Annotated in this window: 35 protein-coding genes, 1 tRNA gene and 1 pseudogene; 28 read left to right on the plus strand and 9 right to left on the minus strand. The window is 34.0% G+C overall.

Annotated elements, in window-relative coordinates:
- A pseudogene (locus BLQ93_RS08155) lies at positions 1 to 360 on the minus strand (glycosyltransferase family 4 protein); the annotation flags it as partial.
- Positions 361 to 471: 111 nt separating this feature from the next.
- Here BLQ93_RS08155 and lysA point away from each other — a divergent pair.
- The 17 genes from lysA to BLQ93_RS08240 all read left to right on the plus strand — a co-directional run bounded on the left by lysA (position 472) and on the right by BLQ93_RS08240 (position 16,103).
- A complete protein-coding gene (lysA, locus tag BLQ93_RS08160; protein WP_092129525.1) occupies positions 472 to 1,707 on the plus strand; it encodes a diaminopimelate decarboxylase in 1,236 nt (411 codons plus the stop codon).
- Entirely contained in the window at positions 1,707 to 2,549 is an 843-nt protein-coding gene (gene dapF, locus BLQ93_RS08165; protein WP_092129527.1) for a diaminopimelate epimerase, read from the plus strand. Before lysA ends, dapF begins: the two co-directional genes overlap by 1 nt.
- A gap of 17 nt (positions 2,550 to 2,566) precedes the next feature.
- Positions 2,567 to 3,451, plus strand: a complete 885-nt coding sequence (gene dapA / locus BLQ93_RS08170) for a 4-hydroxy-tetrahydrodipicolinate synthase (RefSeq protein ID WP_092129529.1) — start codon at positions 2,567 to 2,569, stop codon at positions 3,449 to 3,451.
- Positions 3,452 to 3,454: 3 nt separating this feature from the next.
- Positions 3,455 to 4,258 (plus strand): 4-hydroxy-tetrahydrodipicolinate reductase, encoded by an 804-nt coding sequence (gene dapB / locus BLQ93_RS08175; protein WP_092129531.1) that lies wholly within the window; start codon positions 3,455 to 3,457, stop codon positions 4,256 to 4,258.
- On the plus strand, positions 4,255 to 5,616 hold the full coding sequence (purF, locus tag BLQ93_RS08180) for an amidophosphoribosyltransferase (RefSeq protein WP_092129533.1): 1,362 nt from the start codon (positions 4,255 to 4,257) through the stop codon (positions 5,614 to 5,616). Before dapB ends, purF begins: the two co-directional genes overlap by 4 nt.
- Positions 5,617 to 5,626: 10 nt before the next feature.
- Entirely contained in the window at positions 5,627 to 6,157 is a 531-nt protein-coding gene (locus tag BLQ93_RS08185) for a hypothetical protein (RefSeq protein ID WP_092129535.1), read from the plus strand.
- A gap of 16 nt (positions 6,158 to 6,173) precedes the next feature.
- The gene (locus BLQ93_RS08190) at positions 6,174 to 7,160 is read left to right on the plus strand and encodes a class II fructose-bisphosphate aldolase (protein ID WP_025391135.1); all 987 of its coding nucleotides are present in this window, start codon (positions 6,174 to 6,176) and stop codon (positions 7,158 to 7,160) included.
- Positions 7,161 to 7,163: 3 nt separating this feature from the next.
- On the plus strand, positions 7,164 to 8,309 hold the full coding sequence (locus BLQ93_RS08195) for a hypothetical protein (RefSeq protein WP_092129537.1): 1,146 nt from the start codon (positions 7,164 to 7,166) through the stop codon (positions 8,307 to 8,309).
- Complete coding sequence (locus BLQ93_RS08200; protein WP_092129580.1) at positions 8,302 to 8,685, plus strand: acyl-CoA thioesterase; 384 nt, start codon at positions 8,302 to 8,304, stop codon at positions 8,683 to 8,685. Before BLQ93_RS08195 ends, BLQ93_RS08200 begins: the two co-directional genes overlap by 8 nt.
- Entirely contained in the window at positions 8,675 to 9,460 is a 786-nt protein-coding gene (locus BLQ93_RS08205) for a purine-nucleoside phosphorylase (RefSeq protein ID WP_092129539.1), read from the plus strand. The genes BLQ93_RS08200 and BLQ93_RS08205 overlap by 11 nt, the downstream gene beginning before the upstream one ends.
- Complete coding sequence (locus tag BLQ93_RS08210) at positions 9,435 to 10,685, plus strand: amidohydrolase (RefSeq protein WP_092129541.1); 1,251 nt, start codon at positions 9,435 to 9,437, stop codon at positions 10,683 to 10,685. The genes BLQ93_RS08205 and BLQ93_RS08210 overlap by 26 nt, the downstream gene beginning before the upstream one ends.
- Positions 10,682 to 11,536 carry a 4-(cytidine 5'-diphospho)-2-C-methyl-D-erythritol kinase gene (ispE, locus tag BLQ93_RS08215; protein WP_092129543.1) on the plus strand — a complete coding sequence of 285 codons (855 nt, stop codon included), beginning with the start codon at positions 10,682 to 10,684 and terminating at the stop codon, positions 11,534 to 11,536. The genes BLQ93_RS08210 and ispE overlap by 4 nt, the downstream gene beginning before the upstream one ends.
- The gene (gene spoVG / locus BLQ93_RS08220; protein WP_025391141.1) at positions 11,517 to 11,786 is read left to right on the plus strand and encodes a septation regulator SpoVG; all 270 of its coding nucleotides are present in this window, start codon (positions 11,517 to 11,519) and stop codon (positions 11,784 to 11,786) included. The genes ispE and spoVG overlap by 20 nt, the downstream gene beginning before the upstream one ends.
- A 33-nt stretch (positions 11,787 to 11,819) precedes the next feature.
- Positions 11,820 to 11,894, plus strand: a tRNA-Gln gene (locus tag BLQ93_RS08225).
- A 429-nt stretch (positions 11,895 to 12,323) separates the two neighbouring features.
- Positions 12,324 to 13,430 carry a glycosyltransferase family 4 protein gene (locus BLQ93_RS08230; RefSeq protein ID WP_092129545.1) on the plus strand — a complete coding sequence of 369 codons (1,107 nt, stop codon included), beginning with the start codon at positions 12,324 to 12,326 and terminating at the stop codon, positions 13,428 to 13,430.
- A complete protein-coding gene (gene wbaP, locus BLQ93_RS08235) occupies positions 13,417 to 14,841 on the plus strand; it encodes an undecaprenyl-phosphate galactose phosphotransferase WbaP (protein ID WP_092129547.1) in 1,425 nt (474 codons plus the stop codon). Before BLQ93_RS08230 ends, wbaP begins: the two co-directional genes overlap by 14 nt.
- Positions 14,841 to 16,103, plus strand: coding sequence for an O-antigen ligase family protein (locus BLQ93_RS08240; protein ID WP_092129549.1), 1,263 nt, complete (start codon positions 14,841 to 14,843; stop codon positions 16,101 to 16,103). Before wbaP ends, BLQ93_RS08240 begins: the two co-directional genes overlap by 1 nt.
- 72 nt (positions 16,104 to 16,175) lie before the next feature.
- Here BLQ93_RS08240 and BLQ93_RS08245 read toward each other — a convergent pair whose 3' ends face one another.
- The 3 genes from BLQ93_RS08245 to BLQ93_RS08255 form a co-directional block, all read right to left on the minus strand.
- Positions 16,176 to 17,477, minus strand: a complete 1,302-nt coding sequence (locus tag BLQ93_RS08245) for an O-antigen ligase family protein (RefSeq protein WP_092129551.1) — start codon at positions 17,475 to 17,477, stop codon at positions 16,176 to 16,178.
- A 190-nt stretch (positions 17,478 to 17,667) separates the two neighbouring features.
- Positions 17,668 to 18,414 (minus strand): ABC transporter ATP-binding protein, encoded by a 747-nt coding sequence (locus BLQ93_RS08250; protein WP_025391147.1) that lies wholly within the window; start codon positions 18,412 to 18,414, stop codon positions 17,668 to 17,670.
- Complete coding sequence (locus BLQ93_RS08255; protein WP_092129553.1) at positions 18,411 to 19,208, minus strand: ABC transporter permease; 798 nt, start codon at positions 19,206 to 19,208, stop codon at positions 18,411 to 18,413. Before BLQ93_RS08255 ends, BLQ93_RS08250 begins: the two co-directional genes overlap by 4 nt.
- Positions 19,209 to 19,533: 325 nt before the next feature.
- Between BLQ93_RS08255 and BLQ93_RS08260 the strand changes: the two genes are divergently transcribed.
- The 5 genes from BLQ93_RS08260 (at position 19,534) to BLQ93_RS08280 (ending at position 27,116) form a co-directional block, all read left to right on the plus strand.
- Entirely contained in the window at positions 19,534 to 20,817 is a 1,284-nt protein-coding gene (locus BLQ93_RS08260) for a glycosyltransferase family 4 protein (protein WP_159427517.1), read from the plus strand.
- Entirely contained in the window at positions 20,789 to 21,814 is a 1,026-nt protein-coding gene (gene gmd, locus BLQ93_RS08265; RefSeq protein ID WP_092129557.1) for a GDP-mannose 4,6-dehydratase, read from the plus strand. Before BLQ93_RS08260 ends, gmd begins: the two co-directional genes overlap by 29 nt.
- Positions 21,811 to 23,871 (plus strand): acyltransferase family protein, encoded by a 2,061-nt coding sequence (locus BLQ93_RS08270; RefSeq protein WP_092129559.1) that lies wholly within the window; start codon positions 21,811 to 21,813, stop codon positions 23,869 to 23,871. Before gmd ends, BLQ93_RS08270 begins: the two co-directional genes overlap by 4 nt.
- Positions 23,871 to 25,646: a glycosyltransferase family 2 protein gene (locus BLQ93_RS08275; protein ID WP_092129561.1), complete on the plus strand. Its 1,776-nt coding sequence runs from the start codon at positions 23,871 to 23,873 to the stop codon at positions 25,644 to 25,646. Before BLQ93_RS08270 ends, BLQ93_RS08275 begins: the two co-directional genes overlap by 1 nt.
- Before the next feature lie 174 nt (positions 25,647 to 25,820).
- Positions 25,821 to 27,116 (plus strand): glycosyltransferase family 4 protein, encoded by a 1,296-nt coding sequence (locus tag BLQ93_RS08280; RefSeq protein ID WP_092129563.1) that lies wholly within the window; start codon positions 25,821 to 25,823, stop codon positions 27,114 to 27,116.
- A 30-nt stretch (positions 27,117 to 27,146) separates the two neighbouring features.
- On the opposite strand, the gene BLQ93_RS08285 is transcribed toward BLQ93_RS08280, so the two are convergent.
- Positions 27,147 to 29,015: a DUF4214 domain-containing protein gene (locus BLQ93_RS08285; RefSeq protein ID WP_092129565.1), complete on the minus strand. Its 1,869-nt coding sequence runs from the start codon at positions 29,013 to 29,015 to the stop codon at positions 27,147 to 27,149.
- Between the two features lie 117 nt (positions 29,016 to 29,132).
- On the opposite strand from BLQ93_RS08285, the gene BLQ93_RS08290 reads away from it, so the two are divergent.
- From BLQ93_RS08290 to BLQ93_RS08310, 5 genes are all read left to right on the plus strand, one after another.
- Positions 29,133 to 31,154, plus strand: coding sequence for a glycosyltransferase family 9 protein (locus BLQ93_RS08290; protein ID WP_092129567.1), 2,022 nt, complete (start codon positions 29,133 to 29,135; stop codon positions 31,152 to 31,154).
- On the plus strand, positions 31,132 to 31,524 hold the full coding sequence (locus BLQ93_RS08295; RefSeq protein ID WP_092129569.1) for a DUF6165 family protein: 393 nt from the start codon (positions 31,132 to 31,134) through the stop codon (positions 31,522 to 31,524). The genes BLQ93_RS08290 and BLQ93_RS08295 overlap by 23 nt, the downstream gene beginning before the upstream one ends.
- Positions 31,521 to 32,084: a class I SAM-dependent methyltransferase gene (locus tag BLQ93_RS08300; protein WP_038572140.1), complete on the plus strand. Its 564-nt coding sequence runs from the start codon at positions 31,521 to 31,523 to the stop codon at positions 32,082 to 32,084. Before BLQ93_RS08295 ends, BLQ93_RS08300 begins: the two co-directional genes overlap by 4 nt.
- Before the next feature lie 279 nt (positions 32,085 to 32,363).
- The gene (locus BLQ93_RS08305; protein WP_092129570.1) at positions 32,364 to 35,126 is read left to right on the plus strand and encodes a DUF4214 domain-containing protein; all 2,763 of its coding nucleotides are present in this window, start codon (positions 32,364 to 32,366) and stop codon (positions 35,124 to 35,126) included.
- Between the two features lie 81 nt (positions 35,127 to 35,207).
- Positions 35,208 to 36,347: a methyltransferase domain-containing protein gene (locus BLQ93_RS08310; RefSeq protein ID WP_092129571.1), complete on the plus strand. Its 1,140-nt coding sequence runs from the start codon at positions 35,208 to 35,210 to the stop codon at positions 36,345 to 36,347.
- Here BLQ93_RS08310 and BLQ93_RS08315 read toward each other — a convergent pair.
- Genes BLQ93_RS08315 through BLQ93_RS08330 form a run of 4 tightly spaced genes read right to left on the minus strand, consistent with a single transcriptional unit; the run spans position 36,337 to position 43,179 of the window.
- A complete protein-coding gene (locus BLQ93_RS08315) occupies positions 36,337 to 38,694 on the minus strand; it encodes a glycosyltransferase family 4 protein (protein WP_092129572.1) in 2,358 nt (785 codons plus the stop codon). The genes BLQ93_RS08310 and BLQ93_RS08315 overlap by 11 nt on opposite strands.
- Before the next feature lie 9 nt (positions 38,695 to 38,703).
- Positions 38,704 to 40,017 carry an HlyD family type I secretion periplasmic adaptor subunit gene (locus BLQ93_RS08320; RefSeq protein WP_092129574.1) on the minus strand — a complete coding sequence of 438 codons (1,314 nt, stop codon included), beginning with the start codon at positions 40,015 to 40,017 and terminating at the stop codon, positions 38,704 to 38,706.
- 4 nt (positions 40,018 to 40,021) lie between these two features.
- Positions 40,022 to 41,812, minus strand: a complete 1,791-nt coding sequence (locus tag BLQ93_RS08325; protein ID WP_092129576.1) for a type I secretion system permease/ATPase — start codon at positions 41,810 to 41,812, stop codon at positions 40,022 to 40,024.
- Positions 41,813 to 41,829: 17 nt separating this feature from the next.
- Positions 41,830 to 43,179, minus strand: a complete 1,350-nt coding sequence (locus BLQ93_RS08330; RefSeq protein WP_159427518.1) for a TolC family outer membrane protein — start codon at positions 43,177 to 43,179, stop codon at positions 41,830 to 41,832.
- Positions 43,180 to 43,965: 786 nt separating this feature from the next.
- Here BLQ93_RS08330 and BLQ93_RS09580 point away from each other — a divergent pair.
- The coding region (locus BLQ93_RS09580; protein WP_216818768.1) for an OmpA family protein at positions 43,966 to 44,460 on the plus strand (495 nt) is incomplete at its 3' end.

Below are 44,460 nucleotides of genomic sequence, written 5' to 3' on the forward strand. Positions count from 1 at the left end.
AACACACACTACTTTGTCTGTTAGTAAATACTTAAGTTTTGATATCTTTTTTTGTTTATAATCCACCCTTCTTGTGTATACAAGTGGTTTTTTTGTTAATAATTTAAGAAAAACGCCTAGAGTATGCGCTTTTGAAGCATGAGCGTGCAGAATATCGCATTGTTTTGCTGCACCTAATAATTGCTTTAAATTACTTGAGTCTATTGTTTCAAAACCCATTGCGTTTGCTTTTTTATACAACTCATCCTTAGCGGCAATAATAGAATCTATACCAAGCTCTCTTAAGCCTTGCGCTAGGTATATTAACTGCTGCTCGCCGCCTCTAAAGCCTTTTTGTGTATTTAAATGCAGGATTTTCATATTTAAATACATAAAGCTTTAGCTTTACTTTGTCAAGTCTTGTATAAATTTTTCTTGCAAATTAAGTAATATTAATTAAAATAATACTTAAGGCTAAATAAGGGGGTATTGATGTTTTATTACAAAAATAACGAGCTTTATGTAGAAGATATGAAGGTAGCAGACATTGCTTTAGAGTTTAAAACACCACTTTATATTTACAGTAAAAGTCATTTTGAAACTCAATATAAAAAACTTGATGAAAAAATTACAAGAAGGCACTTAATATGCTTTGCGCTTAAAGCAAACAGCAACTTAGCTGTTATAAACACATTTGCAAAATTAGGCGCAGGCGCAGATGTGGTATCTGCTGGAGAGATTTTTAGAGCAAAAAAAGCCGGTCTTGATACGACAAAAATCGTCTTTAGCGGTGTTGGCAAAACGCCAGATGAAATAAAATATGCTCTTGAAAATAACATTTTAATGTTTAATATTGAATCATTTGAAGAATTAGAAGAAATAGAAAAAGTTGCTTGTTTGCTAAACAAGACTGCACCGGTTTCTTTTAGAGTAAACCCAAATGTTGATCCAAAAACTCATCCATATATATCAACAGGTTTAAAGAAAAACAAGTTTGGCATATCACACACACAAATTGTAGATGCATACAAGAAAGCATCTCAAATGAAGCATATTAGTATTAAAGGCATTCAATTCCATATTGGAAGCCAGCTTACAGATGTATCTCCATTTTTTGAAGCGCAAATAAAAGTAGCGCATATTATGAGAGAGTTACTTTCTTTGGGTATAAAACTTGATATTATAGATATAGGTGGTGGACTCGGTGTAGTTTATGAAAACGAAAAAGAACCGGATTTGGACCAGTATGCAAATTTTATCAATGAAGCATTTAAAGATTTTCCGGATAGTATGATTGTATTGGAGCCTGGCAGATTTTTAGTTGCAAATGGCGGTATATTTGTTACAAAAGTCCTGTATAGAAAACAAAATGAAGGTAAAAATTTTATCATTGTAGATGGAGCAATGAATGATCTTATTAGACCAAGTTTGTACGATGCATACCACAAAATCGAACCGGTAGTAAAAAAGAATGCCAAAAAAATCACAGCTGATATTGTAGGTCCAATTTGTGAAAGTGGTGATTTTTTTGCCAGATCAAGAGAAATAGATAGCCTTGAAAGAAACGATTTAGTTAGTATATTTAGCAGTGGAGCATATGGTTTTACAATGGCAAGTAATTACAATTCACGTTGTAAACCAGCTGAAGTTTTAGTGGATAAAGATAAAGTAAAACTAGTAAGAGCAAGAGAAACATTCGAAGATTTAATTAGAGGGGAAACTATTTAATGCGAAAAATTGAATTTTTTAAGATGAACGGCTCAGGTAATGATTTTATTTTAATAGACAATAGAGAGCATGTTGTAGAAAATATCGGTTTAAAAACAGAAGAATTTGTTAAGCGCATTTGTAAAAGAGGTTTATCCATAGGTGCAGATGGTGTTATCCTAATAGAAAATACAGATGAGCCAGATTGCGATTTTGCATGGCAGTTTTATAACAATGATGGTTCCATTGCATCAATGTGCGGTAATGGTTCAAGATGTGCTGTACGTTTTGCCTATTTAAAAGGGATAATAAGTGATACAAAAACTACATTTTTAACAGGCGCTGGTAAGATTTATGGTGAAATCGTAGGTATAAATACAGTCAAAGTACAGCTTACCAAACCTACAGATTATAAAACAGTTGAGCTGGATAACCAAACAATGTATTTTATAAATACAGGTGTGCCCCACCTTGTGATATTTGTTGATGATATAGAAGCTGTAGATGTAGAAAAACTTGGCGCAAAGTATCGCTATCATGAAATTTTTGCTCCAGCAGGCACAAATGTTAACTTTGTAAAGGTTTTAGATGATAATACGATTGCCATTCGCACATATGAGCGTGGCGTAGAAGCAGAAACTTTAGCTTGTGGCACAGGTGCAACTGCTTCAAGTTTAATTAGTGGACTTACAAACAAAGCAATATCGCCCGTTGAGGTTAAAACCCGTTCTGGGAAAATTCTTAAAGTGTATTTTCAAATAAAAGACAATAAATCCAGTGAGCCCATAGACATGGTATTTTTAGAAGGTGATAGCATGCTTAGTTTTGTGGGTACCATGATTGACGAAGCGTGGGATTATTAAAATAAAGGGGGTTGTATATGTTTGAATTAAAAGGTGCTATGACGGCTATTGTAACTCCATTCAAAAACGGCAAGTTTGATGAGGTATCGTTCAGGAATTTAATTAAAAGGCAAATTGAAAATGGTATTGATTGTATTGTACCGTGTGGTACTACAGGAGAAGCTGTAACGCTGGATTTAAATGAATACGAAAAAGTTGTTGGCTCATGCGTTGAAGAATGCAAAGGTCAGGTAGGCGTTCTTGCTGGTGCTGGTAGCAATAATACGAAAAAAGTTATTGAAATGGCAAAATTGGCCCAAAGTTTAGGAGCTGATGCAATTTTATCTGTTACACCATATTATAACAAACCAACACAAGAAGGATTATATCAGCACTATAAAGCAATAGCAGATGCTGTTGATATAGGTGTTGTTCTATACAATGTGCCAGGAAGGACATCGGTTAATATATTGCCCGATACGGTAGCAAGGCTTAGTGAAATTGATAATATTATTGGCATAAAAGAAGCAAGCGGTTCTTTAAACCAGGTTTCAGAGATTCTTGAAAAAGCAAAAGAAGGCTTTAGCGTGGTAAGTGGCGATGATTTTTTAACACTACCCATGCTATCTATAGGTGGTTCTGGCATAATTTCTGTTACATCAAATGTAGCACCCGCAATGGTTAGCGAGCAGTACGATGCTTTTGTGTCAGGTGATCTAGAAAAAGCAAGAATGCTACATCATAAAATGTATCCACTTCATCAGATGATGTTTATTGAAACTAACCCTATACCTGTAAAAACAGCTGTAGCACTCATGGGCCTTGTAGAAGAAGAATTTAGATTGCCATTGTGCAAAATGTCAAGTGCAAACAAAGAAAAACTAAAAGCTATGTTAAAAGAATACGAATTTTTGGGTGGATAAACTATGGTTAATTTAATAGTTTGCGGCGTGTGTGGTAAAATGGGCAGACGTATCGCAACACTTGCTTTACAAAGTGATCAATTTAAGCTTATTGGGGCAACTGAGAAAAACCCGGATTGCATAGGAAAAGATGTAGGTACAGTATTAGGTATTGCTCCAATAAATGTAAAAGTTAGCGAAAAATTATCAGATTGTATCGATCAAGGTGACTGTGTTATTGATTTTACAAACTGTAAAGCCACACTTGAAAATGTAAGGTGCGCGTGCGAAAATAAAAAATCAATTGTAATTGGCACTACAGGTTGCGATGCTGAGTCTATTGAACAAATAAAAAAGCTATCTGTAATGTGCCCTATAGTTATGGCACCAAATATGAGTTTAGGCGTAAATATACTGTTTGAGATTGTAAAAGAAACAGCTAAGTATTTGGGTAGTGATTTTGATGTAGAGATTGTAGAAATGCATCATAGGGCAAAAAAAGATGCTCCAAGTGGAACTGCTTTAAAGTTAGGTCAAAAAGTAGCAGAAGGTCTGGGCATAAGTTTTGAGCAAAATGCAAGGTTCTCAAGAGTGGGCGAAGCACCAAGGGCAAAAAACGAAATAGGCATAATGGCTCTTCGTGGCGGTGATGTAGTAGGTGAGCATACTGTGATTTTTGCAGGCGATGCAGAACGTATAGAAATTACACATAAAGCATCTTCACGCGATGTCTTTGCAAAAGGTGCTCTCAAGGCAGCTTCCTGGGTAGTTGATAAATTGCCTGGCTTTTACGATATGAATGACGTACTTGGAATAAAATCTAAATGAGAGTCCTATTTGATAAACTAAGCGAACATTGTGCGATTTTTGGTATATACAATATTAAAGAAGCATCGAACTATGTGTATTTAGGTTTACATGCCTTGCAGCATAGAGGTCAAGAAGGCTGTGGAATTGTAACAAGAGACAAAGGCATTTTTTGCAAAAAACGCTCTCGTGGTTTAGTGCTTGAAGCATTTGATAAACAAGACATAGAAAATTTAAGAGGCGACATAGGCATAGGTCATGCCCGTTACTCAACAAGCGGCGATTCTTCTTTAGTAAACTTACAGCCTTTGACCGCAAGCTTTGATTTAGGCGATATTGCCATTGCTCATAATGGAAACATAACTAATGCGCAAAGCATAAAAAACAAACTAATAAGCGATGGTGCTATATTTAGCTCAAATAGTGATACAGAAGTTATTATTCATTTAATAGCAAGACAGAAAGGTTCTTTTGACGAAAGGCTAATTGGTGCTTTAAGCCAGCTAAAAGGTGCTTTTTCGCTTGTGATTCTATTTAATGATATTTTGTATGCAGTAAAAGATCCATGGGGTTTTAGGCCGCTTGCAATGGGTGAGCTAAATGATTCATATTGTTTTGCAAGCGAAACCTGTGCGTTTGATTTAATTGGCGCAAAGTTCATAAGGGAGCTTGAAAGTGGTGAGATTGTCAAGGTAGACAAATACGGTGTAAACTCATTTAAGCCATTTAAAAGCGAAAATTCATATAGATGTGTTTTTGAATACATATACTTTGCAAGACCTGATTCTTATCTGTGGGATAATCATGTATATGAAATTAGAAAAAAAATAGGTCAAAAACTTGCTTTAACTTCGAGAGTAGATGCTGATATAGTTATAGCTGTACCAGATTCTGGCATGCCAGCAGCAATTGGATATGCTCAAGCTTCTGGCTTGCCATTTGAGATGGGTATTATAAGAAATCATTATGTAGGCAGAACATTTATAGAGCCTACAGATTCTATAAGGCATTTTGGCGTTAAATTAAAATTGAATCCATCCACCGATGTTTTGGAAAATAAACGGGTTGTTGTTGTGGATGATTCTATAGTAAGAGGCACAACAAGCAGGCGTATTGTTAAAATGATAAGAAATGCTGGTGCCAAAGAAGTGCATTTACGCATAGCAAGTCCGCCTGTTACGCATCCTTGCTTTTATGGTATTGATACGCCGACTAAAACCGAGCTTATTGCGTCAAGCCATACAATTGAAGAAATTACAAAGTACGCGACTGCTGATTCCATAGCCTACCTATCGCTTGAAGATTTAAAATCAATAGTAGGCGAAAGCGGTTATTGTTTTGCTTGCTTTAGCGGGCATTATCCAATAAGTTTTGAATAAAGGAAGTTATATGAAATTTTTATTGTTGCTTTTTTCATTTGTATTTTTTTTAAATTCCTGTGCTAGCATACCAAAGCCAAAAGAAAATACCGTTCAAATGTCCACAGCTGCAACAGGTATTTTTAAAGCCAAAACAAAGATAAGAAACATTGATGGATTTTTTAGAATATCGCCTACAAATTCGACAATTGACATTGCAAGCCCGTTGGGTTTTGCACTATACGGTATATATATAAATGGCAATGATTTGTATGTAAAAGATTATATGAGTGGTGTTAAATTTACAAATGCAGATTTAGAAAAATTAAATATACCAAAAAAAGACAGTATTTTGCTTTATGAAAATAACCTTATATACTTTACACAAAATTTTTTTAATATATGTGACCACAATGACAACTCGAATATACACATTATAGCATGTGAAAATGTTTCAAATTACCGTTTGCCAAAAGTAGTTGAGTTTGTTCACAAGGATGATTTATTAAAGCTTACAATGGAAAAGATGCGCCTTGAAAACCTGCAAAAAGAAAAACAATAAAGCTGGAGGTGAAATTATGGTTCACTACAGTGAGCTTGGTTTTGTAAACACAAAAGATATGTTTAAAAAAGCTTTTGAAGGTGGCTATGCGGTACCTGCTTACAATTTTAACAATATGGAGCAATTGCAGGCAATTATTACAGCATGCGTAAATACACAATCACCTGTAATCTTGCAGGTGTCAAAAGGTGCTAGAAATTATGCCAATCAAACGCTTTTGAGATGGATGGGTCAAGGTGCTGTTGAGTTTGCAAAAGAGCTTGCAGCATCTAAAAATTTAAAAGAAATACCAATTTGTCTGCATTTAGATCATGGTGATAGTTTTGAATTATGCAAAAGCTGTATAGATTTTGGTTTTTCGTCTGTTATGATAGACGGTTCTCACCTTCCTTATGAAGAAAACGTTGCTATTACAAAACAGGTGGTAGATTACGCTCATAAGTATGATGTAAGTGTAGAAGGTGAGCTTGGTGTGTTGGCTGGCATAGAAGAAGATGTGTCATCTGACAGGCATATTTATACAAATCCTGATGATGTTGAAGATTTTGTCAAAAAAACTGGAGTTGACTCACTTGCAATAGCTATAGGCACAAGCCATGGCGCATACAAGTTTAAAGTAGAAAAAGGTAAAGAACCACCGCCTTTGAGGTTTGATATTTTAGAAGAAATAGAAAAGCGTATTCCTGGTTTTCCAATTGTGCTTCATGGGGCTTCAAGTGTGTTGAAAGAGTATGTTGATATGATTAATGCTTATGGTGGCAAATTAGAAGATGCAATAGGTGTAAGCGAAGATCAATTGAGAAAAGCTGCAAAATCGGCTGTGTGCAAAATAAATATTGATACAGATGGTAGGCTTGTAATGACAGCAAAAATAAGGGAATTTTTTGCAAAAAATCCATCTGAGTTTGACCCAAGAAAATATTTGGGACCAGCGCGCGACGAGCTTATAAAGATGTATGAGCGAAAAAACAAAGAGGTACTTGGCAGTGCCTTTAGGGTGTGAAAAATGAACAATATAGTATTTAAAACCGGTGTTAGCTATCAAAAACTCATTAGTGATACAAGCGTTAATTATGCATTTTCTCAAAACTTGTGCAAGGCAAATATCGAAGAGATAATTAGTTTTGCAAAATCGCTTAAAGTGAGAAATTTTGTTCAATTAGGCATAGGCGGCTCTGCTTTGGCAGCAAGCGCCGCCATTTCTTTTTTACAAAAAGAAAAACCAGATAAAAGGTATTTTTGCCTGGATAATATTGACCCACAAAGACTAAAGACGGTATTGGAGATTGACCAAGCCGATACTGTTTTTCATGTTGTGTCAAAATCTGGATCTACCATAGAAACCCTATCGCAATTATTTGTTATAAAGCAACATGTTAAAAATGCAAATATTGTAATAAGTACAGACAATACAGATACTTTTTTGAGAAAATTTGGCATGCAAAACAACTACAAAATATTTGACATACCAAAAGAAGTGGGTGGACGCTACAGCGCGTTTACAAGTGTTGCACTTTTACCCATGGCTTTTTTTGGGTTTGATATAGCATCCTACATTGAAGGGGCAAAAGAAGCTGTAAGAAAAACACGCGATAAGTGGGGGTTTCCTATAGATCTGGCAAACCTTGTTGTAAGCACATATGATAGGTGTAAAGTATTTGTTATGTTTGCATATAAAGATAGACTCTATGAAGTTGCTGATTGGTTTAGGCAGCTTTGGGCAGAAAGCCTTGGTAAAAATAACCTTGGCCAAACCCCCATAAAAGCACTTGGCACAACGGACCAACATTCTCAGTTGCAACTTTATCAGGAAGGCATAAAAGATAAGCTTATTGTGTTTTTGGATACAATCTCAGATGTTGATTACACAATTGAACAAGCTTATGAGCCATTTAACTATTTAAAAGGCAAATCCATTGCAAAAATTATGGAGATTGAAAAACAATCAACAATAAAAGCCCTTGATGAGTCAAATGTGCCAACCGCCGAGATTTTTCTTGAAAAAATAGACGAGTTTACTTTAGGTGCATTTTTTTGTTCTCTCATGATTACAACAGCAAAAGTTGGAGAGTTCTGGAAAATAAACCCATTTGATCAGCCAGGTGTGGAGCTTGGCAAAAAATATACAAAAGAAAGGTTACAAAATGATTAGCTACAAAACGCGTATTTACTATGATGATACGGATGCAGGTGGTGTTGTTTATTATGCGAATTACTTAAAATTATGCGAGCGCGCAAAACAGGAGTTTTTTTTACAAAATGGCATAGATTTGTTTAAACTTCACAATGAAGGGGTTTTGCTTGTAGTTAGCCGCGTTAATGCATACTACAAAAAGCCTATATATTTAGGAGAATATGTTGAGGTAGATGTTGAGGCTTCTGAAGTTAAAAACGCCAGTTTAACATTAAAGTTTAATTTACTTGTAAATAAAGAAATACGCGCAACGGTAGATATTTTGTCTGCCCTTATAAAAGACTCAAAGCCTATAAAACTACCTCAAAGCATAAGGCAGTTGTATGGAAAGTAAACTTGGAAAGTCTGATATTTGTATCATAACAGGTACCGGTATAAAAATCGATTTAAAATCATTTACAAAGAAAAAGCAGATAAATTACAGTGAGTTTGATTTGCCAAAACCTACAACTTCTTCTCATAAAGGCTATTTTGAAATATTTGAAGGTAACAATTTGCGCATTATTGTAGCAAATGGTCGTTTCCACTACTACGAAGGCTTAAGTCCTTCAAAACTCAGGGCTTTGCCTGAGATCCTTTGCAAAACTGATCCAAAGCTTATGATACTTACAAATTCAACAGGAGGCCTTGATCCGTTTTTCAAAAAAGGCGATCTTATGGTTATAAGAGACCATATAAATCTAACTAACACAAACCCCCTAATAGGTATTGATTCTGATAATAAATTTGTTGATATGGTTGATGCGTATAGTCCATATTACATAGAAAAACTCAAAGAAAGTGCTTTAGGTCTTTCAATAGATTTAAAAGAAGGTATATATGTTGGTGTTAGCGGTCCATCGCTTGAGACACCTGCTGAAACAAGATTTTTAAGATTGATTGGTGCAAGCTGCGTAGCAATGAGCCTTATAAATGAGACGATAGTATCAAGATTTTTTGGTATTGATGTGCTTGGGGTATCTATCATAACTAATGTAAATAAACCCGATTGTATGGGCAAAATACCCATAGAGGAGGTAATTAATCAAGCAAGTTTAGCCTCAAAAAAGCTATCTATTTTGTTTGATGATTTTTTGTTAAAAAATGATTTTAATAAAAAACGCACTTAACTTAGACGGATTTAGAACATCCATACTTATTGAAGAAAATAGAATTCTAAAAGTCCAAAGCGACATTAAAGTTGATTTGCCGCCTGATACTATCATAATTGATGCCAGCGACAAACTTGCAGTTTCTGGTTTTTTTAACGCTCATACACATGCTGCCATGACGCTTTTTAGGGGTTATCAGGACGATCTTAGTTTGCAGGATTGGCTTGATAAGATTTTTAAGCTTGAAGCAAAGTATGTTGATAAACACATGGTTTACTGGTGTTCAAAGCTTGCTTGTTTGGAAATGGTATCATGTGGCACCACAGGCTTTATGGATATGTATTTTTTTGAAGATGAAGTGGCACAAAGCGCTTTAGATGTAGGCTTAAGAGTTGTTATTGGCGAAGGTTTGCTGTCATTTGAAACACCATTTTGCGCAAGTTTCAAAGAAGGCTTAAAAAAGACACTTCAGTTAAAAGAAAAATATAAAAATAACCCAAAAGTGAAAGTTTCTTTTGCGCCTCATTCCCTATATACTTTAGAAAAAAACGATCTGGAGGAGTTAGCGAGCACGATCGACTCTAATGATTATATTCAAATACACCTATCAGAAAATATGAATGAAGTAAACACAATTTTATCAAAATACGGTCAAAATGGTGCTTTTGTTTTAGATGAGATTGGGCTTTTGAATAAAAATACTTACCTGGCTCATTGCACGCATCTAACAGAAGCCGAAATAGATTTAATAAGCAAAAAAAATGCACATGTTATACACAATCCTCAAAGTAACCTAAAACTATCGAGTGGTATAGCAAATGTTTGCAAGATGATACAAAAAGGTGTGTCTGTTTTGCTTGGCACAGATGGGTGTGCAAGTAACAACAATCTGGATATATTGGAAGAGTTAAGGACCGCTGCTTTGCTTCAAAAACTATTTAATCCTTCTTACATGAATGCAAAGCTCGCAGTCAGAATTGCCCAAGATTTTGGCGGTTTTTTTGATGTAGGGCTTAGTGAAGGCAAGCTTGCCGATGTGGTTTTGTTTGATTTAAATGCAATTGAAGCACTACCTATGTATAATCCAGCTTCTTATCTGTCATACGCTGCAAACTCAAAAAGTGTTGACACAGTTATAATTGATGGGAAAATAATTTACAAAAATAAAGAATTTACAAATGTAGATGTTGGAGAAGTCAAATTTAATGTAGCTCAAATTGCAAAAAAGATTGGAAGCCTGTGATTGTCAAATCTTATGCAAAAATCAATTTAGCCCTTTATGTTTTGGATAAAAGAAACGATGGCTACCATAATATAGTTTCTCTTGTAACAAAAATTGATCTGTTTGATACTATTGAAATTAAGCCTTCAAAAACTTTGCGCATTTTAACAAGTATAGATAGCATAAACAACCAACAAAACTTAGCCTACAAGGCAGCAAAAGCGTTTTTTGAGCAATGCCACATTAAAGATGCAGTTCAGATAGATATAGAAAAAAATATACCCCTGCAAGCAGGACTTGGTGGGGGTAGCTCAAATGCAGCATATGTACTTTTGGCTTTAAATAAAATGTATGAATATCCACTAAGCTTTGATGAACTTGTTGGTTTGGCTTCAAGCTTGGGTAGTGATTGTGTGCTGTTTTTATACCAAAACGCGTGCATTGTATGCTCAAGGGGCGAAATAGCCTATAGACTCGACTATACATTTAAACCCGAAGAGCTTATTATTGTCAAGCCCCCCTTTGGTGTTAGCACAAAATTAGCCTACAGTAATTTAATATTGACAAAACATAATAATATCAATAGAATGGATCTGGTGGATAAATTGAAGAAAGGTGGACCTTTAGCAATTATGCACAACGATTTAGAAAGCAGCGTATTTAAACTTTACCCTGTTTTAGAGCGCATAAAGTTAAAAATTTATGAGATTGTTCAAAATGCTTTGCTTTGTGGTAGCGGCTCAAGTGTCTTTGCTTTTGCGCAAAGCAGTGCAGATAAGATTATCTCTGTCTTTGACGAGTCTTACTTTATAAAAAAAGCAACAATATTAAATAACGAGGGAAGGTTTTTGTATGAACATTACAGAAGTTAAAATCAGCCCAATAAGCGGCGACGAAAAACTTAAAGCATTTGCAACTGTAACCTTTGATGATTGTTTTTTGGTTAGAGATCTAAAAATTATCAATGGAAAAAAAGGCTTTTTTGTAGCTATGCCAAGCAGAAAAATGAAAGACGGCACATTTAAAGATATAGCTCACCCGCTAAATAATGCAATGAGGCAGCAGCTAGAAGCAAAAGTTTTAGAAGAGTATAATAAAGCAATAGAAAATCAAAAATCTTAAAACCAGTTTTGCTAGCTTAGTATTACATAGCTTTGGGGTGTAGCCAAGCGGTAAGGCAGGGGACTTTGGATCCCCGATTCGGAGGTTCGAATCCTCCCACCCCAGCCATAGCTTTTTTAAATTTACTATATTTTTTGGTTTAGTGTTTTGGTTTTTTTAAAATTTTTTCAATAATGATATTAATAATACTAGCTTTTATATCATAAATAAAAGCAAGTTAGCGTATTTTTGTCTTATATATTAGGTATAAATAGTCTGGCTATTTCCTCTTGTCATTCTAAAGCACACGAAAGTGTGCGAAGAATCCCACAAGTAGATCCTTCGTTTCACTCTGGATGACTGACTTCACATGCGTTCAGGATGACACCCCTCTTGTCATTCTGAAGCGTCAGCGAAGAATCTCCTAACTGCATAAACCCTACCCGTCATTTTGTGGGTACCGCGACGAAGAATCTCCACATGTTTATTATTTTATAGTTTTTCTTAGAAATAAACAAATTGCAAAATAGCTCTTTTTATATTAGTATAAGGGTTATCATGAAAGTTGCTCTTGTACACGATTGGCTGCCTATTTTGGGTGGCGCAGAAAAAGTTTTAGAAAGCATATATGAGCTTTACCCATCTGATATTTATACATTATTAAAAAATGATGATGCACTAAAAGGTTCTGTTTTTGAAAGCGCTAAAATATACACATCATTTATTCAAAATTTACCCTTTTCCAAAACTAAATATAGGAGCTATCTACCTTTTTTTCCATTTGCTATTGAGCAATTTGATTTATCAGCATATGATCTCATTATTTCTTCAAGCTATGCCGTTGCAAAAGGTGTTAATGTAAACCCAGATCAAATACACATTTGTTATTGTCACTCGCCCATGCGCTATGCATGGGATATGTATTTTGAATATCTAAAAGATGCACACCTGGAAAAAGGTCTTAAAGCTTTGTTTGCCAAAATTGTTTTGCACTACATTAGAATATGGGATTATGCAAGCGCTCAAAGGGTTGATCATTTTGTTGCAAATTCTTTCAATGTAGCTAAAAGAATAAAAAAATATTACGGCAAACAAAGCACAGTCATTTATCCACCTGTGGATGTAGAAAAATTTGAACTGTGCGAGCAAAAAGAAGATTTTTATTTAACTGCATCCCGTCTTGTGCCATATAAAAAAATAGACTTAATTGTCGAAGCTTTTTCAAATATGCCAGAAAAGAAGCTAATTGTTTGCGGAGATGGGCCACAGCTTGAGCTTATAAAGAAAAAAGCAACAAATAATATTGAGATTGTTGGGTATGCCAAGTTTGGTACACTAAAGCATTATATGCAAAAAGCTAAAGCTTTTGTTTTTGCAGCAAAGGAAGACTTTGGAATTGTGCCAGTTGAGGCTATGAGTTGCGGTACCCCAGTTATTGCATACAAAAATGGTGGAGTTCTTGAAACGGTTGTAGATAATGTTACAGGTATGTTTTTTGAAGAACAAAGTGTAAGTAGCATTATAAAAGCTATAGTGGCTTTTGAAAGTAAAAAAGACAACTTTGATCCCACAATAATCAGAAAGCATGCTCTAAATTTTAGTAAAGAGCGTTTTAAAGAACAATTTAGGGCTTTTGTAGAAGAAAAATACAATGCAAAAAACTAATTTATTAAAAAAATTACTGTACGTAATTATTTTGATTTTTGGAGATTTTGCTGCTTTTAGTTTATCTTTTGCATTGGCTTTTTATACAAGAAAATACATTGGTTATTTATTTTTGCTTCCAAAATTTATTGTATACGGCTATTTATCAAAGCTTTTCTGGCTGCCTTTAGTATATTTTTTCTTTTTTTCAATAGAAGGCCTATATACAAAAAAAGTGCATTTCTGGTATGAGCTAAAAATACTGTTTAAAGCTATATTTATAGCTTTTATTGTATGTCTATCAATTGTTAGTATTGGTAAGCTTACAGATTTTGTTTCAAGACTATTTTTATTTTTTTTGCTTTTTTATAGTTTAATTGTCTTCCCAATATTCAGGGTAGCGCTAAAAAATTTACTATTTTTTCTTGGTATTTCAGGAGAAAAAGTATTGCTTATTGGTATTAGCCCAACAAGCGTAAAGTTTGCCCAAAGTTTTAATAACAACAAATATTTATGTTTAGATATTGTAGGTTTTGTAAATAAAACAAAAGAGCATATTAATGGATTTAAAACAATTAGTCCACTTACACATGCAAAAAAAATAACAAAAGCACTTGGTATTGACATAATAATAATAGACGAAAATGCTTTAAGCGAAGAAGAAGTATCTAAATTGTTCAAAGAATTGCAGGCTTTGGTTAAACGTATTATTTTAATACCAAAAATGAGCTTTATTTTTCTTTTAAATAGCCAGGTAAACTATCTTTTTGTAGAAAAAATTTTTGTTTTAAGTGTAAATAACAATTTAAAATCGTTTCTAAATAGATTTTTGAAAAGAATTTTTGATTTATGCATAAGTATAATTTTATTGCCGTTTTTAATTATAATCATACTTATCATTTCTGTAGCAATAAAACTTGATTCAAAAGGGAGCGTTTTTTACGTAAGCAAAAGACTCGGTCAAAATGGCAAATTATTTAATTTTTTAAAATTTCGTACTATGTATAAAGATAATGACCGCTTATTAAAAGAGTATTTGTCCAAAAACAAAGAAGCGCGTTTAGAGTGGGAAAAATATCAAAAACTAAAAAATTTTGATCCAAGAGTTACACGAATTGGACGTTTTTTAAGGAAAACTTCACTTGATGAGTTACCACAGATTATAAATGTATTGTTTGGACAGATGAGCTTGGTTGGGCCAAGACCTTATTTACCGCAAGAGTTAGAAAAAATTGGAGATTCAATTAATACAATATTATTAACTAAACCAGGTATTACGGGGCTCTGGCAGGTTTCGGGCAGAAATGAGCTTGACTTTCAAACACGCGTTGATCTTGATTGTTTTTATGTTACAAACTGGTCTTTGTGGTTTGATATAGTAATTCTTTTAAAAACAATTTATGCAGTACTAAAGCAAAAAGGAGCATACTAATGAATATTGATACTAAAAAACTGTCTTTTCAGTTGCTTTATATTAGCAGTTTAATGTTTGCTGTTTTTGTTGCTACATCTATTGCTGCGGATAGTTTGGCTATTAGTATTGGTCTAATCGGTTTAATAATGTTAATTTTAACCAAACAGTTTAGATTTGAAAGAAATGATTTACCTCCTGCTTTATTTTCTATTACTTATTTTTGGTCAAGTGTTTTTTCTATAAATCCAATACATAGCCTTTCTAGCTTTCACTATATATGGCATTTTGCTCCATACTGGATTGTTTCGCGAATAAAAAACAATTATAAAACCATTATTAATGTATTAGCAATATTCATTATTATAAGTTCAATTGGCGTGTATTTTAATGCTTTTTTTTGTATCAAACCTGCAAATATTTTTAGTGTTGCCTGGTCAAGTTTGCATTTTAGCCTACCAAACAAAGCATGTGCTCCCGAAGGGTTTAGTGGTTTTCCTTCATATATTGGTGCAATAATGCTTGTTTCTACATTTTTTTTTGGGGCTCTTGGGTTTTATAATAAGAAAAAGGTTTATTTGTTGGCTTCACTTTGTGCTTTGATTGCTACAATTTTAACTCAGGAACGCCAGGATTGGCTGGGGCTTTTGGTTGGTATTATAAGTATTGCTTTTTTTGTAAAAAATAGAAAAATTTGGCTAATTTACCTTGCAGGTATTGTTTTGGTTGTTGGTTTGGCACAAACGGGTTTTGTGAAAAACAGACTACACTATACACTGCATTTTACAAAAGATCCAGATATTGTAATTCGCTTTGCAATGATTAAAGCATCTTTTGATATATTTAATAAATCAAGTCTGACAAGGAAACTTACTGGTTATGGGCCTAGCTTTGCAAGCAAAATTGTCCACGATGATACAGTTAAAATTTATAAACAATTAGCCAATAAGTACCATATAAACCCAAACGCTAATATTGCTACAGTAATTGACAATTATTATGTAAATATTTTGATGAGTGCAGGCCTAATAGGGCTTATTTTAATTTTAAGTGCGTTTTTTATGCTTCTAAGAAATAATATAAAAGCCATAAAATACTCTAGTGGCGAGCAAAAAGCCATTTTAATTGGTATGAGTTTGGGTTTGATAGCATTTTATGTAGCAAGTGGGTTTGATAATCTGTTAGGTAGCGCGCAGGTTAGCATATTTTTGTCTTTTATGTTAGGCATAAATAGCCTGGTTATTTCCTCTTGTCATTATGATCGTCATTCTGAGGTCACGTAAGTGACCGAAGAATCTCCTAATGACACCCCACCCGTCATTCTGAGCGAAGCGAAGAATCTTACTCTGCAATATTTACATCAACTTAATTTTATTTATTATATCAGATGAATCCCACGTTTTGATTGACTCATTAAGACCCAGAATGTACATTAAAAAGTAAAACATATCTATGTACAAAAAAGCACTAAAAAAGAAAGACGAAACTATAAAAGAAACAAATGCTATGGTTGTAGCTTTATTAAAAGCTGTTGCAAATTTTGATATGGTTTGAGCATTTAAGTTATTTCTAATTATTATAAAAAAAGACAAAATCAATAATAATTCTCCAATTATTCCATAATCTATGAGTGTCTGGAAATAAAGATTATCCATATAACCAATACCGTTTAATTGAGTATATGAGCTACAATGTGTCGAATATTTATTGCATATATTTTTAAAACTTTCAATTTTATATGGCAATATAGCTTTGTCTGCATTATTTAACCCAAAACCAAACATTATTGTTTTTAGATTTTGCTTTTGTATTGCTTTTATAGCAGCATCCCACTGAGCAAACCTTAATAATATGCTTGTATTTTTATGATAATGCACTGCATTGATAATTTTTTGTTTTACAGGGCTTGCTTCAAATAAAATTATAAAAGCAATTATAATTATTGTATAAAAAAATATTAAATTCTTTTTTTTGATTTTTTTTATAAAAAACGGTATTAGTATAATACCAATAAAAAAGCCAAGTATAGCTGATAATTCTTGAATAAAAAACAAAGAAAAAAAAGCAAAAGCTGCGCTTGTATAGTAAAAAATACTTTTATAATAAAAGCTCAATGTTACAAAAAGCAAAGCAAGCATCATCATAATAGAGCCAGTTGCTAAAAAACTTGTTGACCACAAGCTTCCAGCTTGAATCGGCGGATAATGAAAATATATATGCCGCGCAGAAAAAATATCCTGTATTTCAAAATTAAAGAAAGCTTTTACAATAATGCAAATTGATGTAAAAATAGTCACAAGAGCCAATAAATTTACAATAAATTTGTGTTTTTCGCTAAGCCTGCTGAGTATAAAGTAAGGTAAAAATAAACGCACTGGATTTAAATTTGTAAAGCTATTTTTTACATTTATACCAAAAATAGATAAAAGGTTTTGCAAAAAAAGTAAGCCAATAGGTATATCTTTTTTTTCGAAACTAAAGTTTTTAGATAAAGCTAAAATAAGCAAACCTACAAAACCTATTGTTAAAGCAATATTTGTAATAGCTATTGATGTAGTAATGCCTATTGTCAATAAAAATGCACTGACAAAAATAAATTTTTTGCCAATATAATCAACTGATGGAAACTCAATATTGTTAAAATAAGAATGTTTCATAAAAGTCCTTCATTCAGCAAAGCCGCCATTTTCTAGAAAATATATTATAGAATAAACAATTTTATGTCAAACAATTGTCATTGTAAGGAGCGAAAGCGTGCGAAGGATCTCATAAGTAGATCCTTCGTTTACCCTTCAGGATGACTATTCTTTTTCGCCAAAAAAGCAAAAAACAAAAATGCATTCATAATTAACTTAACATAGCACTGTAAGCTTTCGCTACAATTGCAGGGCTTCCTAATTCTACAATTTTACCTTTTTCTATAAGCATGGCTTCATCGCATATTTTTTCAACTAAATCAGGATCATGGCTAACTATAATTAATGTCTTACCTTTTTTTTGGAATTCTAAGATTTTTTCAGAACTTTTTTTCTGAAAGGATTGATCACCTACGCCCATTATTTCATCAAGTATTACAATATCAGGATTTATGTTTATTGCTACAGAAAAAGCAAGTCTTATATACATACCAGATGAAAATGTACGCAATGGTTCGTTTGCTACATGGCTTAATTCTGCAAAATCAAGTATTTCATCGTATTTTGCCTCTATTTCTTTTTTAGATAGCCCAAGCATAAGTCCGTTTATTAGTATATTTTCTTTTGCTGTAAGTTCTGGATGAAAGCCCGCACCAAGCTCTAAAAGTGGCACAATTTTTCCGTTTCTTATAATTGTACCACTAGTTGGTGTTATAATGCCACAGATTAGCTTTAAAAGTGTGCTTTTGCCAGCACCATTTCTACCCATTATACCAAATGTTGTAGATTTTTTTATTGAAAACGAGATATCATCAAGCACAGTTATTGTTGGCCTTTTTTTTCTTTTAAAACCGCTTTTAATAAAACCTACAAATTTAGTTTTTATAGAAGTGGGGTTGTATTCAACGACTTTAAATCGTTTTGTAAGATGCAATACTTCTATGGCATATATACTCATACTAACTCTGGAAACTCCTCTTTGTGTGATCTAAAATATAAAAACCCCAGAGTATATACAACAATAGCTACTAAAGCAAGTAAAGCCAGATAAAAAGGTTTTGGAAACCAATTGTAGTAAAAAATACTCTGATAAGATTTAATCAAATAAGCAAGCGGATTTAAAAAAATGAGTTTTTGGGCTTTTAGGGGTAGCTGTTGCTCAAAATACATAATTGGCATACCAAAAAATAAAAATTGCAATAAATTCATTACAATATGTTGCATATCCCTGTAGTAGACTTCCCAGGTTGCTACAAAAAAACCAACTCCACAGGTAATAAAAAATTGAATAATTACAATTACAGGAAATACAATCAAAGGCAAGCCTATTGAAACACCGAAAATAATTATAAATAAAAGTAGCACAGGCAAAGACAAAACATAATTTATAAAGTTTGATAATACTTTTACCATTATTAAGATTTCGGATGGAAGCGTAGATTTATTTACAAATGCCCCAGAGCTTACGATAGCCATTGTAGACTCATTTATAGAGCCAGCAAACCAGTTCCACGGCAAAAGACCCACAAACAAATACACTGGGTAGGCTTTAGCGGATGCTTTAAATATAACAGTAAAAACAAAAACATATATCAATAACAAAAGCAGAGGGTTTAATATAGACCAAAAAAAACCAAATGCGGATCCTCTGTATCGGATTTTAAGCTCTTTTAAAGCTAAAATCCATATTAAGTGCCTGTACTGGATGGGTATTTTGAAACCTTCTTTAATGGCTGATAATTTTTGACTCACGCATCACCTTTTATTACCATGCTAAAAAACATTATATATAGATTTGATTTATTGTAAATTGATTTTTTCAATTAGTCACTATACCCGTCATTCTAAAGGCCGCGTAAGTGGACGAAGAATCCCATAAGTAGATCCTTTGTTTACACTCAGGATGAGTGACTCTACCGTCATTCTGAGCGAAGCGAAGAATCCTATAAGTAGATCCTTCACATGCGTTCAGGACGACTAAAGAACTTATTGCCCGTAGCCTTGACAAACGCCGTTTGTTTAGTTTATACTCAGTTGATTTATTGTGTTTTTTGATTTGGTAAATTGCGGTGTTAAAGTGGAAAAGCCTAAAAACATTTTTATAGATTGCACAGCTACTTACTACACAGGATTAAATACCGGTATTCAAAGAGTGGTAAGAAATATAATTGCACGGGTAGATTATATTGAAACTAATTTTGGTATAAAGTGCACGCCCGTTATTTTAAAAGAAGGCCAATTTATACCGATATCCAAAGAAGATTTGCTAAATAAAAAACCAGACCCAAAAGTTTTAAAGGCAAAAGTTTTGCTGTCAAAAATCCTACCTTCAAAAGTTTATTTTTTTGCTAAAAATTTATATGGAAGGCTTTTTTTATTTTTTGCAAAACCTTCAATTAAAGCTAACCCAATAGTTCCTCAAAAAGGAGATATTATTCTTGGAATTGATGTTTTTTGGGAGCTTGGGTTGTTTGAGGCTATTATAAAATACAAAAAGCAATTTGGCATTTTTTTTATATTGCTGATTTACGATATTATACCATTAATGTTTCCAAAATATTATAGAGATCAAACTCCAAAAAAATTTAAAGCAAATTTTAAAAAAACTGATGTTTTTGACGCAATTGTTACAACATCTCATGCAAATGTGTATCAAATAAAAAAATTAAGCGAAAATGAATTTAGTGGAATTTCAAAAAAACTCATAGATGTATTTAGTTTGGGGAGTGATATAAAACCATTAACACAATCAGTAAATCACAATGAACACATTGAAGATATTGTTAAAAATTCTAAGATATTTCTTATGGTAGGCACGCTGGAACCCAGAAAAAACCATAACTTTGTATTAGATGCTTTTGAAAAGATATGGGAAAATGATTTATCAAAAAAACTTATTATAGTAGGCAGAATCGGCTGGTTATGCGAAAATACCTTAAAAAGGATTAAATCTTCAAAATATTACAATAAGAATCTTTTTATGTTTAACTTTTTAAACGATGAAGATCTTTCTTATTTATATAAAAATGCAGCTGCAGTAATTGTAGCTTCTACTATAGAAGGTTTTGGTTTGCCTTTGGCAGAGGCAATGTATTACAATGTGCCTGTGATTGCAAGCGACATTGATGTTTTTAGAGAAATAGGTGGTAGCTACCCTATATATTTTAATCTTTCAAGCATTGATAGTTTAGTTGATGCAATAAATAACGTAAAACCCCTAGCTGACAAAACGCAAACTATAAAACTTACAACATGGGATGACTCAGCCACTCAGCTAATAGATAAAACTCTAATTTTATATAATCAACTAAGAACAAATTCGGAGGCATTTAATGAAAAAAGCACTGATAACAGGCATTAGAGGTCAAGATGGCGCATATCTTGCAAAGCTTTTGCTGGAAAAAGGCTACAAGGTATACGGCGCAGACAGACGCAGCGGTGATTCTGGTAACTGGAGGTTAAAAGAGCTTGGTATAGAGGAGGATGTAGAAATTATTTATATGGATCTTTTAGAGCTTACTAATATTCGCCATGTAATATCAAAAATCATGCCAGATGAAGTGTATAACTTGGCAGCACAAAGCTTTGTAGGTGTATCGTTTGAACAGCCGATACTAACAGCAGATATAGACGCAATAGGTGTTTTAAGGCTGCTTGAGACACTAAGAGATATAAAACCAGACACAAAGTTTTATCAGGCATCTACTTCAGAGATGTTTGGCAAAGTAAGGGAGATTCCTCAAACAGAAAACACACCTTTTTATCCCAGAAGCCCATATGCGGTATCCAAAGTTTTTGCGCACTATATAAGCGTAAACTATAGAGAAGCCTATAATATGTTTACAGCCTGCGGTATACTGTTTAACCACGAATCAGAGCTAAGAGGTCTTGAATTTGTAACAAGGAAAACCACATATGCCATAGCTCGCATAAAGCGTGGTCTGCAGGATAAACTTGTCCTTGGCAACCTTGACTCAAAAAGAGACTGGGGCTATGCACCAGAGTATGTATATGGTATGTATCTTATGCTTCAGCAGGATAAACCCGATGATTATATCCTTGCAACGGGTGAAACGCACACAATAAGAGAATTTGTGGAAAAAGCATTTGAAATAGCAGGTTTTAACATAGAATGGTCTGGAGAAGGCATTGCTTCCAAAGGTATAGACAAAAAGACTGGAAAAGTATTGGTAGAAGTATCAAAAGATTTCTACAGACCATCAGAAGTAGAGCTCTTAATTGGCAATCCACAAAAAGCAAAAGAAAAATTAGGATGGCAATCAAATACAAAATTTGATAAATTGGTCCAGATTATGATGGAAGCTGATCTAAAAAGAATTGAAAGAGAATTTAAATGACATTGAAAAACCCAAATGTCTCAAGTTCAATTAAATATAGGCCAGATGTAGATGGATTAAGAGCTATTGCGGTTTTAGCAGTAATTTTATACCATGCAAATTTAATGTTGTTTTCTGGCGGCTATATTGGTGTCGATATTTTCTTTGTGATTTCTGGTTACTTAATTACATCTATAACGGTAAATGAACTTAACAAAGATAAATTCACTTTCATAAATTTTTACATAAGAAGGGTTAAAAGATTATTTCCTGCATTATTTACACTTATTATAGCTACTTTTATTTTTGGTTATTTTTACTTATTACCTGACAACTATAAAACTTTGGGTTTTTCCTCAATGTTTACTGTATTTTACCTGTCAAATATTTATTTTATGAGGTTAAAAGGTGGATACTTTGCTCCAGATGTAGATTCTTTGCCACTAATACATACATGGTCTTTAGGCGTTGAAGAGCAGTATTATTTATTCTACCCTGCTTTTTTGGTAATTATAACAAAATGGTTAAAAAAACGCTACGTGCTATGGGTTAGCATTGCGTTGGTGGCTTCTTTTATTTTAAATATTTACCTTGTAAAAGTTGATCCTGAGGCTGATTTTTACCTATTTTTCACTAGAATTTGGGAATTTGCTTTTGGTGGACTTGTGGCACTTGGGGCTTTTCCCAGATTGAATAGTAATATATTTGGCAAAATATTAGCATGGATTGGTTTGATATTTATTTTAACAGCTGTTTTTTTGTTTAAAAAAACCACGCCATTTCCTGGATATGCTGCACTTTTACCAGCTATTGGTGCTTTATTAATTATTTATGCAAATACCTATTCTGAGAATTGTTTAAAAAGGTTACTTTCCACAAAAAGTTTTGTGTTTGTAGGTCTTTTGTCTTACTCTCTTTATTTATGGCATTGGCCTATATTATCTGCTTATAGGTATTTTGCACCGGTTTTGCCTCAAAACATTGATGATTTATTACTAATTGCGGCGTTGATATTAACATTTGTTTTGTCTTACCTATCTTATAGGTTTATTGAAACACCAATAAGATTAAAAGACTTTAAAGCCAACCCAAAAAAATTATTTATTCCAATTTTTGCTGTGATGATTCTTATTGCTTCTTTTGGATATTATTTAGAATACCATGATGGATTACCAGGCAGGTATCCTAAAGAACTTCAAAAAATTATTAGTGCTCCAACAGACAAAAATCTTGATGATTCAAAATATATGGATTTAAAACCCAATGAAGTTGTTTGGGATAAGTATCCAACACTTGGTGATAATAATGCCCCTCACTATACTTTTGTGGTTATGGGAGATTCTCACGCAGACGCATTATCGCCTGGAATTAGTTTGCTTGCAAAACAACTTGGCATAAAAGGTAAACTGCTTGCAGCAAGTGGCAATCCACCATTATTTGGTGTTAATTGGGGCAGCGATGACACACTTTCGCAGGTAAAATCAAAGTATTTAGAATTAATAAAGGCACATCCGCACATTAAAGAGGTATTTTTAGTTGCAAGGTGGGGTATTTACGCAAATGGTTATGGCTATATTTACAAAGATGGACAATTTGTTGACAATACAGAAGAATCTTTGGCTTTGTGGGACAAACACTCAAAAACGCACGATAATATATCAAACAATCCAAAGGTGCTCGAAAGAGGTTTAATCAGAACGCTAAAAGTGTTTCATGAGATGAACATTAAAGTATATATTGTCTCAGATGTTCCCGAGATTGGTTGGAATGTCCCAGAAACGCTATCAAAGCTTTACATATTGCGCGGTATTCACACAAGGAAAATAGCCGCTCCTACATATTCTGACTATCTAAAAAGGCAAAAGCCAGTTTTTGAGGCATTTAAAGAAGCAGAAAAGTATTACAAATTTACACTAATAAATCCTGCAAAACATATGTGTATTGATGACAAGCCGTGTATAGTTTTAGACAAAGAAGGTTATCCACTATATTTAGACACCAATCATTTAACAAATCATGGTGCCTATTATGTGGTAAAACATGATCCAGGTTTTGAGGAAGCTTTAAAAACACAATAATGATTTTTAAAAAAAATAATTTTACAAGAGCTATTTTATATCTAAAAAATAATGGATTTAGGATGTTTTTGGCTAAAATTTTGGAAAGATTCAATTTAATTGATCCATATAAATTGTGGATAAAAAAATTTGAACCCGATAAAAACACACTTAAGAAACAGAAAAGTTTCAAATTTTCTTATAGCCCTAAAATTTCTATTGTCGTATCCACTTTTAATACACAGAAAAACACGCTTTTGAATGTGCTAAATTCTGTTACATCGCAAACTTACTCAAATTGGCAATTATGCATTGCAGATAGGCCTAATCGTGAGATAATAAAATTGCTTAAAACTTACTTATCGAAAGATAAACGCATAACAGTCAAATTTTTTAAAGAGAATCCCGGAATAGTTTATAATTTAAATAGAGCATTAAAGCTTGCAGATGGTGATTATATTGCGTTTTTAGATCAATTTGATACTTTAGCACCTTTTGCTTTGTATGAAATTGTAAAAGCTATAAATCAAAACCCTGATGCTGATTTTATCTACCCAGACGAAGATAAGATTTCAAAAAATGGTAGAAAAAGATTTGAACCACATTTTAAACCAGATTTTAGCCCTGATTTACTCAGAAGTTATAACTATATTGGTAATTTAATTGTAGTAAAAAAACAGTTGATTGATAAAGTGGGTATTTTTAGGGAAGGCTATGAGGTTTTTCACGATTATGATTTTATCCTCAGATGTGTAGAAAAAGCTAAAAAAATAATCCATATACCTAAAGTTTTGTATCATAAACGATTTGTAAATAAATTTTTAGATGAAAACAAAAAGTTGTATGCTCATGAAAATGGTAAAAATGCTTTAAGTGATCACCTCTCAAGGGTAGGCTTAAAAGGAAAGGTTGAAAATTTAGGTTTCTTGGGTTTTTACAAAATAAATTATGAAATTAGTAATTACCAAAAAATATCAATAATAATTCCAAACAAGGACCATAAGGATGATTTAAAAAAGTGTATAGAATCTATTTTAAAATCCACATATAATAATTACGAAATTATAATTGCTGAAAATAATACAACAGATAAATCAACACTTGAATATTATGAATATCTGCAAAAAACATACGATTTTATAAAGATTATTCGGTGGTCTAAGTCTAAAGAATTTAATTATTCTGAAATTAATAACTTTGCTGTATCGTATGCATCTGGAGATATTTTGCTTTTTTTAAACAATGATATTGAAATTATAAACAATAATTGGATGGAAGAAATGCTTATGTTTATACAAAGAGACGATGTGGGGGCAGTAGGTGCAAAACTTTTGTATCCAGATAATACTATACAGCATGCAGGTGTGATTATAGGTTTAGGTGGTGCCGCTGATCATTCTCATAGATATTTTCCTGCCCAATCAAATGGGTACTTTATGCGCCTCAAAGTTGTCCAGAATATATCAGCGGTTACCGGTGCCTGTTTGATGACAAAAAAGTCTGTTTTTAATGAAGTTGGTGGTTTTGATGAAAGATACCAAATAGCGTTTAACGATATTGATTTTTGCCTGAAAATCAGACAAATGGGTTATTTGATTGTTTTTACTCCATTTGCCAAAGCTTATCATTTTGAATTTAAAACGAGAGGCAGAGATGATACTTTTGAAAAGCAGCAGAAGTTTAAAAAAGAAAAAGATTTATTTACTAAAAATTGGAGGAAAATTTTAGACTCTAAAGACCCTTATTATAATGTAAATTTAACATTACAACGTTTTGATTTTTCGGTAAATATATAGAAAATGTGTTTTAAAAATAATAAATCTTTTGTTGTATGCTAGATAGGTCGAATAATTTTGGAAAAAATAATTTTAAAAAAACTAGTAAATATATCAAAAATTTGATAAATTAGTGCAGATTATGATGGAAGCTGATCTAAAAAAGGATAAAATAAAATAATCAATAGATAAATTATGGCTGTTAAAAGAATTTTAATTGATTGCTCTGATACTTACACATATAATTTGCAAACCGGTATTCAAAGAGTAGTGCGTAACATTGTGTCGAGAACTGATTTAATGGAAAAAAAATTAGGAGTATCTGTGGTTCCAGTGATTTTAACAAAATATGGTTACATCAATATAGAAAATTTCCTTTCATCCCTGCCATCAGATATTACCAATATTACCAACAAGACAAGTTTTAAAAAGAAAGTTAAATTTTATCTAAAAAATAAAAATGAGATTACATATAATATTGTTCAAACATTGTGGGATTTTTATTATGGTTGTATCTACCACCCTATTAAAAATTTTTTGGTAGATTTTATTAGCTCTATATTTTACCAAAAAAATACGCTAATAATGAATGAAACCGATTTGTTATTTATAATTGATGCTTTTTGGCAAATTACTTATACTGAAAATAAACTTTTTTTTAAAATCCAAAAGAAATTAAAAAAAAAGGGTGGTAAAGTTGCCTATCTGGTATATGATATAATACCAATAACAAACAAAGAAATAGTAATTGATACTCTGGTTAATGCTTTTGAAAAGAGTTTTAATAAGATTATCAAATATACAGATTTTTATATTACTATCTCAAAAAGTGAGCAAAGAAATATTGCTAACTATTTAAAATCACAAAAAATTAATAAACCAATAGAATATTTTTATCTAGGCGCAGATTTGCCAAAATCTAAAGAAGACGAATCAATTCAATCTGATATTTTTAATATAACAAAAAATCCATATTTTCTTATTGTAGGTACAATTGAGCCAAGAAAGGGTCAAAGTATTGTTGTTGAAGCTTTTGAATACCTGTGGAATAATGGTTTTAGTGATGCGTTGGTTATTGTTGGAAAGTATGCTTGTGAAAGCCAGAATTTATTGAATCGTATCTTAAGTTCCCCATATTACAATAAAAAGCTATTTATGTTTAACATTTGCAATGATAGTGAGTTGAATTTTTTATACAATAATACTAAAGCGCTCATTTTTGCTTCTCAAAGAGAAGGCTTTGGACTGCCTTTGGTGGAAGCTATGCAATACAAAAAACCAATTATTGCAAGTGATATAGAAGTTTTTAGAGAAGTAGGTGGTGCTTACCCAATATACTTTAAACCATATGATGTAAATGATTTAATTAACAAAATAAAATTTTTTATAAAGCAGCCACACAATGTTAAAGAAAAAGAAACTCCCTCTTTATTAAGCTGGGATGAGTCTTTAGAAATGCTGTGTGATAAATTAAAAAACTTTTTAAGCTAAAAAGCCTTACCATTATGGCAAGGCAAAAAATTAACTAGAAAAAGTAACATGCCCTCCTACAACAGTTGGGTTAGGTATATGTGAGCCAACTATTTCAACTTCTGCATCTACGCCGCTATTAAAAGTAGTAGACCCAGCATCTGTATAACCATGATCAACAATATATGTATTGCCTTCATATATAAAGTATGAATATGGAGTTGTGGGTGTAGTTTTAGCAATTGCTGTATTTAAATCTGTTGTAAAATTGCTAGAATCTTGAATGCTGATTATATTTGTAGTTGTGGGGTTATTTGGGTTGATTAAGTTAGAAAAAATAATTCCATTTTGATAATTAATCGTCAAACCATTATAAGTACCAGGATTTGATACCGTAAAAGGTGTGCTGCTACTTGAAGTACCTGTACTACTTGAGCCTGTATTGATGCTCGTTGTTGGTAAATTTAGTAAATTTGCAACATCGCTTATGGAAGGCAAAGTAGAGCCGCTAATTAAACCTTTTACTGTTGAGCTGTTGTAGGCAGTAGGGTTGTTTTGGTATAAAAGCGTAACTTCATTTGCTATGGCAATTTTATGTTGTATGGTATTTAAATCAGAGCCGGTGGCACTGTGTAAAATATCGTATGCTAAAAGCCCAGGATTCATATTTGGTGTATGTGTGTAAATATTTTGCCAATATTGCAATCCGCTTGAATCTGCTGGTCTGCCGAATAAGTTTTGATATATGGTATTTATCATATTATCCACAGAATTTACATATGATTGTAATGTAGAAAATTCAGACTGATAAGCACTGCTAAGTATACTATTAAGCTCAGATAAGTCGCTGCTAGTAATAGTTTCATTGTTAGTCTTTGCCGCATTCGTTATAAATGAATCAAACGCATTTATAAAGTTGCTTTCTGTTGGGAATTGACCGCTTTGGTATGTATTTTGCAATAAAGCATTAAGAGGTTGCAAATCATTTACTGTAAGCTTTATGCCATATTGGTTTGCCGCATAAATCATTAAATTGTCAAACTGGTTAATTATGTTATTAATGTCATTGTTTACATTTGTTAGGTTCCCGCTAGCATAGTCCTGGTAATAACTTGCAACAGCATTGTTTAAACCCTGAAGGTTTGGTGGAGTTAGGCCGTATGTAGTAAAAAGAGTGTTAAAATAATTATCCATTGTATTTATCAAAGTGTTTAAATCCGGTGTAGGCTGAACATTACCATAGAGTGTAGCTGATTCTTGAGAACTGGCAAAAGAAGGCAGTATAGCATTAATGTTGTTTGCGTTTTGAGATAGCACATTTGACCAATATTGCAAACCAGCTGGATCTGCCGGTCTATCGTAGAATGCCAGATACAAGGATTGAACAATATTTTGATTGTTCATATTATTTAAAAAGTTTTGTATATCGTTTAATGAAGGCACACTGGTAGATACAGATTTCAAAAAATTATCAAGCAAAGGAACCTCTCCTTGTGTTATGCTGATATTTGGATTGCTTGCTAAATAGTTTGTGATAGTTTGGGCCGTTGCAATTTTATTGTCAATTACAGTAACATCAGAATTTTGAGCGCCTTGCATAATAGCATAGGCAAGATCTCCAACACTCATATGGTATTGGTTATATGTATTTTCCCAATATTGTAAGCCGACTTGATCTATAGGTCTGTTAAATAAATTTTCGTAAATATTGTTTAATACGGTTGGCAGATTGCTTGAGCTAATTGTGCCGTATAGGTTGTTGGCTTCTGTAGAATTGGTAAAATTTGACACAATGGCGCCTATATTGTTTCCATTTTGGTTTAGCACATTAGTCCAATACTGAAGTCCAGCCGGGTCTGCTGGTCTGCCGTATGCAGCAATATAGAGCTCTTGCACTAAGTCTTGTGGCGATGAATTCATAAAAAGCCTCCAATAATGAAATTTTTTTAAGAATTTTATAAAAAATGGGTTTTGTTTGTCAACAAAAAAAAGTATATATTTGAAAAAAAATTTTCTTTATGATATAAACCTGTATCTATGGAAGGCTTTTTAGCAAAAAAAGACACGCTTGTTGATACACCAAAGTATATAAGATTTTACAGGCAAAGCCCTGTTGATAAACCAGATGTTTCAAACATAATAATTAACAACATTGGCGAGGCAAAGTATCTGCTTGATTATCTAAAAGAGCTTGATATAGAAGCATCTTTGAAAGAACTTACAGCCTACAATGAATCAGCTTTGCTTTCCTGGCCAAATGCCCCACTTAAAATTGGCAGAGTATCTTACAATATTGCTTTTGCAAATAAGTTTTACACGCATAGTGAGCCGTTTTGCCTGGGCGCTCAGTTAAGCGTTTTAAAAGCAAAAAAGCCAAACAGAAATCACTACAGGTTTTTGATTGTAAATGGCTTTGGCGGTAATCTGGGCGATAGCCTTGTTGGCATAAATGCATTTGATCATGTAGCAAAAGTTTTAAAAGATGAAATTGGCAGTTTTAGCGTTGATATCCTGCTTGGTATAGATGCAAACCCATACAATGCCTATATACTATCAAGTAAACCCTACATTGAAAATATATACTTTGCTGGTTTGTCTTTAGTTGATTTAGGCGCATATGATGCATATTTTGACACAACTGGCCTTATAAATTTGCCAAACTACAATACTTCCAATAGATTCGACTGGTATTTGTGGTGGTTTGGGCTCGATCCAGATAGTATAGATAAAAGCAAAAAACGAAACAGTACTACAATACACTATCTTGCAAATTTGTCTGTGCAGGAGCTTTTAAAAGATATAAAAGGTAAAAAAATCCTTTTTGTGCATAAAGCATCTGTGCCTTTGAGGACTTTCCCAAAGCACATTGCAGCGCCTTTTGCAAGAAACTTTTTAGCCATTGCAAAGGATTGTACTTTAATAGTTGACAGCACGTTAGACATAAAACACCCAAGGCTTTTGGATTTAGAAGGCAAAATTGATAACCCCGAAAAATTCAAAGCTTTATGTGCCCAAGTAGACGGCATTATTAGTATTGATAGTTTTAGCCTGCACCTTGCTGATGCCTGCGATAAGCCTTGCGTGGCACTATTATCTTCTACCGATGCTTCATGTTACACAAACTATCCTACGGTGGATTTTGTAGAATTAGACAATGCAAAAAATCTGCCTGCCTACGGTAAAGTTAAGGTTTCAGATGAAGAGTACAAAGAAATAGAGGCAACCTATGAAAAATCGTGGCGCACTCTAAGCGCAAAAACTGTCTATGAAAAACTGTACAAAAAGTTTAGTGAAGTTTCGCCAAGCAAACCACGCATTGAAATAACAGGTGATTTAAAACTGCCATCCTTTTGCAATGTGGCTGATACGATAGGCTTTATCAGGGAAAAGCCAAACAACTTATACTCAAAGGTAACTCAAAATTTTTTAAATTCTATTTCACTCCTTTTAAAGCAAGGCAGTATTTTTGTAGGAGCTATGCTTGATACAAAAGTCTATATAACAGCATCCAAAATATGCGCATTTTTTGGCAAAGTCATAGCTTTTGAGCCAAGAAGGTTAAAATTTCAGGCATTGTGCGGCAGTTTTGCAATGAATGGCTGCAAAAATATCTACGCCTATGAGTCTGCATGCGCCCACCAGATAAACAAAATAAATGTTATTGATTTTGACCCTCAAAGTGAAAGTGACCCGCTTGCTATAGGCAATGTGCCGAGGCTTGTAAGTATTAATCTGCAGACAATAGATAGCCTAAACCTTGATTACTGCAATATGATTGCACTGTGTGCTCCGTCGGATTTTGCAAATAGCATAAAAGGCGCAATGCTAACTATAAACACACACAAGCCATTTATAGCCTTTGGGCCTATAGCAAAGCAAAATATAGCTGTAGCGTGCAGTCTGGTAAAAGATTTGTATGATTTTTGGGCTTTGGAGATTGAACAAAACTCTCAACAATTTTTTGTTTTGGCCACGCCAAAAAGCAAAAACATAACGGTAAACGGCTTTTTAAAAATAAACTTAGACGGAGAAGAAAATGTACCAAACACCCAAAATTAGCGTTTCGTGGGGAGAAGTATTTGATAAAATTACAATATTGCAGATAAAGCTTGAGCGTATTAAAGACGAGCAGAAGTTAAAAAACATAAAGTTTGAGCTTGATGAGCTATTAAAAGCAACGGAAGTTTTGCAATTGCAAGAAAGCTTAACAAACGATATAAAAGAGTTAAAAAAAGTAAACGAGGAACTATGGGACATAGAAGATGCCATCAGGCAATTGGAGAAAAAAAAGCAGTTTGACAGCAGGTTTATTGAGCTTGCAAGAAACGTTTATATAAAAAATGACCTGCGCTACAGCATAAAAAGACGTATAAATGATAGGTTAAACAGCACCATAAAAGAAGAAAAATCTTACACGGATTATAAATGAGTATAAAATTAAACCTTGGGTGCGGCGATAAAAAATTAGACGGCTTTGTCAATGTAGATTTTGTGGAAGCTGTTAACCCTGACGTTGTATGGGATTTAGAAAAAGTACCCTGGCCTTTTGAAGACTCAAGTGTAGATGAAATTTTGCTAAATCATGTTTTGGAACATTTAGGCCAGCAAACTAGCGTGTATCTTTCGATAATAAAAGAAATTTGGCGTATTTGTATCAATGGCGCTATTATTCATATACGCGTTCCCCACCCAAGACATGATAATTTTCTTACAGATCCAACGCATGTAAGGCCGATTACTGTAGAAGGCTTACAAATGTTTGATCAAGAGTTAAACAAACAGTGGATTGCAAACAAATGGGCAAATACACCGCTTGGGATTTATTTGGGTGTAAATTTCAAAATTTTATCCTACAATTATATACTGGATCCTATCTACATAGATAAGCTAAACAAAGGCGAGATAAAACAGCAAGACTTGCCTTTTTTGATGCGCACAAACAACAATGTTTGTTCTCAAATAAACATTGAATGGCTTTGTGTAAAGTAAATTTATTGCAATAATAGGCTAATCATCGCCTGGTGTTTTGCAAAAAAGCTGCGGTTAAATTATTAAATCTAATTTTTTTTATAAAAAAGACTTGACTTTGTGAATTTTTTTGTTACTATGTAAACAAGGGTGAGTAAATTAATGGATGCGTATTAAAGTTGGTAGGTGGATTGTTATTAAGTTAATAATAGGAGGTGTAGGATTGGATGCACTCTTAACGGTTTTGGTTGCAAAGTAAAGTTATTTTCTAATTAAAAAATTTTGTGAGGAGGTCCTTTTATGACTTTTACGGATTATTTTAACCAGGTTCAAGATTTGTACATTGCCTATTATCAAAGGCCAGCTGATCCAGCAGGTCTAATTTATTGGTCTCAAATGGCAGCTGCTCAAGGAGGCTTAACACCACAGATTATAAATGCTTTTGCCAATTCTCTTGAAGCCAAAGCCAATTACGGCACAATCACAAGCGCAAATATCGCTCAAGTTATTACATCAATTTATCAGGCTTTATTTAACAGAGCTCCGGATCAGCAAGGTTTGGCTTTTTATGAAAATGGTTTTAACAATGGCACATTTACACCAGGCACAATAGCATTAAACATCCTAAACGGTGCTCGAGGAAACGATGCCATTACGCTACAAAACAAACTCACAGCAGCCATGCAGTTTACACAGGCGCTTGATCCCGCACTATACACAGGAAGCGCAAGCCAGCTTACAGCAACCTATGACGCTGCAGATATTGCTGCTGCAAAAGCCTATTTGTCTAGTGTAACTGCCGATCCTTCCACACTGCCTACACCAAACCAGACTATTGGCTATATAGTAAACAATATTGCACAGTCTGGGGATACTATAATCCAGACTTCAACAAACTACTACGAGTTTACAACAGGCATAGATCACTTGCAAGGAAGCGGTGTTGTAAATATATTTGAAGGCTCGCTTTCTGGTAATAATTCTACTATCGATCAAGGTGATACAGTTTCAGCTCCAGCAACTTCAATGAATATTTTACAGATTGATGGTAATAATCAAAGTGATTTTCAGCTTAACCAAGTGGGCTTAACAAACATACAAAATGTAAAGATTAACAATGATAGCAAAGGTCTTGACTTTAGCGGTACAAGCGGAATTTTAAATTTGACTTCTAATAATCCTGATGGGGGGGTAGAGTATACACTAAACGGTCAAAACGCTACAATTAATGGTGCTGTCAAAAATTCTGATATTAAACTTTCTGGCACAATAGGCAATGTAGTGCTTGCAAATGATTCTGGCAAAGTTACTTACAGCCTTACCAACACTAACACAACCGCTTCAACGCAAAATTTAACTATCAATACAATCGGTAAATCAGTATCAAATAGCGGTGATACTCTAAAGACATCTAATATTGCCACGCTGAATCTCAATGTTTCAGGCAAAAACTATGTGAACAGCATTAATGACAATTCGACAACAGCTACGCTTACTACACTAAATATCTCAGGTGCTGCAAATGCTTCGTTGAATAGCGATAGCAGTAGTCAATTTGGCACTTATATTAGTGGCGCTAACGCTAGTGCTCTTACGACACTAAACATTGCAGGCGCAGCTGAAGTGTACCTGGATTTGTCTAATCCAAACTTAAGCGGTCTTGCTACAGTAAATGCAGCAAATGATACTGCTAATCTGTACCTGGACTTTGCAACTGGCAAAGGCGGTGCTGGGGTATCACCTTTAGCTTCCGGCTTTACATTTACTGGTGGCACAAGCCCAACAACAGAGCTTACTTTCAGCAGCAACCAGCTTTCCAACACACATTTTGGCACAATAAAACCAGGAAGCGGAAACAATATTTTGGGCATAAATGATGGTAATACTGCTACAACAATAGACAACCCAAATAGTTCACTAACAAAGGCTATAAATACTTCATTTTCTGGTTTCCGTACACTGGATATATTGACTACCTCTGGTTCTAATATTAGCGGTAATCTTTTGACTTCCATTACAACATATAATATTGATAATACAGCTTCAAACACAATTTCAGGCCTAACAAGTAGCAATACTGTAAATATTCTTAAGAGCACAGCAGGAACAGCAACTGATACCCTATCAGCTTCTGGCACAAATCAGATACTGCATCTAAATATAGGTGATAGCTCAAATCCAGGCTTAACCATTGGCACGCTCAATACAGATACAAGTAGCACCTCTGGTTTTGGCAATGTAGTATTGAACTCTTCTGGTAGCGGAACTAGTAAAAATATAATTAAGGCGTGGGATTATGCAGGCACTTCTACTGCTGGCAGTACAACTGCACACAATGTTACAATTGGCGGAAACTATGATTTAAGTATAGCTAATGGTAATGCCAGCGGTTTAGTAGGTTACTTTGGCTCAACTGGTCAAACGAGTGCTTTAAATATCACAAATGTATTTAATGCAAGCCAATTTAGCGGCGCAAGCCAGACAGGATCAAATGTTTATCATTTAAGCATAGTTGATTCTACGCAAGCATTAGGATCAACAGCAGCAGGAGGACCTGCTACCGTGGTTACCAATTTGTTTATAGCACCTACAAATACAACTATGAGTTTAACTGACAATACTAGCGGAAATGCTAATGCTACAGTCAATGTCTACTTTGATGTTCACAATGCTCAATACGGCAACCTCTCAGGCGGCTTAGTGGATTACTTTACTACTGGTAACACTCATGGAAACGATTACCTCCTGTTTGACACAAATGCTGTAGGAGGTGGCGCGTCGAATACATCATATGGCTCTGTTAGCACAGTAACAACTATCCCAGTAACAAGTGGAGGCCCTACTCTTCCTGTTGCTGACCTACAATATATTGACACTAATGGCAAAGCCAATACGCTGTATCAATTTCAGTATAACAGCCTAAATTACATCGTTGATACAGGCGCAAGCACAAGCACAATAAATGATGATATTGTAGTTTTGATTGGCTCAGCTAATGCAATAGGCAGTGTAACAACAGCAAGCGTAAACGACACAACGTATCACGCAGTTCACATAGCTTAAAGCTAATTTTCGGTTAACTTTTAAGCTTTCAAAAAAGTTCTATTAGCCCTTCCAGCTGGAAGGGCTTTTTTAGTTGATAACATGATTGATAAGAATAATATTGCAAAAAAAATTAAAGCATTATCAGATACATTTCCTGTAGAAACTCAATCAAATAGCTTGCAGATTCAGACACAATCAAAAAATAATCTTTTTAGTAAAACCGTTAGATTTTTTAAAGCGCTTGTTAAATTATCAAATACAAGATACGCTGTCTTGAATATCCAGCAGGATTTTGAATCTTTTAAATTTTTTACACAACAAAAGCTTGAAAGCACAAAATCAGACTTTCAAATACAGGTAGATAAATTAGCAGAATCAGTACATGGTATTTATAGCCAAAACCAAGAAAAAATTGCAGAGTTAGAACAAAAGATTAGCGATTTAAAAGCTATATCTGAAAACAGATACGCAATTTTAAATCTAAAATTAAATCAGATTTTAAATAATAACTCGCAAATTCAATATTTAAAGCAAAATGCACCAGACATTGATAATCCAAGCCGGTATAGTCTTGATGACTTATATGTTGCTTTTGAATCTGAGTTTCGCGGTAGCGAGCATCAGGTAAAGAAAAAATTAGAAGTGTATCTGCCATCTGCACTTGAAGCTGCAAACAAAACTGAAGATTTAGGGTTTATTGATTTAGGGTGCGGAAGAGGCGAGTGGCTTGAGCTTTTAGCCCAAAATGGTCTAAATCCTATAGGCATTGATGCAAATAAACTTAATGTTTTGTTATGCAAGGATAAATCGCTCAATGCAGTATATGGCGATGCATTTGATTTTTTGCAATCTCAGCCTGACAATTCTGCATGCGGCATAAGCGCATTTCATTTTATAGAGCATATAGACTTTAAAGGGATTCTAAACCTGATCTGGCAATCTTATCGCATAATAAAGCCAGGCGGTGTTTTAATTTTTGAGACACCAAACATTGCAAACATTTTTGTTGGTTTTTATGATTTTTTTAGGGATTTTTCGCATATAAGCCATATTCATCCAGAAACACTGGAATTTTTGGTGAGATATGGTGGTTTTTTAAATGCAGAATGTTTTTTTGTAACAGAATTTCAAAAACTCATACCATTTAAAAGCTATAAATTTGATACGCTTGATGATTATATAAAAGCACCAAGGGATTTAGCTTTGATAGCCCATAAGCCTTTGACTATCAACAAATAACATTAAATAATTTTGATACAATAACAGACCAGTCAAACTTTTTTGAAGCAGACTCAAAGGCTTTTTTTGCTGATTCTTCAAGGTTATCTTTGTCAGTAGATAACAGTTCTTTTATTTTGTTAGAAAAGTTATCAATATCTTGCGTAAATAAACCTTCTATATCATAGCCCCTTTTGCCTGTTGGTGTTGTAAGGCAGGCTACGCTAAAAGCTACATAATCTATAAGTTTAATATTGCTGCCTGCGCCTTTTAGGATAGGATTTAGCGCAAGATCAGAGATATTGTACACAAGAGCTTTTTCGTTTTCACTAACGATACCTAATGGGACAATATTTTCTAAATCTTTTTTTAAGGCATTGCAAACAGAACCTATAATAAAAAAAACAATGTCGTTTAGTTGAAAGGCAAATTGTTCTATGTATCTTAGAGCGTCGATGTTTGGTGAATGGTACGAACCTGAAAAAACTACGCATTTTTTATCCAGGCCAAGCTGTGCTTTAAGTTTAGACCTATCTGATGGGTTTAAAGTTTTTGAAGCAGCATATTTAAAATCTTCGCCGTTTGGTACAGATAAGAGTTTATTTTTATTTAGATTGTATTTGTTTACAAAAAAATCCAGATCATGATCAGAAACATAAAATACATACTTTGAATTTGTTGCGCAGTTTTTTTCTATATCGTAAACTTTTGCTAAATATTCCTGTTTGTGAGCACTTTGTGGTAAAACTATATCTTTCATTATGTACTCTGCATTTTGAGCATCATAAAATACATTGCCTCTAAAAAATTCGTTTAATGCATAATAAAGATAGGGATGCTCTAAAACAGCCACATCTGCATCAAGAGCCTGTTTTCTGATGGCTTCTAAAAATTCAAGCGTATATTTATAGCCTTCTATTGCAGCTATATCTTCTATGGCATTAAAATTAAGCATTAAAGCAATGTCTTTTTCATGCTCAAGGTGTTTTTTTGATTTGAGAATCGCTATTTCTTTAAAGTTAGCCGATATATGTTTTACGCCTGCTTGTGAAGGATTGCTGGTCAGGCTAATGAGCACCACATCAAATCGCTTCGATAGCTGTTTGTATATGTTATAAATTCTTTTTTGACCACCCTGAACGGCTGGATAAATGCTGAAAGTAGATAATACAAGCATCTTAGGCTTTTTGGGTATGCTTATCATTTTTGAAGGTAAAGATTCTTTCAAAAGTTTGGAAATTGTGTTTTGCCAATTTATGTAATCTGTTGAACTTTTTGCGTTTTTTCCTAATTTTAGCGTTAGTTCCGGGTTTTCTATAAGAGTTTGCATAGCCTGTGCAATGTCTTGTGGCGTTGGGGGTACGATAAAACCGTTTAAACCATTTTGGACAAGCTCGTTTGTCCCTCCAGCGTCAGTTGTGGTAATAACACTTTTTTGGGATTGCATAGCTTCAAGTGTGATTAAACCATAATCTTCGTCGTATGGCACATAAGGCACAAAATACGCTCTGCTGTAGTGCTCAATCATTTGATCGTCGGATATAAAGCCTAAAAATTCAATCCTTTCATCATCTTTTGCTAAGTTTTTCAATTTATCAAAAGCAGATCCAGTGCCGGCAATTTTAAACTTCATAGGTGATTTTACTTTTTTATAAGCATTAATTAGCAGGTCAATGCGTTTTAAATCTTCCAGGCGACTTGCAGTAAAAATATAATTGTATTCTTTTGAGTGCAAATTATCAAGCGCACTTGGGTGATGTATGATCTGAATATCAACATTTTCTGGAAAATAATTTTCTCTTTGGGCAACATTGTATGAAATAGCGCTGTAGCTTTTTATATTTTTGGGAGACAAAGCTATTTTGTCAAGAAAATGTATAATTGCTCGAGTAAGAGGACCGGGAAAAACAAATAGCTCTCTAAGGTGTTTTAGCCCATAAAGCCCAAACAACTCGGAAAAAAAACTTGAAAGGCAATTGAAATCTGCTTTAGGGTCGCTCATTATAGCGTAAAGGTTTTTAAGTTCTTTTGAGTTTGGGAGTGGTTCAAATATATTTGCTTGCTTGTGATACAAATCGTAAACGCCCCTGCATGTGTGCTGAAGATACAGATGGTGATTTTTATGGTTAATCATCCACGCAGGGTATTTTGTAGTAATAACCATATCAAAATAATCAAGCTTTAGCTCGCTAAAGCGTTTGTAGCAATCCATTAGCGACCAGAATTCCTGGTCTTTGCAGGGTAATTTTATTAACTCTACACTATGAGGCGTTAATTTATTAAAGTACCACAAAAGCCCCATAAATAATTTTTCTGCTCCCCCCACCACAAAAGGTACAGGAGAAGGCGTAACAATAGCTATTTTCATAATTAAAAGCTATTCCTTAAACGCTTTTGAAAAATTTTCTGTTAATGGTTTTAACAAATATTCAAGCATGCTTTGCTTGCCTGTTTTTATAGTAACCTGCACTGGCATGCCAGCAACTATTTTTTTGTGAGCTAATTTTTTTATGGCATCTTTAGTTAACTCAATGCGCACGATATAGAAAGGCATTTTAGCGTTTTGCGTTGTAATTGTATCTGCAGAAACATAAATTACCTTGCCATGGACTATGGGCGTTGTGTGGACGTTGAAAGCTATAAAGTTTAAATCCGCATCTTGATTTAAATGCACTTTATCTATGTCTTGCGGTTCAACCTGAGCTTCAATGATAAATTTTGAGTCAATAGGCAGTATTTCTAGCAATTCCTGACCCTGTGCTGCGACTGCTCCTATGGTGTGCACGGTTAAGTAAAGCACTGTGCCGTTTATTGGAGATTTTATAGTCATGCTCTCGTAAATTTTTTTGTAGTACAGATACTGGTACTTTGCTGATGAGAGTTGTGAGTCAACTTCTGCAAGTTTTCCTTGCGTATCGGCTAAAAACTGACTTTGAAGGTTTTGAAGTTTTGCGTTATTTTCGGCAATTTGTGTTTGTATACGACCAATTTGACCAAGCAAATTATCTAAATTGCCTTTTAGCTCTTCGTACTGTCTTTCTTTGTCTAAAAACTGATTTTTTGGGTAGTAGCCTTCTTTTGCAAGCGGCTTTAGAGACGAAATCTGCTGGGCTAAGATGCTTACCTGTGATTTGAAAGAATCGGCATTTAACTTTAGACCATATAGTTCAGATTGCAAGCCAGCAGTGTTTTGTAAAATTGCATTTTTTTGACTTTGAAAGTTTTGCATAGTTGAAAAAAATAACTGCCTTTGTGTTTGTATAAGATTTGAAACATACGGATCCTGGGCGTTTTCTAAAAGCTCTTTTGGAAATGTAATGTCGGGGCTGTTTTGAAGCTGGGCTTGAAGCCTTGATTCCATTGATAAAAGGTATAAATACTCGCTTTTTGCTTTTGCGTATGCTGCTTTTGCTTCAGAATCATCCAGAATGATAAGCGGTTGATTTTTTTTGACTACTTCGCCTTCTTTTACAAGAATACTTTTGATTTTAGCTGTCTGCGGGCTTTGAATGATATTCAAACGAGCGCTTGTTACAACTGTGCCTGGCACAACTATACCGCTGCTTAGAGGCGCTAAAGCTGCCCACAGTAAAAATCCTCCAAAGAAAATTACAACAACTGCTATTGCTATATGCATCATTTTTTTTGTGTTTGTATTTAATTTTTGAGTACCAGGTGGCAAGTAATCCATAACTTTAGGCTCCTTTTTGTGGTGTTTGTGGCGCTTGATTTGGGTTATTTAAGTGAGCGTTTTGCTGTGCTTGCATCTGGGCTTGCTGTTCGTTTACAGCTTGAAGGGCTTTTAGTATTTCTTGAGATGGGCCAAATGCCTGCACGCTGCCATTTAGCATCAGTATGATTTTATCTGTTATGGCAAGTATTGGTGTTCTATGTGTTATCAAAAATACTGTTTTTTTCATTTTCTTTAAATTTAACAAAGCGTATATCAAAGCTCGCTCGCCCATATCATCCAAGCTAGAGTTTGGCTCATCTAAAACTATAAGTGTTGGGTCATTGTAAAGGGCTCGGGCAAGGCCTATTCTTTGCTTTTGACCGCCTGAGATTATTGCGCCGTTTGTGCCTAATTTTGTGTCATAACCTTCTGGAAATTGTAAAATCATCTCGTGTATGCCAGCCATTTGAGCAGCTTTTATAACTTTGTTGGAGTCAATTTCTCCAAATCGCGCGATATTTTCTGCTACTGTGCCATCAAGCAACTCTACATCCTGCGGCAGATAGCCAATATATTTTCCTAAGTCTTCTCTATCCCATGTGCTTATTTCTGCGCCGTCAAGCCTTACAGAACCGCTGTATGGGGGCCAGATCCCTACAAGCATTTTGCCAAGCGTTGTTTTACCAGATGCTACAGGACCTATAATGCCGACCATTTCACCTGGGTTAACTTCAAAACTTACATTCTTTAGTATCATCAAATTTGATCCTGGCGGAACGGCAATTAGATTGGATACAGATACTCTGCCAACAGGCGGAGGTAACTGGAGACCCTTTGGCTTTTCTGGGTATTGAGCAAACATAGCTTCAAGCCTTGCGTATGATTCACGCACAGAAACAAACTGTCGCCAAACGCTGATTGCCAAATCCACAGGGCTTAATGCCCTGCCTATAAGTATTGCAGAGGCTACTATCATTCCCATCGTCAGTTGACCTTGTATAGCGTAATAAGCACTTACACCATAGCCCAAAAGGGATTGAAATGTTATTCTTAATGCTTTAGTTATAGCGCTAATAGTTCCAGCTTTAGAGCTTGTGTCAGATTGGTAGCTTAGAAAGTTAATGTACCTGCTATACCAGTGTTTTTTAACATTTTCTTTCATGCCCATAGCATAAATTGCTTCAGCATTGCGAAAGTTTACATTTGCAAATACCTGAGATTCTTGATAATGTTTATTGGCTTCCCCAAGTCCTTTTTTTGTAACAACCTCTGTAAGTATAGCCATACCCATCATTACCAAGCTTGCCACAATTGCAAGTATGCCTATAACTGTGTGTATCATAAAAAGAATTATTATATAAATTGGCGTCCACGGTATATCAAAAAACGCTAACACGCCGCTTCCTGTGAGGAATTGCCTTATGTTTGTAAAATCACTGAATGCTTGAGATGGGTTGCCTGTGTTTGCGTATAGTGCGTTTGAAAATGCTACAGAAAACACTTTTTCATTTAATTGGGCATCCATGTTGTTGCTTATCCTAATTAAAAGCTGTGAGCGGAGCCATTCAAGAACTCCCATAAAAGCGTAAAAACCTAAAACCATTAAACTAATCAAAATTAGCGTCGGCACACTTTTTGAAACCAAAATTCTGTCATAAACTTCCAGCATATATATTGAAGGTACTATCATTATAATATTAATTATAGCGCTTACTATGCCTGTTGTAATGAATGCCTGTTTAAATGGCTTTAATGCTTGCAGCAGCTGGCTTTTTGGCTTTTGTCTGCCAAAAAAATTTGGTCTGGAAAACACGAAACCTCCGAAATTATTTAATTGTTGCTAACAATCAACTCCGAACTTGGTGCCAAATATGCATTGAAAAAATCAATGTCATCTTTGCTTAGCACGCCAGAGTAATATTTTAGCTTAAACATATCTGTAATATAGCTGTATTTTGCGTTTAAAAGTTGGTTTTCTACATCGTATAGCTGTTTTTGAGCATTTATCACATCTGCAATAGTTTTTATGCCGGCTTTTAGGCCCATGTAATTTGCCTTTAGTGCGGTTTGAGCAGCTTTTTTTGCAATTCTTAAACTGTCAATTTTTGATATATCGCTTGATACATTTAAAAACGCTTCTGTAACGCTTGAAGTAATGTTGTTTTGGTAATTTTCTTTGTCCATCTGAGCCTGTTTTACCCTATAGTGGGCTTCGTCAATTCTGGCTATTGAGTTGCCGCCATTAAAAATTGGCACATTTATTTGTATGCCGATGCTTGCGTATTTTATAGTTTGTGTTTGTATATAGCTATTTGTGTTTGTGTAAGTATAGCTTGCAATAAGCGCTACGCTTGGCAGCTGATCGCCAATAGCTTTGGTTAAATCTTGCTTATAGTAATTTACATTTTGTTCGTAGTATTTAATTACAGGACTGTTTTGCTTTGCCAGTTCTATCCAGTCATCTAATTTTGATGGTGTTGGAAATTTAAAACTTATATCATCTTTAAACGGAGAAATGCTTCTTGGCATAATACCGACAATTGCCTTAAATTTTGTAAGGGCGATATCAAGTTTATTTTGAGCCTGAATTAGTTTTGCCGATGTAATATCGTACCTTGACTGTGCATCATCAACATCAACCAGCGTTGCTTCACCTGCTTTGTATAATTTTTGGGCAAGAACCAAATCTTCATGTGCAGCTTTTTTTTCCATTTTTGTAAGATTTATTTGGTCTAATGCAGAAAGCACATCAAAGTAGCTTTGCGCAACATTATATATGGTTTGCTGATCGGCATCTTTAAATTGATATTCGCCCATCTTGGCTTTTGTGTTTAGCTCTTTAAACATAGCAAAGCTTGATAGGTTAAATAAATACTGTTGAGCATTAAGTGAAATAGTGTTTGCCATGTAGTTTGCATAATAATATGGGGCAGTTCTAAAATCGTACTTGGATCTATTAGCGCTAAGAGAAATTTGTGGCAATAAGTATGATAGGCCTTGCATTTTGTATGTTTGCGAGGCTTTATATTGATAAGTAGAGGATAAATAGCTTGGATTATAGCCTATGGCTTTATAATAGCTTTGTGTCAAATCAATAGCGTTGGCTTTTGGGCTTAAGCCACAAAATGATGCAGCCAAAAGACAAATGCCTAACAAACGTGTTTTTTTAATTTTTAGCACTTTTAACGCGATACCTCTTTGCTTCAAATAAAAATGTCTTCAAAAGCGTGTGAATGATACAATAAATAAGTTCTTATGTCAAGGCTTGTTTTAAAAATGTTTCAATATTTTGCTTTTTTGGAGCGCAAAAAGTATTTATAAGGTTATTTTTAACTGTCTGTCATTCTGAGGAGCGAAAGCGACGAAGAATCTCACCACTGTACAATGGCACAAAGTAGATCCTTCGTTTCACTCAGGATGACTAACTTCGCTTGCACTTTTCGGATGACAAGGAGCTCAAAATGACAGTGCACAAGGTTTGAGAGCTTTACTTTTTTCAAATTTAATTGTATAATTCAAAAATCAATAAAAAAAGTTGTTTGTGAGTGTATGTCTAGAAAATTAGTTAAATGTCGATGGTTTTTAATATAGTCAATAGGGTCGTTAAAAGGCGAAAAAGCTATTGTTTAAGCTCCCGACTTCATCACTTTTCCACCCAAAACCCACTCTCTAAAGTGTTTTAATTTTTTTTTAGGCACTACATTTAAGGGTTTTTGAGAGAATGGGATAGGTAATTGAGTTGTGGAAGAAGAAAAAGGAGAAAATGTAATGGTTTAATGAAGTCGGGAAAAAGTCTTAATTTTTTATAAACAATTTATTAAATAAAATATACAAAAAAGTAATCGAAAAAGCATTGTATTTTGTTGATTATTTAACTAAAATACAACTTTTAGATATTTATCCGTGGAGGGTTATCTATGAAAAAAAGCGTTATTTCTTTAGCGGCTATTTGCTTGTGCGTCATTTTTGGCTTATGGTTGTTCTACTGCACCTAAAAAACCTCTTACTGAAAAGCCAGCTCCGCAAAAGCAAGAAGTTCAAAAGCCTGTTAGCACACCTGCTGTATCTACAACCATTACACCATCTGTTAGCGAGGAAGAAAGGCTAAAGGAAATCTTCCAACGCATTCATTTTAACTTCGACAAGTATAATTTAACTCACATTGACAAATGGGGTATTAATCAGGATGTTCCAAAAGTACTAGATGGTATAGCAGATTATATGGCAAAACATCCAAACATCAAAATTAAGATCGAAGGAAACTGCGATGAGCGTGGAACGGAAGCCTATAACCTAGCTTTAGGCCAAAAAAGGGCTGATGCAGCAAAGAACTACCTTGTAATGCATGGTATATCACCAGATAGGATTGAAACATTGAGCAATGGTAAACTAAAGCCAGTTGATCCTGCTCATAATGAATATGCCTGGGCAAAAAATAGAAATGATCAGTTTGTGATTTTA

The sequence above is a fragment of the Desulfurella multipotens genome (assembly GCF_900101285.1).
In the GTDB taxonomy this organism is placed as follows: domain Bacteria; phylum Campylobacterota_A; class Desulfurellia; order Desulfurellales; family Desulfurellaceae; genus Desulfurella; species Desulfurella acetivorans.

What these genes read in the sequence shown, in the direction of transcription:
- dapA (WP_092129529.1), top strand. Translation starts at nt 2,567, where the DNA reads ATGTTTGAATTAAAAGGTGCTATGACGGCTATTGTAACTCCATTCAAA.
- dapB (WP_092129531.1), top strand. Translation starts at nt 3,455, where the DNA reads ATGGTTAATTTAATAGTTTGCGGCGTGTGTGGTAAAATGGGCAGACGT.
- BLQ93_RS08250 (WP_025391147.1), bottom strand. Translation starts at nt 18,414, where the DNA reads ATGAGTATATATGCCATAGAAGTATTGCATCTTACAAAACGATTTAAA.
- BLQ93_RS08275 (WP_092129561.1), top strand. Translation starts at nt 23,871, where the DNA reads ATGATTTTTAAAAAAAATAATTTTACAAGAGCTATTTTATATCTAAAA.
- BLQ93_RS08310 (WP_092129571.1), top strand. Translation starts at nt 35,208, where the DNA reads ATGATTGATAAGAATAATATTGCAAAAAAAATTAAAGCATTATCAGAT.
- BLQ93_RS08295 (WP_092129569.1), top strand. Translation starts at nt 31,132, where the DNA reads ATGTACCAAACACCCAAAATTAGCGTTTCGTGGGGAGAAGTATTTGAT.
- lysA (WP_092129525.1), top strand. Translation starts at nt 472, where the DNA reads ATGTTTTATTACAAAAATAACGAGCTTTATGTAGAAGATATGAAGGTA.
- BLQ93_RS08320 (WP_092129574.1), bottom strand. Translation starts at nt 40,017, where the DNA reads ATGGATTACTTGCCACCTGGTACTCAAAAATTAAATACAAACACAAAA.
- BLQ93_RS08290 (WP_092129567.1), top strand. Translation starts at nt 29,133, where the DNA reads ATGGAAGGCTTTTTAGCAAAAAAAGACACGCTTGTTGATACACCAAAG.
- BLQ93_RS08315 (WP_092129572.1), bottom strand. Translation starts at nt 38,694, where the DNA reads ATGAAAATAGCTATTGTTACGCCTTCTCCTGTACCTTTTGTGGTGGGG.
- purF (WP_092129533.1), top strand. Translation starts at nt 4,255, where the DNA reads ATGAGAGTCCTATTTGATAAACTAAGCGAACATTGTGCGATTTTTGGT.
- BLQ93_RS08305 (WP_092129570.1), top strand. Translation starts at nt 32,364, where the DNA reads ATGACTTTTACGGATTATTTTAACCAGGTTCAAGATTTGTACATTGCC.
- spoVG (WP_025391141.1), top strand. Translation starts at nt 11,517, where the DNA reads ATGAACATTACAGAAGTTAAAATCAGCCCAATAAGCGGCGACGAAAAA.
- BLQ93_RS08245 (WP_092129551.1), bottom strand. Translation starts at nt 17,477, where the DNA reads ATGAAACATTCTTATTTTAACAATATTGAGTTTCCATCAGTTGATTAT.
- BLQ93_RS08230 (WP_092129545.1), top strand. Translation starts at nt 12,324, where the DNA reads ATGAAAGTTGCTCTTGTACACGATTGGCTGCCTATTTTGGGTGGCGCA.
- BLQ93_RS08285 (WP_092129565.1), bottom strand. Translation starts at nt 29,015, where the DNA reads ATGAATTCATCGCCACAAGACTTAGTGCAAGAGCTCTATATTGCTGCA.
- gmd (WP_092129557.1), top strand. Translation starts at nt 20,789, where the DNA reads ATGAAAAAAGCACTGATAACAGGCATTAGAGGTCAAGATGGCGCATAT.
- wbaP (WP_092129547.1), top strand. Translation starts at nt 13,417, where the DNA reads ATGCAAAAAACTAATTTATTAAAAAAATTACTGTACGTAATTATTTTG.
- BLQ93_RS08300 (WP_038572140.1), top strand. Translation starts at nt 31,521, where the DNA reads ATGAGTATAAAATTAAACCTTGGGTGCGGCGATAAAAAATTAGACGGC.
- BLQ93_RS08190 (WP_025391135.1), top strand. Translation starts at nt 6,174, where the DNA reads ATGGTTCACTACAGTGAGCTTGGTTTTGTAAACACAAAAGATATGTTT.
- BLQ93_RS08240 (WP_092129549.1), top strand. Translation starts at nt 14,841, where the DNA reads ATGAATATTGATACTAAAAAACTGTCTTTTCAGTTGCTTTATATTAGC.
- BLQ93_RS08210 (WP_092129541.1), top strand. Translation starts at nt 9,435, where the DNA reads ATGATTTTAATAAAAAACGCACTTAACTTAGACGGATTTAGAACATCC.
- BLQ93_RS08185 (WP_092129535.1), top strand. Translation starts at nt 5,627, where the DNA reads ATGAAATTTTTATTGTTGCTTTTTTCATTTGTATTTTTTTTAAATTCC.
- BLQ93_RS08200 (WP_092129580.1), top strand. Translation starts at nt 8,302, where the DNA reads ATGATTAGCTACAAAACGCGTATTTACTATGATGATACGGATGCAGGT.
- BLQ93_RS08270 (WP_092129559.1), top strand. Translation starts at nt 21,811, where the DNA reads ATGACATTGAAAAACCCAAATGTCTCAAGTTCAATTAAATATAGGCCA.
- BLQ93_RS08280 (WP_092129563.1), top strand. Translation starts at nt 25,821, where the DNA reads ATGGCTGTTAAAAGAATTTTAATTGATTGCTCTGATACTTACACATAT.
- BLQ93_RS08195 (WP_092129537.1), top strand. Translation starts at nt 7,164, where the DNA reads ATGAACAATATAGTATTTAAAACCGGTGTTAGCTATCAAAAACTCATT.
- dapF (WP_092129527.1), top strand. Translation starts at nt 1,707, where the DNA reads ATGCGAAAAATTGAATTTTTTAAGATGAACGGCTCAGGTAATGATTTT.
- BLQ93_RS08205 (WP_092129539.1), top strand. Translation starts at nt 8,675, where the DNA reads ATGGAAAGTAAACTTGGAAAGTCTGATATTTGTATCATAACAGGTACC.